This window comes from Zetaproteobacteria bacterium (assembly GCA_003696765.1).
Classification (GTDB): Bacteria; Pseudomonadota; Zetaproteobacteria; order Mariprofundales; family J009; genus RFFX01.
In genome coordinates this window covers 1-47,489 of record RFFX01000028.1, presented here as the reverse complement: position 1 = coordinate 47,489, position 47,489 = coordinate 1, and the positions used below count along the sequence as shown (strand labels likewise).

44 protein-coding genes and 2 tRNA genes are annotated in these 47,489 nt (G+C 69.2%); 23 read left to right on the top strand and 23 right to left on the bottom strand.

Translation table 11 applies throughout. The features are described from left to right. From D6682_02805 to rpsB, 16 genes are all read right to left on the bottom strand, one after another. On the bottom strand, positions 1-609 hold a 609-nt coding region (locus D6682_02805), incomplete at its 3' end, for a hypothetical protein (protein RMH52089.1). After that, positions 590-1,753 (bottom strand): lipid-A-disaccharide synthase, encoded by a 1,164-nt coding sequence (locus D6682_02800; protein RMH52096.1) that lies wholly within the window; start codon positions 1,751-1,753, stop codon positions 590-592. The genes D6682_02800 and D6682_02805, both read right to left, overlap by 20 nt. Positions 1,754-1,781: 28 nt before the next feature. Continuing rightward, positions 1,782-2,630: an LpxI family protein gene (locus tag D6682_02795; protein RMH52088.1), complete on the bottom strand. Its 849-nt coding sequence runs from the start codon at positions 2,628-2,630 to the stop codon at positions 1,782-1,784. After that, positions 2,617-3,417 carry an acyl-ACP--UDP-N-acetylglucosamine O-acyltransferase gene (locus D6682_02790; GenBank protein RMH52087.1) on the bottom strand — a complete coding sequence of 267 codons (801 nt, stop codon included), beginning with the start codon at positions 3,415-3,417 and terminating at the stop codon, positions 2,617-2,619. Before D6682_02790 ends, D6682_02795 begins: the two co-directional genes overlap by 14 nt. Before the next feature lie 34 nt (positions 3,418-3,451). Further along, positions 3,452-3,892, bottom strand: coding sequence for a 3-hydroxyacyl-[acyl-carrier-protein] dehydratase FabZ (fabZ, locus tag D6682_02785; GenBank protein RMH52086.1), 441 nt, complete (start codon positions 3,890-3,892; stop codon positions 3,452-3,454). 4 nt (positions 3,893-3,896) lie between these two features. After that, the gene (gene lpxD / locus D6682_02780) at positions 3,897-4,883 is read right to left on the bottom strand and encodes a UDP-3-O-(3-hydroxymyristoyl)glucosamine N-acyltransferase (GenBank protein ID RMH52085.1); all 987 of its coding nucleotides are present in this window, start codon (positions 4,881-4,883) and stop codon (positions 3,897-3,899) included. An 87-nt stretch (positions 4,884-4,970) separates the two neighbouring features. Then, positions 4,971-5,498, bottom strand: coding sequence for an OmpH family outer membrane protein (locus D6682_02775; GenBank protein ID RMH52095.1), 528 nt, complete (start codon positions 5,496-5,498; stop codon positions 4,971-4,973). Positions 5,499-5,879: 381 nt separating this feature from the next. Beyond that, a complete protein-coding gene (bamA, locus tag D6682_02770) occupies positions 5,880-8,186 on the bottom strand; it encodes an outer membrane protein assembly factor BamA (GenBank protein ID RMH52084.1) in 2,307 nt (768 codons plus the stop codon). Continuing rightward, entirely contained in the window at positions 8,183-9,547 is a 1,365-nt protein-coding gene (rseP, locus tag D6682_02765; GenBank protein RMH52083.1) for an RIP metalloprotease RseP, read from the bottom strand. The genes bamA and rseP overlap by 4 nt, the downstream gene beginning before the upstream one ends. After that, positions 9,544-10,695, bottom strand: coding sequence for a 1-deoxy-D-xylulose-5-phosphate reductoisomerase (locus D6682_02760; protein RMH52082.1), 1,152 nt, complete (start codon positions 10,693-10,695; stop codon positions 9,544-9,546). The genes rseP and D6682_02760 overlap by 4 nt, the downstream gene beginning before the upstream one ends. Positions 10,696-10,718: 23 nt before the next feature. Then, positions 10,719-11,678, bottom strand: a complete 960-nt coding sequence (locus D6682_02755) for a phosphatidate cytidylyltransferase (GenBank protein ID RMH52081.1) — start codon at positions 11,676-11,678, stop codon at positions 10,719-10,721. Next, on the bottom strand, positions 11,516-12,232 hold the full coding sequence (uppS, locus tag D6682_02750) for a di-trans,poly-cis-decaprenylcistransferase (protein ID RMH52094.1): 717 nt from the start codon (positions 12,230-12,232) through the stop codon (positions 11,516-11,518). Before uppS ends, D6682_02755 begins: the two co-directional genes overlap by 163 nt. 47 nt (positions 12,233-12,279) lie before the next feature. Next, positions 12,280-12,813, bottom strand: a complete 534-nt coding sequence (locus tag D6682_02745; GenBank protein ID RMH52080.1) for a ribosome recycling factor — start codon at positions 12,811-12,813, stop codon at positions 12,280-12,282. A gap of 140 nt (positions 12,814-12,953) precedes the next feature. Beyond that, positions 12,954-13,691 (bottom strand): UMP kinase, encoded by a 738-nt coding sequence (locus D6682_02740; GenBank protein ID RMH52079.1) that lies wholly within the window; start codon positions 13,689-13,691, stop codon positions 12,954-12,956. Next, entirely contained in the window at positions 13,684-14,577 is an 894-nt protein-coding gene (locus D6682_02735) for an elongation factor Ts (GenBank protein RMH52078.1), read from the bottom strand. The genes D6682_02740 and D6682_02735 overlap by 8 nt, the downstream gene beginning before the upstream one ends. Positions 14,578-14,623: 46 nt before the next feature. After that, positions 14,624-15,394, bottom strand: coding sequence for a 30S ribosomal protein S2 (rpsB, locus tag D6682_02730; protein RMH52077.1), 771 nt, complete (start codon positions 15,392-15,394; stop codon positions 14,624-14,626). A 250-nt stretch (positions 15,395-15,644) separates the two neighbouring features. Between rpsB and D6682_02725 the strand changes: the two genes are divergently transcribed. Together D6682_02725 and ilvA are read left to right on the top strand one after the other, a co-directional pair. Further along, positions 15,645-15,734, top strand: a tRNA-Ser gene (locus D6682_02725). Between the two features lie 35 nt (positions 15,735-15,769). After that, positions 15,770-17,296, top strand: coding sequence for a threonine ammonia-lyase, biosynthetic (gene ilvA / locus D6682_02720; GenBank protein ID RMH52076.1), 1,527 nt, complete (start codon positions 15,770-15,772; stop codon positions 17,294-17,296). A gap of 212 nt (positions 17,297-17,508) precedes the next feature. Here ilvA and htpX read toward each other — a convergent pair whose 3' ends face one another. Continuing rightward, positions 17,509-18,405: a protease HtpX gene (gene htpX, locus D6682_02715; GenBank protein ID RMH52075.1), complete on the bottom strand. Its 897-nt coding sequence runs from the start codon at positions 18,403-18,405 to the stop codon at positions 17,509-17,511. A 236-nt stretch (positions 18,406-18,641) separates the two neighbouring features. Between htpX and D6682_02710 the strand changes: the two genes are divergently transcribed. The 6 genes from D6682_02710 to D6682_02685 all read left to right on the top strand — a co-directional run bounded on the left by D6682_02710 (position 18,642) and on the right by D6682_02685 (position 23,950). Then, positions 18,642-19,649 (top strand): AI-2E family transporter, encoded by a 1,008-nt coding sequence (locus tag D6682_02710; GenBank protein ID RMH52074.1) that lies wholly within the window; start codon positions 18,642-18,644, stop codon positions 19,647-19,649. Between the two features lie 290 nt (positions 19,650-19,939). Then, positions 19,940-20,536 carry a hypothetical protein gene (locus D6682_02705; protein ID RMH52073.1) on the top strand — a complete coding sequence of 199 codons (597 nt, stop codon included), beginning with the start codon at positions 19,940-19,942 and terminating at the stop codon, positions 20,534-20,536. Between the two features lie 55 nt (positions 20,537-20,591). Beyond that, entirely contained in the window at positions 20,592-21,755 is a 1,164-nt protein-coding gene (locus D6682_02700; GenBank protein RMH52072.1) for a hypothetical protein, read from the top strand. 6 nt (positions 21,756-21,761) lie between these two features. Then, a complete protein-coding gene (locus D6682_02695) occupies positions 21,762-23,147 on the top strand; it encodes a ribosome biogenesis GTPase Der (GenBank protein ID RMH52071.1) in 1,386 nt (461 codons plus the stop codon). Between the two features lie 66 nt (positions 23,148-23,213). Then, complete coding sequence (locus tag D6682_02690; GenBank protein ID RMH52070.1) at positions 23,214-23,654, top strand: type II toxin-antitoxin system RatA family toxin; 441 nt, start codon at positions 23,214-23,216, stop codon at positions 23,652-23,654. After that, complete coding sequence (locus tag D6682_02685; GenBank protein ID RMH52069.1) at positions 23,651-23,950, top strand: RnfH family protein; 300 nt, start codon at positions 23,651-23,653, stop codon at positions 23,948-23,950. The genes D6682_02690 and D6682_02685 overlap by 4 nt, the downstream gene beginning before the upstream one ends. Positions 23,951-24,181: 231 nt before the next feature. Here the strand turns inward: D6682_02685 and D6682_02680 are convergent. Then, positions 24,182-24,257 (bottom strand) — tRNA-Ala (locus D6682_02680). A 77-nt stretch (positions 24,258-24,334) separates the two neighbouring features. Here D6682_02680 and trpE point away from each other — a divergent pair. The 4 genes from trpE to trpC are packed head-to-tail and all read left to right on the top strand — an operon-like array spanning position 24,335 to position 28,215. Continuing rightward, positions 24,335-25,723, top strand: coding sequence for an anthranilate synthase component I (gene trpE / locus D6682_02675; GenBank protein ID RMH52068.1), 1,389 nt, complete (start codon positions 24,335-24,337; stop codon positions 25,721-25,723). After that, the gene (locus tag D6682_02670; protein ID RMH52067.1) at positions 25,720-26,367 is read left to right on the top strand and encodes an aminodeoxychorismate/anthranilate synthase component II; all 648 of its coding nucleotides are present in this window, start codon (positions 25,720-25,722) and stop codon (positions 26,365-26,367) included. Before trpE ends, D6682_02670 begins: the two co-directional genes overlap by 4 nt. Beyond that, positions 26,357-27,406, top strand: a complete 1,050-nt coding sequence (trpD, locus tag D6682_02665) for an anthranilate phosphoribosyltransferase (GenBank protein RMH52066.1) — start codon at positions 26,357-26,359, stop codon at positions 27,404-27,406. The genes D6682_02670 and trpD overlap by 11 nt, the downstream gene beginning before the upstream one ends. Further along, complete coding sequence (gene trpC, locus D6682_02660) at positions 27,403-28,215, top strand: indole-3-glycerol phosphate synthase TrpC (GenBank protein RMH52065.1); 813 nt, start codon at positions 27,403-27,405, stop codon at positions 28,213-28,215. Before trpD ends, trpC begins: the two co-directional genes overlap by 4 nt. 4 nt (positions 28,216-28,219) lie before the next feature. On the opposite strand, the gene D6682_02655 is transcribed toward trpC, so the two are convergent. Beyond that, a complete protein-coding gene (locus D6682_02655; GenBank protein ID RMH52064.1) occupies positions 28,220-29,074 on the bottom strand; it encodes an HDOD domain-containing protein in 855 nt (284 codons plus the stop codon). 194 nt (positions 29,075-29,268) lie between these two features. Between D6682_02655 and D6682_02650 the strand changes: the two genes are divergently transcribed. The 3 genes from D6682_02650 to D6682_02640 all read left to right on the top strand — a co-directional run bounded on the left by D6682_02650 (position 29,269) and on the right by D6682_02640 (position 32,993). Next, positions 29,269-30,447 (top strand): alanine transaminase, encoded by a 1,179-nt coding sequence (locus D6682_02650; GenBank protein ID RMH52093.1) that lies wholly within the window; start codon positions 29,269-29,271, stop codon positions 30,445-30,447. A 159-nt stretch (positions 30,448-30,606) separates the two neighbouring features. Next, complete coding sequence (locus tag D6682_02645) at positions 30,607-31,929, top strand: homoserine dehydrogenase (protein ID RMH52063.1); 1,323 nt, start codon at positions 30,607-30,609, stop codon at positions 31,927-31,929. Between the two features lie 2 nt (positions 31,930-31,931). Continuing rightward, on the top strand, positions 31,932-32,993 hold the full coding sequence (locus D6682_02640) for a threonine synthase (protein RMH52062.1): 1,062 nt from the start codon (positions 31,932-31,934) through the stop codon (positions 32,991-32,993). A gap of 21 nt (positions 32,994-33,014) precedes the next feature. Here the strand turns inward: D6682_02640 and recN are convergent, their stop codons facing one another. From recN to D6682_02620, 4 genes are read right to left on the bottom strand one after another with little or no spacing between them, the layout of a single operon-like run. After that, complete coding sequence (gene recN, locus D6682_02635) at positions 33,015-34,691, bottom strand: DNA repair protein RecN (GenBank protein ID RMH52061.1); 1,677 nt, start codon at positions 34,689-34,691, stop codon at positions 33,015-33,017. After that, positions 34,688-35,563, bottom strand: a complete 876-nt coding sequence (locus D6682_02630) for a hypothetical protein (GenBank protein RMH52060.1) — start codon at positions 35,561-35,563, stop codon at positions 34,688-34,690. The genes recN and D6682_02630 overlap by 4 nt, the downstream gene beginning before the upstream one ends. A 17-nt stretch (positions 35,564-35,580) precedes the next feature. Next, positions 35,581-35,868 (bottom strand): hypothetical protein, encoded by a 288-nt coding sequence (locus D6682_02625; protein ID RMH52059.1) that lies wholly within the window; start codon positions 35,866-35,868, stop codon positions 35,581-35,583. A 7-nt stretch (positions 35,869-35,875) separates the two neighbouring features. Further along, the gene (locus D6682_02620; protein RMH52058.1) at positions 35,876-39,394 is read right to left on the bottom strand and encodes a response regulator; all 3,519 of its coding nucleotides are present in this window, start codon (positions 39,392-39,394) and stop codon (positions 35,876-35,878) included. On the opposite strand from D6682_02620, the gene D6682_02615 reads away from it, so the two are divergent. The 8 genes from D6682_02615 to D6682_02580 all read left to right on the top strand — a co-directional run. Then, positions 39,254-40,102 carry a nucleotide exchange factor GrpE gene (locus D6682_02615; protein ID RMH52092.1) on the top strand — a complete coding sequence of 283 codons (849 nt, stop codon included), beginning with the start codon at positions 39,254-39,256 and terminating at the stop codon, positions 40,100-40,102. The two genes, D6682_02620 and D6682_02615, sit on opposite strands and share 141 nt — an antisense overlap. Positions 40,103-40,175: 73 nt before the next feature. Then, on the top strand, positions 40,176-42,122 hold the full coding sequence (gene dnaK / locus D6682_02610) for a molecular chaperone DnaK (GenBank protein RMH52057.1): 1,947 nt from the start codon (positions 40,176-40,178) through the stop codon (positions 42,120-42,122). Positions 42,123-42,281: 159 nt separating this feature from the next. Continuing rightward, positions 42,282-43,424 (top strand): molecular chaperone DnaJ, encoded by a 1,143-nt coding sequence (dnaJ, locus tag D6682_02605; GenBank protein ID RMH52056.1) that lies wholly within the window; start codon positions 42,282-42,284, stop codon positions 43,422-43,424. 41 nt (positions 43,425-43,465) lie between these two features. Beyond that, complete coding sequence (locus tag D6682_02600; protein RMH52091.1) at positions 43,466-44,236, top strand: 4-hydroxy-tetrahydrodipicolinate reductase; 771 nt, start codon at positions 43,466-43,468, stop codon at positions 44,234-44,236. Between the two features lie 153 nt (positions 44,237-44,389). After that, complete coding sequence (locus D6682_02595) at positions 44,390-45,427, top strand: N-acetyl-gamma-glutamyl-phosphate reductase (GenBank protein RMH52055.1); 1,038 nt, start codon at positions 44,390-44,392, stop codon at positions 45,425-45,427. 23 nt (positions 45,428-45,450) lie between these two features. Next, the gene (locus D6682_02590; GenBank protein ID RMH52054.1) at positions 45,451-46,116 is read left to right on the top strand and encodes a hypothetical protein; all 666 of its coding nucleotides are present in this window, start codon (positions 45,451-45,453) and stop codon (positions 46,114-46,116) included. Between the two features lie 253 nt (positions 46,117-46,369). Continuing rightward, positions 46,370-46,897 carry a gamma carbonic anhydrase family protein gene (locus tag D6682_02585; protein ID RMH52090.1) on the top strand — a complete coding sequence of 176 codons (528 nt, stop codon included), beginning with the start codon at positions 46,370-46,372 and terminating at the stop codon, positions 46,895-46,897. Positions 46,898-47,302: 405 nt separating this feature from the next. Further along, positions 47,303-47,489: Ppx/GppA family phosphatase (locus D6682_02580; protein ID RMH52053.1), on the top strand; the 187-nt coding region annotated here is incomplete at its 3' end.

Here is a 47,489-nt window from a genome sequence, read left to right as displayed (position 1 = left end):
TGCGGCGAGCAGCAGGAAGGCGAGCGCGGTCATCTCGGAGATGGAGAAGAGATGACGCTGCGATGGCGGCACCTCGCGGATCAGCAGGTGCATGGCAAAACCGACCAGGCCCGTCAGGCCGACGGTCAGGATCATCGCATGCACCACTACCGCCGGCACCGCGGGATCCCCTCGCCGGGCGAGCAGCAGGAGCGCCCCGGCGGAGAGCAGGAAGGCGGTGGCGGTCAGCGGCGACATGCGCCCGGGATGGGGCGAGGATGTCTCCAGCGGCGGGGTGTGAAACAGCAGGTTGTCGATGGCCAGATCGACCGAGAAGAGATCCTCGATCAGCGACAGGGCGGCAAAGAGGGCGACAGCGGCGGCGAGCAGCATGCGCAGGCGGCGGCGTGCCTCCCCCTCCGCTCTCCCCGCCGGCAGCAGCAGGGCTGTGGCGAGCAGCAGAAAGGCGAGCGCGGTGTTGAAGGTCATGTCGGCGATCGGCGGAAAGGCGGCGGCGAGGGCGGCGTGATCGACCGCCCACCCGCCCAGGGCGAGCAGCGCGATCAACACCACCAGGAAGGACGCGGCGGGCCCCAGCGCCGTCGGCGGATCAGCGGGCGGATCCGACATCCACTCCTCCCAGCGAGATCACTGCGTCCGCCACCCGTTGTGCCGGATCGTCGCTGCCCATGGTATCGCGCAGCCGGGCGAAGTGCCACCGCTGCCGCGCCGCCGCCTCCCCGCCGGCGAGCAGCGGCCGCACGCAGGCGACCACCCGATCGGGGGTGGCCTGCTCCTGGATCAGCTCGGGCATGATCTCCTGGTCGTCCAGCAGAATGTTGGCCAGCCCGACGCAGTTGAGCCCGACCAGCCGGCGGGCCAGCCAGATGGTTGTTGGCGCGGCGCGGTAGACCAGCACCGTCGGCGTCCCCCACAGGGCCAGCTCCAGCGTCGCCGTCCCCGAGACCGCCACCGCCGCATCGACGCGCAGCGCAAACTCCGGCTGCAGGCGTGGCACCACCACCCCCCCCTGGGCGCGCAGCGGGGCGAGCGCCGCGGATGAGAGCCCCGGCGCCTGCGGCACCACCACCTGCAGCGCGGGATCCTCCGCGCGCAGCCGGGCCATCACCGTGGCGAGCAGCGGCAGGTGGCGGTCCAGCTCGGAGGGGCGGGAGCCGGGCAGCAGCGCCAGCACCCTGCGCGCCCGATCGAGCCCCAGCCGGCGGCAGAGCTCCGCCCGGCTCCAGCCGCCATCCGCCCGACTGGCGACCGGATTGCCGACATAGCGCGCGCGGATGCCGTGCCGGGCGAACCACTCCTCCTCGAACGGGAAGATGGCGGCGAGCAGATCCTGCGAGCGGGCCAGCCGCCTCACCCGCCACGCACCCCAGGCCCACAGCTTGGGGGCGATGTAATGCACCACCGGGATGCCCAGCGCCCGCAGCCGGGCACCCAAGCGTATGTGGAAGCTGGAGAAGTCGACCAGCACCGCCGCCTTCGGCCGGCAGGCGGCCGCCCGTTCGAGCAGCAGCCGCCCGACGGCGTGGATGCGCGGAAGATGGCGCACCACCTCGACCAGTCCCATCACCGCAAGCTGCTCCTGTGTGACCCACGCCCGGCAGCCGGCGGCGCGCATCGCCGGGCCGGCCAGGCCGGCGACGGTCAGCCCCGGCGCCCGCCGCCGCAGCGCCCGCACCACCTCCGCCGCATGCATGTCGCCGGAGGGCTCGCCCGCGCTGACCAGCACGTCGACCCCCCCCGCCCGGCCGCGGATGCCGGCTTCCCGCGAAGCCGGCACCGCGTTATCCCTCCCCGACGGCGCCGTCCCCGCCCCCCTCCACCGCAGCACCGACCACGGTGATTCCGTAGCGATCGGCCAGCCGCCGCAGCCGTTCGCGCTCGAGCATCAGGGTCAGCCCCGCCTCCACCGCCAGGCAGTCGCAGCCGCTCTCCCGCATCGTCTCCAGGGTGTCGGGGCCGAAGACGGGGACGTCGAAGCGGAGGTCCTGCCCCGGCTTGGCCACCTTGGCCACCGTGGCGTGACCGCCGCCCAACGCACCGCCGCGCCGGATCGCCTCGTCGGTCCCCTCGATCGCCTCCACCGCCAACACCGCCCGTTGCCGCACCACCACCGTCTGGCCGATGTCCAGCCCGGCGATGGCCCGCGCATGGCGCAGGCCGAAGGCGATGTCCCGCCAGCGATCCTCGTCGGGCGCAGGCCCCATCAGGTGGCCGGCCGGCGCCAGCATGTCGCGGGCGTACTTCACCTGCGGGATGATGGTGATGTCGTGTTCGGCCAGCATGGCGGCCACGCCGTTGAGGATGGTGTCGTCGCGCAGGTCGGGCAGGGCGCGGAAGGCGCGCAGCGTGGGGAGGTCGGGCAGGAAGTTGCGAAACAGATGCAGCTTGTGCACCTTGCCGGCCATCACCACCTCGCGCACTCCCGCCCGCCGGAAACGGCGGATCATCGCCTGGATCCGCCCCACCTGCAGCCAGGTGACCGAACCGAAGCGCTCGATCTCCGGGGAGGCCTCGTTGCGTACGGCGACGATCTCCAGTGTGAAGTCGCGCCGCAGCCGCTCGGCAAGCTCCAGCGGGAAGCTGCCGTAGCCTGCGACCAGACCGAGCGGCGGCCGGCTACTCCGTCCCACGAGGCCAGGTGACGCCGCGTTCGGCGGCGGCGACGAAATCGACCATGTGGCCGGCCGCCTCGTCGTCACCCGCCGCCGCGCGCGCCGCGGCGATCCGCTCCTCCCGGGCGGCGTCACGCTGGAATAGGGCGCGATAGACCTGCTTGAGCCGGCGGATGCGCGCCGCATCGAACCCCTTGCGCTGCAAACCGACCAGGTTGAGCCCGGCCAGCCCCGGGCGGTAGCCGCCGGCGATCATGGTGAAGGGGGGAACGTCCTGCACGATGCCGCTCATCCCGCCGATCATCGCCAGCCGCCCGATGCGCAGGAACTGATGGACGGCGGAGAGGCCGCCGATGATGGCATCGTCCTCGATGGTGACGTGGCCGGCGAGGGTGGCGGCGTTGGCCAGCACGATGCGGTTGCCCAGCCAGCAGTCGTGCGCCACGTGGGCGTAGGCCATGATCAGGTTGCCGTCACCGATGCGGGTGACCATCCCCCCCCCTTCGGTGCCGGCGTGGATGGTGGCGTGCTCGCGGATGGTGTTGCCGCATCCGATCACCACCTCGGAGGGCTCACCCCGGTACTTGAGGTCCTGCGGCTCCAGCCCCACCGAGGAGAAGGGGAAGAAGCGGTTGTCCGCACCGATGGTGGTGCGGCCGGAGAGGACCACGTGGGAGATCAGCCGGCAGCCGGAGCCGATGCGCACCGGCCCGTCGATGACACACCACGGCCCGACGATCACATCGGCGGCCAGCTCCGCCTCGGGCGAGACGATCGCGGTGGGGTGGATGCGGGAGGAGTTCACCGATCGGGCACCACCTGCCGCACGGTGGCGGCGATCACCCCGCCCGCTTGGGAGTCAGCGTGGCCATCAGCGTCGCCGAGCAGACCAGCCTCTCGTCGACGAAGGCCTCCCCTCGGAACTTCCACATGTGGCCGCGCCGCTGCAGCTTGTGCATGGCGAAGATCACCTGATCGCCCGGCCGAACCGGCCGACGGAAGCGGGCGTCGTCGATGCCGGTGAAATAGACCAGGTAGTCGGCGCCGCGCTCCACCGACATGAAGGCGAGGATGCCGCCGGTCTGGGCCATCGCCTCGATCAACAACACACCGGGCATGACCGGGGTCTGCGGAAAGTGGCCGGTGAACTGCGGCTCGTTGATGGTGACGTTCTTCAGCGCCCGGATCGACACCCCCGGCTCGAATTCCAGCACCCGGTCGACCAGCAGAAAGGGGTAGCGATGGGGCAGATGCTGCAAGATGGCATCGATATCCAGCATGTGGCTACTCCTGCGTTGTTTCCCCGCCCCGCCCGCGGCGCGCCAGCCGGCGCAACAGGGCGTTGAGTTTGCGCCATGCACGGTGGGGCATGGCCGGAAGCCCGGCGTAGGTCGCCCCCGCCGGGACATCGCCGATCACCCCGCTCTTGGCGGCCAGGCTGGCGCCGTCGCCGATGGTGAGGTGGCCTGCGATCCCCACCTGGCCGCCGATGCGGCAGCCGCGACCGATGTGGGTGGAGCCGGAGATGCCCACCTGACTGACGATGATCGAGCGGGCGCCGATGGTCACATTGTGGCCGATCTGGACCAGGTTGTCGATCTTGCTGCCGGCACCGATCACCGTATCGCCGATCGCCCCGCGGTCGATGCAGCTGTTGGCACCCACCTCCACCCCATCCTCGAGCACCACCCGGCCGACCTGGGGGATCTTGAGGTGGTCGCGCCCGTCCCAGGCGTAGCCGAAGCCGTCGGAGCCGATCACCGCGCCCGCCTGCAGCACCACGCCGTCGCCAAGCAGACAGCCGCGCGCCACCACCACCCCGCTGTGCAGGTGGCAGCCGGCGCCGATGGCCGCCCCCTCCTCGACGATCACCCCGGCATCCAGCCTGCTGCCGGCGCCGATGGTCACACCGGCGGCGATGATACAGCCCGGCCCGACATCGACATCCTCCGCCAGCCTGGCGGTATCGTCGATCAGCGCGCCGGGGTGGCGCGCGCCGCGCGTCGGCGGCACGGGGTGGAAGTGGCGCTGCAGCCGGGCGAATGCGAGGTAGGGATCGGCCACCCGCAGCAGCGGCCGTTGCGGCAGCCCTCTCTCCCCCTCCGCCACCAGCAGCAGGCCGGCGCGGCTGGCGGCGAGCTGCCGGCGGTATTTGCGGTTGGCGAGGAAGGCGACCTCATCCGGGCCGGCGTCGGCCAGCGTATTGCAGCCGACCAGCCGGAGCGCATCGGCACGACAGCCGCAGAGGCGACCGCCGACCAGCGCCTGCACCGCACCGGCGCTCAGCCCCCCTTCCGTTTCGCTCCGACCAGGGTCGCGCACCCGACCACTCCGCTCCAGCCGGGCGGCGGTCCGCCCCTACTTCTCCTCCTTGGCGGCGTCGGCGTCGAGCAGCTTGGTGATCCGGGCGGTGACGTCGTGGGCGGGATCGAAGTAGATGGCGGAGGACTTGGGCAGCACCATGTCGTAGTGGTGCTCCTTGCCAAAGGCGCGCACCACCGCGTAGAAGCGCTTGAGGATCTTCTGGTCGAGCCGGTTCTTGCGGCTGATCAGCTCCTCCTGCGCATCCTGCTGGCGGCGGCTGAACTTCTTGCGCATCTCCTTGATGTCGTGCTCCTTCTCGGCCAGCCGCTCCTGCGACATGGCCATCGACTGGCTCAGCAGCTCCTTCTGCGCCTGCTCGATGCGGCTGCGCAGCTCGTCGAGCGCCTTCTCCTTGCGCTTCTTCAACGCGCTGAGCTCCTTGAGCCCCCTCTGGTAACGCTCGGTGTTCTCCACCGCGCTCTTCACGTCGACGAAGCCGATCTTCAACTCCGCCGCCACGGCCGCAGAGGGGAGGGCCGCCCCGATCGAGAGCAGCATCGTGATCATCAACCGTTTCATGATGCGCAGCGCCAACGGCTCTTCCATGAAACCGTTGCCCGATGCGAGGGGAGAGGGATGAGGCCCCTCCACGCCCCCACCGCCCCGGCCTCCGCCCCATGCAGAGGACGGGGCCGCACGGCCTTCCGTGGCCGCGCAACGGAAAAGCTCGACGGGAATCGAAGAAGGCGGCCCTCGATCCCCCAACCAATCAACCACTTGCTTACGCAAGCCCTTGATCTGCGCGGCACGCCAACGTCGCGATGACGGTTTCGTGCGAAACCATCAAGCTCGCCCATCCAAGCGCTGTTCGGGTCGGTCGAGCACCCCGCGCATCTCGACCGCCCCCCGGCAGTAGGCCCGCAGCCCCCTCCCGCCATGCGGCCTGCGATGCGGGCCGAGGGGTCAGAACGTCGAACCCAGGGCGAACTCGAAACCGCGGGTGACGTCCCCCGGCTGCTTGCGCAGCGCCCGCCCCCAGACCAGCGCCACCGGACCGACCGGGGAGAGCCACTCGACGCCGAAGCCGGCGGAGACCCGCATGGTCGAGAAGCGGAACGGCTCGCGAACACTGACCGTCTGGCCGTTGAAAGTCGAGTTGACACTGCCCCAGACGGTGCCGGCGTCACTGAAGAGCACCCCACGAAACCCCTCGGTGCGGATGCCGGGCAGCGGAAAGAAGAGGTCGGCCGTCGCCCGCACCATGCCGTTGCCGCCGACGGCATCGCCCTGGTTGCGCAGCGAGACGCCGAAGATGTCGAAACCGCGCAGGCTGCCGACGCCGCCCATCGAGTAGCGTCGCTCCAGCGGCACCTCCCGCCCGCCGAACCCGCGGATGTAACGCCCCTCCAGCCGCGGGCTGAAGATCAGCTTCTTCCCCAGCGGGAAGTAGATCCGCTGCCCGGCGGTGAACTCGACGAAGCGGCGCTCCCCCCCCAGACCGGCGAGGTTCACCCCCAGCGAGGCGCGCTGACCGTGGTGGGGGGCGACGACACTGTCGCGCGTGTCGTAATAGACCGACTGCGACAGCTCGCCCAAGGTATGGCGCCCCTGCTGCGCCTGCAGGATGATCGAGGCGGTGGTCGGGATGTTGCTCAGATTGGTCCGCGAGAAGCTGTAGCCGATGGTATAGCCGGTCTGCTCGGTGATCGGGATGCCGAAATCGACGCCCACGCCGGCGTCGTTCTGCCGATAGAGGGTGACGGCGTCGAGCCTGGTCTGGGTCTTGAAGGTACGGAAGGTGGCGCGCACCTCGTGGTCGAGGAAGTAGGGCTCGGTGATGCTGACATCGTAGTTCTGGGTGCGCGTGCCGATGGTCGCGTCCACCTTGGTGTCGATCCCCTTGCCGAGAAAGTTCTTCTGCTGCAGCGAAGTGGTGACGAAAACCCGCTCCAGTTGGGAGAAGCCGAGGCCGAAGGTGAACTTGCCGGTCTTGTCCTCGGTGACGTCGACCTTCATCTTCACCTTGTCCGGAGCGCTGCCGCGTGGCATCCGCACCCGGACGTCCTTGAAAAGGCTCAACCGCTTGAGCCGCTCCTTGCTCCGCCGGACCCGACTGGCGGAGTAGCGCGCCCCCTCGGCCTGACGCAGCTCGCGCCGCACCACCTTGTCGTCGGTCGCCTCGTTGCCGCTGATCTCGATCCGCTCGACATAGACCTTGCGCCCCTTCTCGATCTCCAGGGTGATGGCCACCTGCCGTGCCGGGATGTCGCGATGGAACAGCGGGGTGACGTTGGCGAAGGCGTAGCCCTCGTCGCCCACCCGCTGGGTGATCGCCTCGATCGTCTTGCCCAGCTTCTCCTGCGAATAGAGCTCGCCTGCGTGCAGGGTCAGCAGCCCGCGCAGCGTCTTGCGGTCGGGGACCATGTCGCCCTGCAGGGTGATGGAGGAGACCCGGTACCGGACGCCTTCATGCAGGTTGAAGGTGACATAGAAGGAGCGCTTGTCCCCGGAGAGGGCCAGGATGGTCGACTCCACCTTGGCGTCGAGATAACCGTGGTTGCGATAGTACTGTTGCAGCAGCTGGACGTCGGCCCGGGTCCGCTTCCTGCTGAAGAGGTCTCGGTCGGAGAACCAGCCCATGAAGGTCGACTCGCGCGAGGCCAACTGCTTGCGCAGGGTCTCCTGATCGAAGGCGTGGTTGCCGGTGAAACGGATGCGCTCGATGCGGGTCACCGGCCCCTCGTCGATATGGACGGTCAGATCGACGCTGCCGTCGCGGTTCTTGTGCTGCCGGAACGAGACCTCGACCTGGTAGTGCCCCTTCTTGAGGTACTGCCGGCGCAGGTTGTTGCGCTCGCGCCTGAGCAACTCGGGGCCGACGACGTGGCCGGGCTTGAGCTTGACGATCCGCTTGAGCACCTTGGTCTCGACGTCGTCGTTGCCCTCGAAGGTGAGCTTGCCGATCACCGGGTTCTCCACCACGTGGTAAATCAACCGCACCTTCCCAGCGCTACGCACCCCCTCCACCCACAGGTCGCGGAAGAGGCCGGTGGCGTAGAGCGCGCGCACGTCACGGCTGATCCGCCGCCGATCGAGCGGCTTGCCCACAGTACTCTTGATCTTGTCGCGGATCGCCGCGGTATCGACGAAGCGGTTGCCTTCGACGGCGATCGCGGAGACCAGCGGCACCTGCTCCGCCGCCGCCGGCAGGGCGGCCAGCAACAGCAGCACCAAGAGCAACCGCCGCACGACCACACCCGCTCCGCTCATCGACCGCCCAGCCACCTCGCGAGATCGTTGTAGAGGGCGAACAGCATCAGCGCGCCGATCAGCACCACGCCGACATACTGCGTCCGCTCCATCATCCGCTCCGACAACGGCCGCCCGCGCAGCTTCTCCAGCGAAAGGTAGAGCAGGTGGCCACCGTCCAGCACCGGGACCGGCAGCAGGTTCAACACCCCGAGGTTGACCGAGATCAGCGCCAGAAAGGCGAGGAACGGCACCAGCCCCATCGACGCACTCTCGCCGGCCATCCGGGCGATGGCAATCGGCCCGCCCAGGTTCTGCGGGGAGATCGCCGCCGTCACCATCTTGCCCAGCACCCGGCAGGTGAGCAGGGTGACCGACCAGGTCTGGCTGAAGCCGTAGGCGACCCCTTCGAGCGGCCCCATGCGGTAGCGGACCCGCTGCGCCAACGGCCGGACCGAGAGCCGCACCCCGATCCGCCCCTTGCCGCCGATCTTCGCATCGGAGCGCGGCACCACCGCCACCGTCCGCACCGCGCCGCCCGGTCGCCGCAGCGTCAACCGCAGCGCCCGACCCGCCGAACGCTGCACCGCCCGAATCAACGTCCCCGGCAGCCGCACCGGACTGCCGTCGACCGCCGCCACCCGATCACCCGGGCGCACGCCCGCCCGCGCCGCCGGTCCGTCGGGGCGGACCTCGTCGATCACCACCTCCGTCGCCGGCCCCATGCCCAGCCGCTCGGCGGCCACATCCACCAGCAGGGCGTCCCGCCGGCCGGCGGGCACCCGCACCCTCCGCGCGAAGGCGGCGCCGCCGCGCTCCACGGTGAGCCGCGCCTCGCCACCGACCCGATCCTTCAAGGCCAGCTCCAGCGCGTGCCACGAGGGAATCCGCACCCCGTCCACCCGCACGATGCGGTCGCCCGGCTTCAGGCCGGCGCGCGCCGCCGCCCCGCCGGGCTCGACATACCCGAGTTGCGGCGGCAGCACCTCCTGCCCGATCCAGCCGATCAACATGTAGACGACGACGGCGAAGGCGAAGTTGGCCAGCGGCCCGGCCGAGGCCACCGCCGCCCGCTTCCAGACCGGCTGGGCATCGAAGGCGCGCGCCCGCTGCCGCGCATCCAGCGCCTCCACCACTGCCCGATCGCCGGGGGTCTCCCCCAGCATCTTGACATACCCGCCCAGCGGAATGGCGGCGACGACATACTCCACCTCGCCGTCGCGACTGCGCCAGGAGAACAGCGCCGGACCGAAGCCGATGGAGAACTTCTCCACCCGGATGCCGAGCCGGCGCGCGGTGAGGAAATGGCCGTATTCGTGGACGCCGATCAAGAGCGCCAGCGCCACGACGAAGAAGAAGAGGGTATGCACGACGCCGCTCAGCGGTCGCGGGCGGCGATCACCGCCTGCGCATGCCGCCGCGCCCGGCGGTCGCAGGCGTAGACCTCCTCGATCGAGGAAACCAACCCGTCTTCGCTCTGCATCAATACCTCCTCCACCACCGCCACGATGTCGGGAAAACGGATGCGACCGGCACGGAAGGCGGCGTTGGCCTCCTCGTTGGCACCGTTGAAGACGATGGCCGGGAGATCACCGCCGGCCAGCACCGCGCGGACCAGCCGCATGGCGGGAAACCGCTCCTCGTCCACCGCGGCGAACTCCAGCCGGCCAAGGGCGGCCAGATCGAGCGGCGCCACCCCCGTACCCAGCCTCGGCGCCGGCTGCAACGCCCAGGCGATGGGGCAGCGCATGTCGGGCATGCCGAGGTGGGCCAGCACCGAACCGTCGCGGTAGTGGACCAAGGCGTGGACGATGCTCTGCGGATGAATGATCGCCGAGAGCTGCTCCGGCGCCGCATCGAACAGCCACCTGGCCTCGATCAGCTCCAGCGCCTTGTTCATCATCGTGGCCGAATCGACGCTGATCTTCGCCCCCATCGACCAGTTGGGATGGGCGACCGCCTCCTCCGGCGTCACTTCGCCGAGCGATGCCGGATCACGGTCGCGGAAGGGCCCACCGGAGGCGGTGAGCACAATCGCCGTCACCGAACCGCGGTCCTGGCCGGCCAGGGCCTGCGCCACCGCGGCGTGCTCGGAGTCGACCGGCACGATCTCGGCGCCCGAGCGGGCCGCCGCCTCCACGAAGAGGCGACCGGCGGTGACCAGGCACTCCTTGTTGGCCAACCCCACCCGCTTGCCGGCGGCGACCGCTGCCAGCGCCGCCGGGATGCCGACAGCCCCGACCATCGCCGCCACCACCATCTCCACCGAAGGGTCGCACGCAGCGGCGATCGCCGCCTCCATCCCTGCCTCGACCCGACAGCCGGGGGTGGCAGCGGCCAGCTCCGCCGCCGCCTCGACATCGGTCATCACCGCCAGCTCGGGGTCGACCGCCTCGATGCAACGGAGCATGCGGGCGACGTTGCGGTGGCCGACCAGTGCATGGCAGGAGAGGCGGTCGCGGTGGCGGCGCACCAGGTCGATGGTGCTGGCGCCGATCGAGCCGGTGGCGCCGAGGATGGTGAGACGCATCGCGGGAGGGTAGCCGCCGCCGCTCAGGAGACCAGCTTCAGCCAGAGCAGGCCGACCACCGGCACGCCCGGCAGCAGCGCGTCGATGCGATCGAGCAGTCCACCGTGGCCGGGCAGCAGCGTGCCGCTCTCCTTGACCCCCACCGTGCGCTTGAGCAGCGACTCCATCAGATCGCCCGCCACCCCGAGCACCGCCGCCGTCAACGCCAACCCCAGCGCCGCAGGCCGCCCCATGCCGACCATCGCCGGCCAGAAGAGGACGCCGACCACCAGGGCGGCGAGCACCCCGGCGACCACCCCCTCGATACTCTTCCCCGGGCTGATCGCCGGCGCCAGCCGGCGCCGCCCCCACTGCCGGCCGGCGACATAGGCGGCGATATCCGACGCCCAGATCACCAGACAGAGCCCGGCGAGGAAGAGCGTCCCCTGCGGCCGATGGTGGAGGCGCAACACCATCCAGACGGTCAGCAACAGCCAGAAGGCCATCCAGCACCCCATGGCCAGCGCCGGCAGGGAGACGCGCCCGGCGTCGTCGCGGCCGAGGGCCAACGCCAGCACCCCCCAGCCGAGCCAGAGCCCAAGCAGCGCCGGCAGCGGGCCGCCGCCTAGCATCAGGTAGACCCAGACGGCGGTGGTCACCACGCCGAAGCGGCGGATCGGGTACAGCTTCAGCAGGGTCAGCAGTTCGGAGGTGGCGGCGATGGCGAAAAGCGCCAACACGAGCTGGAACCACGGGTCGGAGGCATAGAGCAACCAGCCGGTGGCCGCCAGAAAGAGGAAGACGGCGGTGACCACGCGCAGCAGCAACTCGCGCTCGATCCTCACGATGCCACACCTCCCCCCCCCTCCCGGATCTGCGCGCCGGTCAGGCCGAACCGGCGCTCGCGCGCGGCGTAGTCCTCCAACGCCGCCTGCAGGTCGGCGCGGCTGTAGTCGGGCCAGTAGGTGGGGGAGAAGTAGAGTTCGGCGTAGGCGCTGTCCCACAGATGGAAGTTGGAGACCCGCCGCTCGCCGCCGGTGCGGATGATCAGGTCGACCGGCAGCACCTCGTCGCGACCGAGCATGGCACCGAACCGCTCCACATCCAGCGCGGCGGCCGCCGCGGCGGGATCGGGCTGGGCCAGCGCCCAGGCGAGCGCCCGGCGCACACCGGCGACGATCTCCTGCCGCCCGCCGTAGTTGATGCAGAGGATCAGGTCGATCACCCGATTGCCCGCCGTCTGCGCCTTCGCCTCATCGAGCGCCCGCCGCGCCCGGCGCGGCAGGGCGGAGAGGTCGCCGAGGGTCAGCAACCGAACCCCCTCGCGCATCATCTCCGGCACCCGCCGCGGCAGCAACATGGCCAGCAGCGCCATCAGGCCACGCACCTCGGCGTCGGGCCGCTCCCAATTCTCGGTGGAGAAGGCGTAGAGCGAGATCTGACGGATGCCGGCGTCGCGCGCCCACTCGACCACGTCGCGCGCCCGGTCGGCACCGCGGCGATGCCCTTCGAGCCTGGGGAGCCGATGGGCCTCAGCCCAGCGGCCGTTGCCATCCATGATGATGCCGACATGTGCCGGCACGCGCGATCGGGCCGGCACGGAGGTCAGATGGTCAGGATCTCCTGCTCCTTCGCCTTGAGCATCCTGTCGATCTCGGCGATGAAGCGGTCGGTCTCCTTCTGGATCTGCTCCTGACGCCGCTTCGCCTCGTCCTGCGACAGGCTCTCGTCCTTGCGCACCGCATCGTTGGCGTCGCGGCGGATGTTGCGGACGGCGATGCGGGCGGTCTCGCCCACCTGATGGACCTTGCGCACCAGCTCGCGACGCCGCTCCCCGGTCAGCTCGGGCAACACCAGCCGGATCACCGAACCGTCGCTGCTCGGAGTGATGCCGACATCCGATGCGAGGATCGCCTTCTCGATCTCCGGCAGCATGTGCTTCTCCCACGGGGAGATGACCAGCATCCGCGCCTCGGGCACAGTGATCGAGGCCACCTGGGAGATCGGCACCTGCGCGCCGTAGTACTCCACCGTCACGTGGTCGAGCAGCGAGGCGTTGGCACGGCCGGTGCGGATCGCCGCCAGCTCGTGGCGCAGCGCATCGATGCTCTTCTCCATCCGGGCTCTCAAGGCGTCCATGATCGCGTCGCAACACGTCCCTCCATGGACGTCCTGCCCGACGGGGATCGCAGAGCGGGCTCCTTGATCCCCGCACCAACATGGCAGCCCGCCTGCGCAAGCCGCCGCTGTGCGCGACCCTCCTGGCCGCGGAATCGGGGCTACGCCCCTTCGGTCACCAGTGTACCCACCTCCGCACCGCAGACCACCTGCCGCAACGCTCCGGGTGCCGTGACGTCGAACACCACGATCGGCATGTCGTTGTCGCGACAGAGCGACATGGCGGTGGCATCCATCACCGCCAGCTTGCGCGTCAACACCTCGGTGAAGGTGAGCCGCCGGTAGCGCTCGGCCGTGGGATCGACCGCCGGATCGGCGCTGTAGACGCCGTCCACCTTGGTCCCCTTGAGCACCACGTCGGCGTCGATCTCCATCGCCCGCAGGCTGGCCGCGGTATCGGTGGTGAAGTAGGGATTGCCGGTGCCGGCGGCGAAGATCACCACCCGCCCCTTCTCCAGATGGCGCACCGCCCGCCGGCGGATGTAGGGCTCGGCCACCTCACGGATGTGGAGTGCGGAGATCACCCGTACCACACCCCCACGCCGCTCGAGCGCATCCTGCAGGGCGATGGCGTTCATCACCGTGGCCAGCATCCCCATGTAGTCGGCGCTGGCGCGATCCATGCCGCTGGCCGTCCCCTTGACTCCGCGGAAGATGTTGCCACCGCCGATCACCACCGCCAGCTCGACGCCATCGCGATGGATCTGCAGCAGCTCGTCGGCCAGCCGGGCGATGGTCTGCTGGTTGATGCCGAAAGGATCCTCCCCCATCAGCACCTCACCGGAGAGCTTGAGCAGCACCCGCCGGTAGCGCGGACGCCCCGAGACGGGCTCAGCCATGAAGCTGCGCCGCCACCTCCGCCGCGAAATCCTCCTCCTTCCGCTCGATCCCCTCACCGAGCTGGAAGCGGGCCATCGCCGTCACCTGTGCGCCGGGAGAGGCCCGCTCCACCGCTTCGGCCACGGTCAGATCGCCGTCCATGACGAAGCTCTGCTCGATCAGGCACGACTCGGCGTAGAAGCGGCGCATCTGCCCCTCGACGATCTTCTCGATGATGTGGGCCGGCTTGCCGCTGGCCTCCGCCCGCTCGCGCAGCACGCTCCGTTCACGCTCCACCAGCGCCGGATCCATCGCGCTGCGGGAGAGGCAGAGCGGATTGGCCGCCGCAATATGCATCGCCACCTGGTGGGCCACCTCCTCCAGCGCCTCGGAGGGGGAGCCGGAGAGCGCCACCAGCGCGCCGATCCGCCCACCGCCATGGACGTAGGCGCCGATCGCGCCCGACTCCACCTCCAGCAGCGCGAAGCGGCGGACAGTCATGTTCTCGCCGATGGTGGCGATCAACCGGGCGAGCTCCTCCTCCACCGTCCCATCGTCGAGGGGGAGCTTCAGCAGCTCCGGGACGTCGGCGGGGCGCAGACGGAGGATCACGCCGGAAAGCCGCTCGACGAACCCGGTGAACTGCTCGTTCTTGCTGACGAAATCGGTCTCGGCATTGACCTCGACCACCACGCCGGCGCGCCCCTCCTTGCGGGCCAGCACCACCCCTTCGGCGGCGACGCGCCCGGACTTCTTCGCCGCCGCGGCCAACCCCTTCTTGCGCAGGAAGTCGACCGCCGCATCCATGTCGCCGTCGGTGGCGACCAGCGCCTTCTTGCAATCCATCATCCCCGCGCCGCTGATCTCGCGCAGCCTCTTGACATCCGCCGCCGTCACACTGGCCATCGTCGTCCCAAACCTCCGTCGTTTTCCTAGGATCGTTCCCGGCGCGTCAGGCGGCCTCGGCCGCCGCCGGGGTTTCCTGCTCCTCGACCACCACCGAATCAACCGGCGCATCCTGCTGCTCGTGCTCCATACGCCACACCTCCGCCCCTTCGATCAGGGCGTCGGCCATCTTGCTGCAGAAGAGGCGCACCGCGCGGATGGCGTCGTCGTTGCCGGGAATGATGTAGTCCACATTGCTCGGATCGCTGTTGGTATCGACCACCGCGACCACCGTGATCCCCAGCCGGTGCGCCTCCGCCACCGCCAGGCTCTCACGGTTGACATCGACCACGAAGAGGCAGTCGGGCAGGTTGATCATATCCTTGATACCGCCCAGGGAGCGCTCCAGCTTCTCCAGCTTGCGCTGCATCCGGATCCCTTCCTTCTTGGTCATCAGGTCGAAGACCCCGTCCTCCTTCTGCCGCTGCAGATCCTTCATCCGCCGCACCGACTGCTGCACGGTGGCAAAGTTGGTCAGCAGGCCGCCGAGCCAGCGGTGGGCGATGTAGAACTGGCCGGCGCGCGTCGCCTCCTGGCGCACCGCCGTCGCCGCCTGCCGCTTGGTGCCGACAAAGAGCACGGTGCCGCCGGCGGCGGCGAGCTCGCGCATGAACTGGTAGGCCTCGTTGGCCATCCGCAGGGTCTTCTGTAGGTCGACGATGTGGATGCCGTTGCGCTTGCCGTAGATGTACGGCGCCATCTTCGGATTCCAGCGCCGGGTCTGGTGGCCGAAATGGACACCGGACTCAAGCAGCTGTTTCATGGTGAATCTGGACATGTGTGGTTTCCTCTCGATTGTTGATCCTCCACCGCCCGACCCCGGCCTCCCCGGGGCACAATCGCGCTGCGGCGGTGTGCGAAGTGGCGGCGCTTTCTAGCGTTCCCGCGCGAAAACGCAACGAGGCCGCAACCGCATCGGGCGGCGGGCAACACTCCGCCGGCTTGCACCGACCCCCGTTTCTCCTAGCGTTCGCCCCGTCCCTGTACCCCTGCGCGGCCGCCGCGCAGGCAGGATGGATCGGTACGACGGAGAGATGGCTGAGCGGCTGAAAGCGGCACCCTGCTAAGGTGTTACACGGGCAACCGTGTCGAGGGTTCGAATCCCTCTCTCTCCGCCACGATCCCGCACCTTCGGCCACATCGGAAAGGAACGTTGGAAGCATTCGACTGGCAGGATTACGACTGGGTGCGGGCTGTCACCTCCAGTGCCGTCTACGATGTGGCGATCGAGACCCCCCTCACCCCCGCACCGCGACTCTCCGCCCGGCTGCGCAACACCATCCTGCTTAAACGGGAGGATCTGCAGCCGGTCTTCTCCTTCAAACTGCGCGGCGCCTACAACCGGATGGCCGCCCTCACCACGGAGGAGCGGTCGCGCGGGGTGATCTGCGCCTCGGCGGGCAACCATGCGCAGGGGGTGGCGCTGGCCGCATCGCGGCTGGAGATCGATGCCCTCATCGTCATGCCGGAGACCACACCACAGATCAAGGTCTCGGCGGTGGAGCGGCTCGGCGGCAAGGTGGCGCTCTACGGCGACAGCTACTCCGACGCCGGCGCCCATGCCGAGGCGCTGCGCCGGGAGAGCGGGCGGATCTTCATCCACCCCTACGACGACCCGGCGGTGATCGCCGGCCAGGGGACCATCGCCGACGAGCTGCTCCGGCAGACGCCCGGTGATATCGACGCCGTCTTCATCCCGATCGGCGGCGGCGGGCTGATCGCCGGCATCGCGGCGTACCTGCGCCGGGAGTCGCCCGAGACCCGCATCATCGGGGTCGAGCCGGTCGATTCGGCGGCGATGTACGACTCGCTGCGCGCCGGCCGACGGGTGACCCTCGATCAGGTCGGCATCTTCGCCGACGGCGTGGCGGTCAAGCGGGTCGGCCGCATCACCTTCGAGATGGTGCGTGCGCTGGTCGACGAGATCGTGCTGGTCGACACCGACCAGATCTGCGGCGCCATCAAGGCGATCTACGAGGATGCGCGGGTGATCACGGAGCCGGCCGGAGCACTGGCCGTCGCCGCCGCCGGTGTGGTCTGCGCGCGCGACGGCCTGCGCGGTCGGCGGATCGTCTGCATCAACTCCGGCGCCAACATGAACTTCGACCGCCTGCGCCATGTGGCCGAGCGGGCGGAGATCGGCGAGCGGCGGGAGGCGCTCTTCGCCGTCACCATCCCCGAGCGCCCCGGCTCCTTCCTCCAGTTCTGCAACGCCATCGGCCGGCGCAACATCACCGAGTTCAACTACCGTCTCTCCTCACGGGAGGCCGCCCACATCTTCGTCGGCATCTCGATCGACGGGGCGCACGAAGCCGAGGAGATCCGTCTCCAGCTGGAGCGGGCCGGCTACCCGGTGTTGCCGCTGATCGACAACGAGCTGGCCAAGCTCCACCTGCGTCACCTGGTCGGCGGCCGGGCGCCGCTGGTCCGGCACGAACAGCTCTACCGCTTCGAGTTCCCCGAGCGGCCGGGCGCGCTGGGGGACTTCCTCAACCATCTGGCCGGACGCTGGAACATCTCGCTGTTCCACTACCGCAACCACGGCGCCGCCTACGGCCGGGTGCTGGTCGGCATGGAGGCGGTCGACGAGGAGCGCGCAACGCTGGAACATTTCTTCGACGAGATCGGCTACCCCTACACCTGCGAAAGCGACAACGTCGTCCGTTCGCTCTTTCTCTGACCGCCCCCACCGCCAACGGCATCGCACATCCGCCCGGCCGGTCGGGTTGGCGCCCCCTTGTCAAACCCGACGTTGCAGGCCCCAGCAGGACGATCCAGGCCCGTTCTTCACGCAACAAACGAGGCCATTCCCAGTGATTGCGACAGGTTGCCATGGTCCGACCCCGCAGGCCGTGGCGTGGCGCAGGGCCGGGGAGCGGATGTCGGGCTACGCTAGGCCGAGGGCAGGGCGCGCAGGGCGGCGATCCGCGCCTCGATCGGAGGATGGGTGGCGAAGAGGTGGGCGATCGCATCCTTGTTGTAGATCTTCAGGGTGGCCAGCGCATCCTCGGTCAGAACCGGCTCGTCGCGCAGCTGCCGGCTGGTCAGGTAGTCGATCTTGCGCAGCGCGTTGATCATCGGCGCGGCACCGACCATGCGGGCGGCGTAGGCATCGGCACGGAACTCGCGATGGCGCGAGAACCAGCTGATCGGAATCATCGCCAGGATCGAGAAGACGAACTGCAGCAGCATGTAGATCATGAAGCCGGCAAAGGCGTTGCGCTCCTCGATCGGCCGCGAAATAACCCGGGCGAGAAAATAGACGAAGGTGTTCATCAACCCCTGCAGCAGGGTGGTGGCCAGCATGTCGCCGTTGACCACATGGCCCATCTCGTGGGCCAGCACCGCGCGCAGCTCATCATCGCTCAGATTGGTGGCCAGCCCGGAGGAGACCGCGACCATCGCCGAGTTGCGCGACGGCCCGGTGGCGAAGGCGTTGGGGGTGTCGTCCCAGTAGACCCACACCTCCGGCATCCGTATCCCCTCGCGCTCGGCGATCTGCCGCACCGTGTCGTAGACCAACCGCTCCTTGGGGGTGGCCGGCGTCACCACCTGCTGCATCGGCATGCTGTTCTTGACCATCGTCTTGGACATCAGCAGCGAGATGAAGGCGCCGCCGAAGCCGAAGACCATCGCCCAGGCGAAGTCCATCCCGGCCAGCGAGCCGCGCAGGTCGATGCCGAAGAGCGGCAGCACGAAGTTGATCAGGATGGTGCCGCTGATCGACAGGGTGGTGAAGACCAGCAGGTTGGCGATGATCAGCAGAACGATGCCCTTGAGTGCGCGCATGACAGCCTACCCCCTTGCAGTTGTGGTACGCCTCATTGTAAGGGTTCGACAACCGGGATTCAATCCTTGATCACACCGTAAAAAGTCCGTCCGTGGACTTTTTGGCTTCACGGCGATCGAAGAGGTCGCTCTTCGACCGCCTTACAAAACAGTCGGTTGCATGCGCAGGCTCCCGTTTTGGGCGGCCGTCCTGGCCGCAGATGCCGATTTCTTGCAAAGTCGTCAGGATTCGAGCCATGACCACCATCCCTCGACCCTCCGGGCTGCTCTTCGCCGCCGCCGCGCTGGTCATCGTCGTCGCCGGGCTCAAGGCGGCCGCGCCGCTGTTGACCACCTTCCTGCTGGCCCTCTTTCTGGCCATGATCTCTCTGCCGCCGCTGCGCTGGTTGCGGGCGCGCGGGTTGGGGGAGACGGCCGCCGTGCTGATCCTCTTCCTGCTGCTGCTGGTCGCAGGTTCGTTGCTGGGGTTGCTGCTGGGCAGCTCGGTGGCCGACTTCACCCGGCAGTTGCCGCACTATCAGGAGCGGCTCGACGCCCAGCGGACGGGGTTGTCGCACTGGCTCTCCGCCCATGGGCTGGAGCTCGGTGCCGACAGCCTGAAGGAGGCGCTCGACCCGGCGGCGGCGATGGGGATGGCCGGCAGCCTGCTGACCGGCCTGGGCAAGTCGCTGGCCAACCTCTTCCTGATTCTTCTGACCACCATTTTTCTGCTCTTCGAGGCGCTGGCCCTGCCGGAGAAGTGGCGCCGCATGGGCGAACACGCCCCCTCCTCCGAGGCGGTGCACCGTTTTCTGGAGCGTGCCAACCGCTACCTGGCGGTCAAGACCTGGATCAGTCTGCTGACCGGTGCGCTGGTTGCGCTGCTGCTGCTCATCGTCGGCGTGGACTACCCGCTGCTCTGGGGGGTGCTCGCCTTCCTCTTCAACTTCGTTCCCAACATCGGCTCGATCGTCGCCGCCGTTCCCCCCTTGTTGCTGGCGGTGGTGCAGTTGGGCGGCGGCGCGGCGGTGACCGTGGCCGTGGGCTATCTGACGATCAACACGGTGGTCGGGAACCTGATCGAGCCCCGCTTCATGGGACGTGAGGTCGGTCTCTCGCCGCTGGTCGTCTTCCTCTCGCTGGTCTGCTGGGGCTGGATCCTGGGGCCGGTGGGCATGCTGCTGTCGGTGCCGCTGACCATGGTGGTCAAGCTGGCGCTGGAGAGCAATCCGCGCTGGCGCTGGCTGGCCACCCTGCTCGGATAGGACGCCGGCATCCGCATCCGCTTCATGATGGAATCGCAAAAAGTCCGCCCGTGGGCTTTTTGGCTTCACGGGGATCGAAGCACGCGGTCTTCGATCCCCTTACAAATCCGTCGGTTGGATGCGCAACCTACGGATTTGCGCGACGGATTTGCGCGACCCTCCATGGTTGCGATGATGGTTTCTTGCGAAATCCTTCATGGCGCGGACCCAAGGCTGCGGCTAGCGTTCGCCGTCGGGCAGGGGGCCGAGGAGGGAGGTGTCGTGATGGAATCGGCAATCAGGATCAGACCATGGAACTCGACGAACTGAAGCAGGAGATGCGCTCGGCGCAGATCACCGCCTGGCTGACCGCCAACCGGCAGATGGTGGGTGCGATCGGCGCGATCGTGATCATCGCCCTGCTCGCCGGCACCCTCTGGTCGGAGCGGGTCAAGGCGGACAAGCGGGCCGCAGCGACCATCTACTACCAGGCATTGGCGCTCGACGATCGCGCCAAACGCAAGGCGCTGCTGGAGAATATCGTCCGCGACTACGGCCGGACCGGCTACGCCCCGCTCTCGCTCTTCCAGCTGGTCTCGCTCGACGAGGCGCGGGCGCGGGAGTATCTGACCCGACTGCTGGCGAGTGATGCGCCGGAGGAGCTGAAGTGGCAGGCGAGGCTCGATCTTGCGGAGCGGCTGATCGACGGCGGCCACGGTGATCGGGCCGCGGCGTTGTTGGAGGAGAAGGTGGGTGAGGAGTATGAACAGCTGCGCCACTATCTGCGCGCGGAGGTGGCCCGGGAGGCGGCCCGTCGGCGTGAGGAGCTGCGCCGGGCGCTCGCTGCCCCCTCACACGATGGCGAGCTGAGGCGGCGTATCGAACGGCTGTTGGCCGCGGAGGGCTGAACTGCTCTGCTCCGGTCGGGCCCTTTCCGCACTGCTTTCGTCATGCATCGGGGCGGTGTTGTTCACCGGATGCTCCGCCGTCGGGGCGTTGCGTTTCTGGGCGCACGGAGATGAGGGAACGCCCGCCCGGGTGGAGCTCCCCCCTCGCCAGGATCCGGAGATCGTCTGGCGGCGGGAGGTCGATTTCCTTCCCCTGGGGGGCAACCCCGCCTATAGCCGGCCGGCCCTGATCCGTCTGCACGACGGTACGGCCGCCGTCGCTCTCGGCTGTGAAGACGGCTTCGTGCGGATCCTCTCGCTCGACGACGGGCGGGAGTTGCGCCGCATCGCCCTCTCCGACGGGGTCGAGTCCGGCACCCTTCAGCTCTCCGACGGGACGGTGGTGGTCGGCGACATCACCGGCACCCTGTACGGCGTCGATCCGGACGGGGGCCGGATCCGCTGGCGCTATTCCCTCTCCACGCTGTTGCTGGGATCGCCGGTGCCCATCGACGACGGCTTCCTGGTCCAGACCATGGACAACCGCATCTACCGCTTCTCCCGCACGGGAACGAAGGTGTGGAGCTTCGACGGCTACCCGGGCGGGGTCTCCATCTACGCCGCCCCGGACCCGCTGGTCGTCTACGCACCGACCCGGCGTGTGCTCGCCGTGCTCACCACCGGCGATCTGATCGCCCTCAAGGGGGAGAACGGCGACCTGTTGTGGCGCAAGCAACTGCTGCTCAACGCCGATGCCGCCGTGCTGAGCGAGATGAAGGCGCCGATCGCCGACATGCTGGCGCTCGACCGGCTGCACTACGGCCTCGACCGCGTCGCCCCCGCCCTGTTGGTCCCGCTCTACCAGGGGAGCCTTAGGATCCTCAACCGCGACACCGGCGAGCAGGTCGCCAGCCGCGATCTCTCCCTGCGCGCCGCGCCGCGTCTGGCCGGCGGGCGGCTGTTCCTGGCCGACAGCGGCGGCGTGCTGCGCGCCGTCGATATCCAGAGCGGTGCGGTTCTGTGGAAGCGTAAGCTTGGCGTCGGCGAGCCGACCTCGGTCACGCCGTGGAAGGGATGGATCTGGGTGGCCGACGATCGCGGCCTGCTGCGCCGCTTCGACATGGATGGCCACCCCCGCGGCCTCCTCTCCTTTCCCGGTTCGATCGACCGCGCTCCGGTGGTGACGCCGCGCGGGCTGATCGTGCGCACCAGCCGCGGTGGCCTCTACCTGATCCACTGACCCGCCATGGCGCGTGTCGTCGCCATCGTCGGCCGCCCCAACGTGGGCAAATCGACCCTGTTCAACCGCCTCACCGGATCACGCAAGGCGATCGAGGGCGATCGACCGGGGGTGACCGTCGATCGCATCGAGAGCCGCTGCCGCATCACCCCCACCTGCAGCGTGCTCCTGGTCGATACCGGCGGTATCGGCGAGGGGGGCGACCATCTCCTCGGCCGACGAATGGACGCCCGCCCGGATGCGGCGCACATCATACAGTCGGCGATCGAAGGGCAGGTGGAGGCGGCGCTGGAGGTGGCCGACCTGGTGCTCTTCGTGGTCGACGGGCGCAGCGGACCTTGTGCCGCCGACCATGAGATCGCCGGGCGGCTGCGCAGCGCCGCCGTTCGGCTGTTGCTGGTGGTCAACAAGGCGGAGCGGAGCGATGCAGGTTGGGAGTTCCATGCGTTGGGGCTGGGCGAGCCCCTGCCCGTCTCGGCCATCCATGGCCGGGGGATCGAGCGGTTGCGGGAGCGGATCGCCGCCGCTCTCTCCGTCTTGCCCTCGGAGGAGGCGGCCGATGAGGTGCACGAGGAGGAGGCTTCGGCGGCGATCACGGTCGTCGGCCGCCCCAACGTGGGCAAATCGACGCTGATCAACCGCTGGCTCGGCCATGCGCGGATGGTGGTCAGCCCGGTGGCCGGGACCACCCGCGATGCGGTGGACCACATGTTGCCGTGGAAGGGGGGGAAGATCCGTCTGGTCGATACCGCCGGGGTGCGCAAGCGGGCGCGTGTGCGGGACGCCGTCGAATGGGTGGCGCGCATCAAGGCGGAACAGGCCTGTGCGCGGGCCGATGCGGCGGTGCTGTTGCTCGACGGATCGACCGGGGTGGCGGAACAGGATCTGCGGTTGATGCAGATGGCCCGGGCACAGGGGTGCGCCCTGGTCGTCGCGGTCAACAAGATCGACCTGCTCGATCGGGAGGGGTGGCGCCGCTACAGCGATCGGCTCGATTTCCGCATGCGCGGTGCACGCGGGGCTGTGCCGCGTATGCGCATCAGCGCCGCCACCGGGGCGGGGTGCGACCGCCTGCTGGCCGAGGCGGTGGCCGCTGCGGAACGCAACCGCTTCGAGGCTGGGACCGGCGCGCTCAACCGCTGGCTGGAGATGGTCCAGCGTCAGCAGCATGCACCGAGCGACCGCGGCAGCGTCGTACGCATGAAGTACATCACCCAGGTCGGAACCCGCCCGCCGACGCTGAAGCTCTTCTGCAACCGCCCGGCGACCCTCAAGGAGAGCTACCTCCGCTTCCTCGAACAGAGCTTCCGCGACCATTTCGCGCTCCCCGGCGTCCCGGTCCGCTTCATTCTCAGCGCCACCACCAACCCCTATGTGGAGCAGCGACGGTGATGGCGGCTCCGCCGGAGGCCGGCATCGCCATTCCACGCCGCCGGGGCTGAAGCCGGCGCCCGTCCGATGCACAGCTTCGAGGAACAGCGCATCATCGCCTGCAGCGCATCGACCATGTATGCACTGGTCGTCGACATCCCCTCCTATCCGCAGTTCCTGCCGTGGGTGGCCGATGCCCGGATTCTCGCCCGGGATCGGGACACCATCACCGCCGAGCTGGTGGCGGAGCTTGCCGGCATGCGCTACCGCTTCAGCACTGTCGACCGTCTGCTTCCCGGGCAGCTGGTCGAGATCCGCCTCCATGAGGGGCCGTTCCGATTCCTCGAGAGCATCTGGAGCTTCGACGCCGTCGACGACAGCCGCTGCCGGGTCCGTTTCTCCATCCAGTTCGCCTTCCGCAGCATGATGCTCGACGTGGTCGCCGCCCCCCTCTTCTCCACCGCCTGCCGCGCCATGGTCGCCGCCTTCGAGCAGCGGGCGTTGCAGCTTCAGGCGTCCGCGCGGTGAAGGTCGAGGTGATCTACGCCCTGCCCCACCGGCAGCACCGCATCGAGGTGGAGCTGGAGGCCGGGGCGACGGTGGAGGAGGCGATCGAGAAGAGCGGGATCATGGAGCAGTGTCCGGAGATCGATCTGACACACAACAAGGTCGGCATCTTCGCCAGGCTGGTCCCTTTGAGCCGGGAGCTCCGCGACGGGGATCGGGTGGAGATCTATCGTCCGCTGCAGCGGCGGCGCGACGCCCGGGCGGTGGAGGAGAAGCGCGCCCGGATCCGTGCGCGCAAGGAGCAGCGGAAGGGGTAGCCGCGCGAACGACCGCTCCCGTCGAGTGATCCGTGCAGAGGGGGAACGGCCATCGGTGTATGTGGGCCGGAGGGGCTGTAGTGCTCGCGGGGGGAACACCGTAGGGTTCGGCGCGATGGATCGGTGCGCGCACGACGGAGAAATCAGTCCGAAGAGGGGGGGGATCCTGCGGGAGGAGGCTGCCGCGCCGCGCCGCGGCGGGGCTGTTCCGGGAGGGAGGAGTGGAGGATTTGGTGGAGCCAGGCGGGATCGAACCGCCGACCTCTACAATGCCATTGTAGCGCTCTCCCAGCTGAGCTATGGCCCCGTGTCGCGGAGGCGGCGAATTACGCCGCTGCAGCCTGCCGCTGTCAACGTCTTTCTGCCGGCCCGCTCCCGGACCCCTTGAAGCTCCACCGCCGCACCCGCTCCGCCGACTGTGAGACGGCGCTCACCCTCTTCGCCCGCCTGCGCGCGGAGGGGGCCTGCGTGCTGTTCGAGTCGGCCGAGGGGGGCGAGCGCTGGGGGCGCTACAGCATCATCGGCTTCGATCCGGCCGAGCGGGTGGTGGAGCGCGACGGCCGGCTGCACATCCACCATCGCGACGGCTCCAGCCGGGAGCGCACCGGGGCGATCGAGAGCTGGCTGCGCGCGCAGGTGATCGACCGGCCGGCGATCGAGACCGACCTGCCTTTCAGCGGCGGGGCGGTCGGCTACTTCTCCTACGATGTGGTCCACCGCTTCGAGCCGGGCGCGCCGCAGCGAGACGCCTGCGGCGCGGTGGCCGGGTTCATGTTGATCGACCGCTTCGTGGTGGTCGACAACCTGCGCGGCGTGCTCCACCTCTGCGTCACCGGTCAGGACGATGCTGCGGCGGCGATCCTCGACGCCATCGAGGCGCGGCTGGCCCAGCCCCACGGCCTCACGCCGCTCGACCTCGCCCCGGCGGAGGGAGCGGTGGCGCCGCAGGCCCACTGCAGCCGGGCGGCGTTCGAGGCGATGGTGCAGCAGGCGCGCGACCACATCCGCGCCGGCGACATCTTCCAGGTGGTGCTCTCCCAGCGCTTCTCGGCGCCGCTTGAGGGGGATCCGCTGACCATCTACCGGGCGGTGCGCCACATCAACCCCTCACCCTACCTCTTCTACCTGGCCATCGACGACACCGTGCTGGTCGGCTCTTCGCCGGAGATCCTGGTGCGCAAGGAGGGGCGACGGGCCATCGTGCGGCCGATCGCCGGCACCCGGCCGCGCGGCGCCGATGCCGATGCCGATGCCGCGCTGGCGCGCGAGCTGCTGGCCGACGCCAAGGAGCGGGCCGAGCATGTGATGCTGGTCGACCTCGGCCGCAACGACCTCGGCCGGGTCTGCCGCTTCGGCAGCGTAGAGGTGACCGAATCGATGGTGATCGAGCGCTACTCCCATGTGATGCACATCGTCTCGCAGGTCGAGGGGGTGCTGCGCGACGGGGTGGACGCCATCGACCTGCTGGCCGCCACCTTCCCCGCCGGCACCGTCTCCGGCGCGCCCAAGGTGCGGGCGATGCAGATCATCGACGAACTGGAGGGGGAGGCGCGCGGCCCCTATGCCGGCTGCATCGGATATATCGCCTTCGGCGGCGGCCGCATGGACACGGCGATCGCCATCCGCACCGCGGTGATCCGCGACGGGCGGGTGCAGGTGCAGGCCGGCGCCGGCATCGTCGCCGACTCCGACCCGGCGCGGGAACATCAGGAGTGCGTCAACAAGGCGACGGCGATGTTCCGCGCGGTGGCGCTGGCCGGAGGGAATCGATGAGCGCCGCACACGAAGCCGCGATCCACGAGCGGGAGGAGGTCGCCCCGTCATCCGACCGGCCGGGCCGGCTGCTGGTGATCGACAACTACGACTCCTTCACCTACAATCTTGTGCAGTATTTCGGCGAACTCGGCGAGGAGCCGCTGGTCCGGCGCAACGACCGCATCACGCCTGAGGAAGTCGAGGCGCTGGCCCCCGGCCACATCGTCATCTCGCCCGGTCCGGGCGGGCCGGAGGATGCCGGCGTCTCGCTGGAGGTGATCCGCCGCTTCAGCGGCCGGGTGCCGATCCTCGGTGTCTGTCTGGGCCATCAGGCGATCGCCCACTGCTTCGGCGGATCGGTGGTCTCCGCCCCCCGGCTGATGCACGGCAAGACCAGCGCCATCCACCACGACGGCCGAGGTCTGTTCGCCGGGCTTCCCTCCCCCTTCACCGCCACCCGCTACCACTCGCTGATCGTCGCCGAGCCGCTGCCTCCGGTGCTGGAGCGGACGGCGTGGACGATGGAGGGGGAGCTGATGGGGCTGCGCCATCGCCACCATCCCACCGTCGGGGTGCAGTTCCATCCGGAATCGATTCTGAGCGAGCACGGTCATGCGTTGCTGCGCGCATTCCTGCGCATGGAGGGGGATGATGGAATATAGGGAAGCACACACCGAGGCGGTGGCACGGCTGCTGCGCGCGCTGCACGCCGGCGCGGAGATCGACGGCGCCATGGTCGAGGCGGCGGTCGCCGCCATCATGGCCGGATCGGCGACACCGGCCCAGATCGGCGCCATGCTCATGGGGCTGGCGCTGCGCGGTGAGACGGCGGAGATGGTCGCCGGCGCCGCCCGCGCCATGCGCGCCGCCTCCCGCCCGGTCCGACCGAAGCGGCGCGGCCTGCTCGATACCTGCGGCACCGGCGGGGACGGCGCAGGCACCTTCAACATCTCCACCGCCGTGGCGCTGGTGGTCGCCGCCTGCGGCCAGCCGGTGGCCAAGCACGGCAACCGCGCCATCTCCTCCCGCTCGGGCAGCGCCGATGTGCTCGAGGCGTTGGGGGTCGATCTGGCGTTGACCCCGGAGCAGGTGGCGCGCTGCATCGACGAGACCGGCATCGGCTTCATGTTCGCCCCCGGCCACCATCCGGCGATGAAGCACGCCGCCGGCCCCCGCCGCGAACTGGGGGTGCGCACCATCTTCAACCTGCTCGGGCCGCTGACCAACCCGGCGCGGGCGGAGTTTCAGGTGGTCGGCGTCTACGGCGCCGACCGGCTGGAGCTGATGGCGCAGGCGTTAGCCCGGCTCGGCGTGCGGCGCGCGCTGGTGGTCCACGGCCGCGACGGGCTGGACGAGATCACCACCACCGACGTGACCGACGCCGTGCTGGTCGAGGAGGGGCAGCTTCGCCCCTTCGAGATCGATCCGGCCGCCTTCGGTGTGGCGCGGGCGGCGCCGGCGGCGCTCCGGGGCGGGGATGCCACCGCCAACGCCGCGCTGATCGAACGCATCCTTGCCGGCGAGAGGGGGCCGGCGCGGGAGATCGTGCTGCTCAACGCCGGCGCCGCCCTGTGGGTCTGCACTCGCGCCGAGGGGATCGCCGACGGGATCGCACAGGCGGCGGCGGCGATCGACGACGGCCGGGCGCAAGCGCAGCTGGCCCGGCTGGTCGCCTTCAGCAACGAGGCGGCCGGCGCATGAGCAGCATCCTGCAGGAGATCGCCGGCTACAAGCGCAGCCATCTCCGCGCCTGCAAGCAGCGGCTCGGCGAGGCGGAGCTGCTGCGCCGGGCGGAGGGCTACACCCCGTGCGACTTCCGCGCCGCACTGGTCCAGCGGGCCGGGGCCGGGAAAACGGCGGTGATCGCCGAGGTAAAGAAGGCCAGCCCATCCCGGGGGGTGATCCGGGCCGATTTCGATCCGGTCTGGATCGCCGAACGCTATCAGGAAGCGGGCGCGGCCTGCCTGTCGGTGCTGACCGACCAGCGCTACTTCCAGGGCAGCGACGACCACCTGCGCGCCATCCGCGAGCGGGTGGCGCTGCCCATCCTGCGCAAGGAGTTCATCGTCGATCCCTACCAGGTGGTCGAGGCGCGCGCGCTCGGCGCCGATGCCATCCTGATCATCATGGCGATGCTCGACGACGGGCCGATCGCCGAGATCGCCGCGGCGGCGCGCGAGATGGGGCTGACCATCCTGCCCGAGGTGCACGACGAGGCGGAGCTGGAACGGGCGCTGCTGCTGGAGACGACGCTTGTCGGCATCAACAACCGCAATCTGCACACCTTCGCCACCGATCTCGCCGTCACCGAACGGCTGCTGCCGCGGCTGCCCGCCGGGCGGACGGTGGTGACCGAATCGGGCATCCACTCCGCGGCCGACCGCCGCCGCATGGAGCGGCTCGGCGTACACTGTTTTCTGGTGGGGGAGTCGCTGATGCGTCAGGCCGATCCGGGCAGGGCCCTTGCGGCGCTGCTCGGTGAAGGAGCGGACGCGGACGGCGGTTCCTGAGCGCTCAATCGCCTTCGCCGAGCCGCTGCAGCATCTCCGCGATCCGTTCGTCCAGATCCCGATAGAGTCTCCCCTCCCGCAGTGCGACGGCCGCATCCTCGATCGTGGCGATGCGCCGCCCCTCGGTGCGGGCGATGTCGTTGGCCAGGTGGATGATCGCCGCCGGCAGCAGGTGGCACTCGCCGTAGGGGCGGTGGTAGTGCAGCACGATGTCGATCAGGATCTGGGGAAAGCCCCACAGCTCCATCAGGATGGCGCCGGCCTCGGCGTGGTCGATGCCGTAGTTGGCCAGCTCCAGCTCCAGCGTCTTCTCGTCGTCGTCCAGCACGCCCGTGGGGCGGTTGAAGTAGTCGGGATCGATGCGTAGGCCGAGGACGGCGCGGCCGATGTCGTGCAGCAGTCCGGCGGTGAAGAGCTGCTGTCGGTCGAGCCTCTCCCCTTCGGGGATCCGCCGGCCGATCTCCTCGGCGATGGAGCCGACCAGGAAGGCGTGGGTCCAGAACCGCCGCACCTTGCCGGCGGTGGCGGGCAGCGGGAAGCCCTGCACCAGCGAGATGATCATGGCGATCTCCGCCACCTCGTTCATCCCCAGCCTGGTGACCGCCTCCTGAATCGAGGCGATGGTGCGCGTGCCACCGCTGAAAGCGGGCGAGTTGGCCTGCTTGAGCACCATGGCGCTGGTCGCCTGGTCGGTGCGGATGACATCGGCCAGATCGGCGCTGTCGCTGTCGGGATGGCGCAGCACCTGCTGGATGCGCAGGAAGCAGTCGGGCAGGGTCGGGATGTCCTGGATGACCCGCAGCCTGGCGATGGCCTCGTTCCGGTCGATGGTCGGGCTCCTTCGGAAGGTGGGGATGATGGTGGCGGCGTTCCGGAGGCCGGATGGCGCCCAACGCTAGCCGCGGCGCATCGCAAGGGAAGGCGAAGGCGGGGCGGGAGGCGAGTCGGCGGCGGTCCGCCTTTTGCGAGGCGGCGCGGAGACGCTACGATGCCGGCGTCCCGCCGGCTCGGCCGCGAATGCCGGCTTCCCGCGAAGCCGTCCACGAGGTGCAGTTGCGAGAGTTCGAGAAGATCAAACGGCTCCCCCCCTACATCTTCGCCGTGGTCAACCAGCTCAAGATGGAGCTGCGCCACGCCGGTGCCGACATCATCGATCTGGGCATGGGCAATCCCGACCAGCCGACGCCGCAGCACATCGTCGACAAGCTGTGCGAGGCGGCGCGGGACGGGCGCAACCACCGCTATTCGGTCTCGCGCGGCATTGCCGGGCTGCGGCGGGCGATCTGCGCCTGGTACAAGCGCCGCTTCGACGTCGATATCGATCCGGAGCGTGAGGCGATCGTCACCATCGGCTCCAAGGAGGGGCTGGCCCATCTGGCGGTGGCGATCACCTCCCCCGGCGATCTGGTGCTGGCGCCCAACCCCGCCTATCCGATCCACCCCTACGGCTTCATCATCGCCGGCGCCGACATCCGCCATGTGCCGATGGGGCCGGGACGCGACTATTTCGAAGAGGTGCAAAAGGCGGTGCGCGACTCCTGGCCTCGGCCGAAGGTCCTGATCGTCAACTTCCCTTCCAACCCAACCGCGCAGACCGTCGATCTCGACTTCTACGTCAAGGTGGTCGACTTCGCCCGCGAGAACCACCTGATCGTCATCTCCGACATCGCCTACGCCGAGATCTGCTTCGACGGCTATCGGTGTCCCTCGATCCTGCAGGTGCCGGGGGCGCGCGATCTGGCGGTGGAGTTCTACTCCCTCTCCAAGAGCTACAACATGCCGGGCTGGCGCATCGGCTTCATGGTGGGCAACAGCGAGATCGTCGCCGCGCTGGCCAGGATCAAGTCGTACCTCGATTACGGCACATTCCAGCCGCTGCAGATCGCCGCCTGCGCCGCGCTCAACGGCCCGCAGGAGTGTGTGGCCCGGATCCGTGACACCTACCGCGCCCGACGCGACGTGATGATCGAGGGGCTGCACAAGATGGGGTGGATGGCGGAGAAGCCGAAGGCGAGCATGTTCATCTGGGCGGAGATCCCCGACGCCTTCAAGCCGATGGGATCGCTGGAGTTCTCCAAACGGCTGCTGACCGAGGGGGGTGTGGCGGTCAGCCCCGGCATCGGCTTCGGTGACTACGGCGACCAGTTCGTGCGCATCGCCCTGATCGAGAACGAACACCGCATCCGCCAGGCGCTGCGCGGCATCCGAAAATTTTTACATGGGGCATCCTGAAATGACGGCTTCGCAAGAGGCCGGCATCCGCGGCCAGGACGGTCGCGCAAATCCGGAGGTTGCCCATGCTACCGACGGATTTGTAAGGCGATCGAAGACCGCGTTCTTCGATCGCCGCCCAAGCAAAAAGTCCATGGACGGACTTTTCGCGATTTCATCATGAACGAAATTCGTGTGGGCCTGCTGGGGCTGGGCACCATCGGCACCGGTGTGGCCCGCATCCTGTTGCAACAGCAAGAGATCATGGCCCGGCGCACAGGCAGGAAGCTGGTGCTGGCCGCGGTGTGCGACCGCAAGCTGGTGCACGAGCCGGAAGCCGATCTGGGCGTCGATCTGACTGGAGTACAACTCTACCACGATGCCGAAGAGATGATGCGGGCGCCGAAGATCGATCTGGTGGTCGAGTTGATCGGCGGCTACGAGCCGGCGCGCAGCTTCGTCGTCGAGGCGATCCGGCACGGTAAGCATGTGGTGACCGCCAACAAGGCGCTGATCGCCAAACACGGCGAGGAGCTCTTCGCGCTGGCCGCCGAACAGGGCACGGCCATCGGCTTCGAGGCGGCGGTCGGCGGCGGCATCCCCTGCCTCAAGGCGCTGCGCGAGGGGCTGGCCGCCAACAACATCACCGCCATCTTCGGCATCCTCAACGGTACCTGCAACTACATCCTCACCCGGATGGAGAACGAAGGGGCCCCCTACGATCAGGTGCTGCGCGACGCCCAGCGGCTGGGCTACGCCGAGGCCGATCCCACCTTCGATGTCGAGGGGGTGGATACCGCCCACAAGCTGGCCATTCTGGCGGCGATGGCCTACGGCTGCACCATCCGCTTCGACGAGGTCTACACCAGCGGCATCTCGCGCATCACCCCCGAGGACATCGCCTCGGCGCGCGAGCTCGGCTTCCGCATCAAGCTGCTCGGCATCGCCCGTCCGCACGGCGATGCGGTGGAGATGCGGGTCCATCCCACGCTGGTGCCGCTCGACGCCCAGATCGCGCAGGTGGCCGACTCCTATAACGCGGTGATGATCTCCGGCGACTTCGTCGAGCACACCATGTACTATGGTCGCGGTGCCGGAGAGCGGCCGACGGCCAGCGCGGTGGTGGCCGACATCCTCGACATCGCCCGCGCCATGCCCGACGGCATCGCCCATCTACCCCCGCCGATGGGCTTTATCGCCGATCAGCGGCGCACGCTGGCCACCGTGCCGATGGAGGAGATCGAGAGCGAGTACTACCTGCGGCTGATGGTCGCCGACCGCCCCGGGGTGATCGCGGCGGTGAGCCGGATCCTGGCCGAGCACGACATCAGCCTGGAGGCGGTGATCCAGAAGGCGCGCCACGCCACCGAGGCGGTGCCGGTGGTGCTGCGCACCCACCGCATCCGCGAAGGCAACCTCAACGCCGCCATCCGACGGATCGAGGCGCTTGAGTGTGTCGCCGGCGAGGCGATGACCCTGCGCATCGAGCGTTTCGGAGCCTGACCATGTCCCACTATCAAGGCGTCATCGCACGCTACCGTGCGCTGCTTCCGGTGGAGCCCGACGACACCATCATCACCCTCTACGAGGGCAACACGCCGCTGCACGAGTCGCACAACCTGAGAAACGCCATCAACCCCGAGCTGCGCATCTTCCTCAAGTACGAGGGGCTCAACCCGACCGGATCGTTCAAGGATCGCGGCATGACCATGGCGGTGACCCAGGCCTACAACGCCGGCAGCCGCAAGCTGATCTGCGCCTCGACCGGCAACACCAGCGCCTCGGCCGCCGCCTACGCCGCCAACTGCGGCATGCAGGCCTTCGTGCTCATCCCCGACGGCAAGATCGCGCTGGGCAAGCTGTCGCAGGGGATGCGCTACGGCGCGCGGGTGATCCAGATCCGCGGCAACTTCGACCAGGCGCTGGAGATCGTGCGCGCCATCTCCGAAGACGGCGCCATCACCTTGGTCAACTCGGTCAACCCCTACCGCATCCAGGGGCAGAAGACCGCCGCCTTCGAGGTGGTCGACGAGCTCGGCTTCGTCCCCGATTATCACGCGCTGCCGGTGGGCAACGCCGGCAACATCACCGCCTACTGGATGGGCTACAAGGAGTATCGTGCGCGGGGGGTCACCGACCGGCTGCCGAAGATGCTCGGCTTCCAGGCGGCGGGCGCCGCCCCCATCGTCCGCGGTGCGCCGGTGAAGAACCCGGAGACGGTGGCCACCGCCATCCGCATCGGCAATCCGGCGTCGTGGCGGCAGGCGGAGGCGGCGCGCGACGAGTCGGGCGGGGCGATCGAGGCGGTGACCGACGAGGAGATCCTCGAGGCCTACAACATGCTGGCCAGCCTGGAAGGGGTCTTCTGCGAGCCGGCCAGCGCCGCCTCGGTCGCCGGGGTGATCAAGCGCAACAGGGCCGGGCTCTTCCGGCCCGGTGACGCCATCGTCTGCACCCTGACCGGCCACGGGCTGAAGGATCCGGAGACGGCGATGCGCAACGTACCGCAGCCGGTGACCATCGACGCCACCGAGGATGCGGTGCGCCGGGTGCTCGACGCAGGCTAGTCTGCCGGCGGATTCCCTGCTTCAGCGACGGGCGCGGGCCTGCGCCCCCCGCTCCAGCATGGCGCGCGCCTGTTCGCGGCTGAGCCTGGCGGTGCCGTCGCCCAGCATGCGGGCGATCTCCCCCACTCGGTCCTCGTCATCGAGCGGCCGGACACGGATGACGGTGCGCCCCTCACGCTGCTCCTTGGCGATGTGGATCTGTCGATCGGCGCAGGCGGCCACCTGCGGGAGGTGGGAGACGACGAAGAGCTGCTGATCGCGGCCCATGGCGGCGAGCAGCCCGCCGACGCACCACGCCGTCTCGCCGCCGATGCCGACATCGACCTCGTCGAAGACGGCGATCGCCGCCGGATTGCGCAGCGCGCCGCACCCCTTGAGCGCCAGCACGATGCGGGAGAGCTCGCCGCCCGAGGCGACCTCGGCCAGCGGTCGGAACGGCTCGCCGGTGTTGCTCGCCGCCAGCCAGCGGATGCGGTCGCAACCGGCCGGACCGCCCCCATCCGGGTCGGCCTCCACCTCCACCCGGATGTGCAGCGCCTCCAGCCCCAGCCGATCGAGCAGCGGGCGCAGCGCGGCACAGAGCCGTTCGGCCTGCGCGCAGCGTGCCGCGTGGAGTGCGTCGGCGGACCGGCGCCACCGTGCATCGGCCTCGGCCCTGGCGGCCTCCAGCCGTTGCCGGTCCCACTCCGCGGTCTGTTGCGCCTGCAGTTCGTCACGCCACTGCGCCATCAAGGTGCAGAGCCCCTCCGCGTCGCAGCCGTGCCGGCGCATCGCCTCCTGCAAGCCGCAGATCCTTGCCTCGAGTGCGTCGAGCCGGGCGTCGTCCCCCTCCACCTCCAGCGCCGGGCGCAGCGCGCGCACCGCCTCGTCGATCAGCGGTTCGACCTGTTCGAGCAGCGTCAGCGCCTCGGCCAGGGCGGGGTGGCGTTCCTGCTCCGGAATCAACGCAGCGCGGGCGGCGGTGATCCCGCTGCGCGCCCCAGGTGGTTCCTCACCCTCGAGCCGGGCGATGGCCGCCGCCGCGCTTGCCCGGATGGCGCCGGCGTGGCGCAGGGTCTCGATCTCGGCGGTCAACCGCTCGATGACGCCCGGCTCCGGCTGCAACGTCTCCAGCCGCTGTAGCTGTTCGGCCATCCAGTCGGCCTGCGTCTCGCGCTGCCGCTGACGTGCGTCGAACGCCTCCAGCGCGGCCGTGGCCTGCTTCAGCGTCCGCCACGCCTCTCGTGCGGCGTCGGTGATCGCCGGATCGACGGCCCCGTCGATCAGCAGCCGTTGGTAGTCGGCGCGCAGCAGCGCCTGATGCTCGTGTTGGCCGTGCAGGTCGAGCAGCAACGCGCCCAGCTGCTGCAGTTGTCTGAGCGGTACCGCCACCCCGTTGATCCAGGCGCGTGAACGGCCGTCGGCGCCGATCGTCCGGCGCAGCAGCAGCGGTCCGTCGTCGTCGAGCTGCTCCGCCTCCAGCCAACGGCGGGCCGGGGTGTCGTCGCCCGGCTCGAGCGTGGCGGCCACCTCGGCCCGTCGGGCGCCGTGGCGCACCCAGCCGCTGCGGGCGCGGGCGCCGAACAGGGCCCCCAGCGCATCGACGACGATCGACTTGCCGGCGCCGGTCTCGCCGGTCAGGGCGGTGGTTCCCGCCTCGAAGTGGAGTTCGAGCCGGTCGATCAGGGCGAATTGGCGGATCTGCAGCTCGCGGATCATGCGTTCGGTTCGGCCTGCCCCGCCCAGTGCAGCTTGTTACGCAGTACCTCGAAGTAGTGGCGTTGCGGCTGGTGCAGCAGGATGAAGCCCGGGCCGCGGCGCAGCAGGATGGTATCGCCGTCGTCGAGCTCCCGCTGTTGGGTGCCGTCGAGGGAGAGCGCCGCCGGAGCGTCGTCCACCGTCACTTCGATGCGGGCGTCGGCCGGCACCACGATCGGCCGATTGGAGAGGGTGTGCGGGCAGATCGGCACCACGCTGATCGCCTCGATCTCCGGGTGGACGATCGGCCCGCCGGCGGAGAGGGCGTAGGCGGTGGAGCCGAGCGGCGTGGCCAGGATCAGGCCGTCGGCCCGCATGCGGAAGACGAACTGGTCGCGGATGGTCATCGAGAAGGTGACCATGCGCGGGTTGGCGCTGCGCTGGATCACCACGTCGTTGATCGCGCAGGCCTCGACCACCGGCGACCCTCGGTGGAGGCACCGCGCCTGCAGGGAGAAGTGGCGTCGGCGCTCGAGTGCGCCCTCCATCGCCTGGGCCACCACATCGCGCATGTTGCCCGCCGGCGTGTCGGTGAGGAAGCCCAGCCGGCCCAGGTTGACGGCCAGCAGCGGCGTGTCGCTGCCGAGGAAGAAGCGGGCGGCGTGCAGCAGCGTGCCGTCGCCGCCGATGACGATCATCAGTTGTGCATGCCGGGCGATCTCGCCCATCTCCATCGCCCGTCCGCGATCGCCGTGCGGGCAACTGGAGGCGTCGATCAGGGGGGTGACACCGCGGGTGCGCAGCCACTCGATCAGCTCGGCCCCCAGCTCGGCGGCACGCGGATCGAAGGGGTTGCAGGCGATGCCGATCTGCTGCGGGGTGACTCCTCCCATACGCGCTTCCCCAGCCATCATCGCTTGCTGCCGCCGATCCAGTGCGCCGGTTGGGCGTGGCACTGGAAGCACTGCACCGCCCTGGTGTGGCCCGGCGGCTGCGGCCGGGCGCTCCCCTTGCCGTGACAGGCCAGACAGGCGGCATGGTCGGTGACCACCCGGTGGGTGGCGTCGTCCGGCACCGCCTTGGTGGTGCGTTCCCCGCTGCCCACCACCAGGGCGGTGATCACGGCGCCGACCACGGCGAGGAAGGCGACATCGCGCCTGCCGGGGCGCCAGCGTGGCCTCATGCCGTGCTCCCCCATGGCGCCCTCACCCATCGTTTGCACCGTTTCCACGGGTGCCCATGAGGCGGCGCACCGCCGCGACCAGACGCTGTGGGGTGTAGGGCTTCTGCACGAAGCCGGAGATGGTGCGATCGGCGAAGAGGCGCGTTGCCTCCTCTTCGCTGTAGCCGCTGGAGAGCAGGATCGCCGCCTGCGGGTCGATGGCGCGGATCGCGTCGCAGCAGGCCCGACCATCCATGCGCGGCATGGTCATGTCGAGCAGCACCAGATCGATTGCTTCGCGGTGGCGTCGGAACTGCGCCACCCCCTCCTCGCCGTCGGCGGCGGTGATGGTACGAAAGCCGGCATCCTCCAGCATCATCGCCGCCGCCTCGCGGATGCTCTCCTCGTCGTCGACCACCAGCACCGTGCCGCCGCCGCGCCAGGCCGCCTCCTTCTGCGCCCCGGTCGCCGCCTTGTCGGCGGAGGGCGTCTCCTCCGTCGCCGGCAGCACCATCCGGAAGGTGGTGCCCCGGCCGAGCTCGCTGTGTACCCTGAGCGCTCCGTGGTGGCCGCGCACGATGCCGAGCACCGCGCTCATCCCCAGCCCGCGGCCGGTGAACTTGGTGGTGAAGAAGGGCTCGAAGATCCGCTCTTGCGTCTCCTCGTCCATGCCGCAGCCGGTGTCGGCCACCTCGAGGAAGACATAGCACCCCGGCTGCAGCCGCGCTCCCTCCACCATCTTCGCCAGCGCATCTGCGTCGAGCTCCTCCACCCCGGTCTCCACCGAGATGATGCCGCTGTTCTCCGTGCCGATCGCCTCGGCGCCGTTGATCACCAGGTTCATGACCACCTGCTGGATCTGTGCCGAGTCGGCCGCCACCAGGGGAAGGTCGTCGGCCAGTTGCAGCTTGAGCACCACCGATTTGGGCAGCGACACCTCGATCAGCCCGGTGATCTCCCGCACCAGTTGCGATAGATCGAGCGGCTCGATGACAAACCTTCCCTTGCCGGAGTAGGCCAGCATTTGGCGGCAGAGGGCGGCCGCCTTCTCGCCCGAGGCGACGATCTTGTGCAGCACCTCCCGCGCCTCGTCCGGGGCTTCAGTCAGCCGCGCTTCGGCGATGGCCGCGTTGCCCATGATTGCGGTGAGGATGTTGTTGAAGTCGTGGGCGATCCCGCCGGCGAGCACACCGAGCGACTCCAGCCGCTGGGTGTGTTCGAGCTGCTGCCGGCGCTGCTGCTCCGCTCGAATGTCGCGGGCGATGACCGAGAAGCTCTCCACGCTGCCGTCGGACCGCTTCTGCACCCCGAAGGCCGCCATCGTCGGGATCTCCGTTCCGTTTCGGTGGAGGAAGCGGATCTCGGTCTGGTACTCCCCGCCGGCGATCAGCCGGGGCAAGCCCTCCTGCTGCAGCCGTCGCAGGTCGTCCGGCGGATGGAAGTCGGCCAGCTGCATGGTCGAAACATCGGCATCCGGCGCGATGCCGAGCAGCGCGCGGCCGGCCGGATTGACGTAGAGCGCCCGCCCATCGGCATCGGCCATGCCGATGAAGTCGGAGCTGGTCTCGATGATGGAGAAAGCGCGCCGTCGCTCGATGGCGGCACGCTGGTTGACGATGGCCAGCCCGGCCAGTTCGGCGGCCATCTCAATCACGTCGAGTTCGAACTTCTGCGGTTCGTGCGGCTTGCGGTAGTAGATGGCAAAGGTGCCGATGACGCGGAAGTGGTCGTCGAAGATCGGCTGCGACCAGCAGGCGGCGAGCGCAAAACGGGCGGCCAGCTCCCGGTACTCCTGCCACAGCGGATCGTTGGCGATGTCGCCGACCACGACGCGCTGGGCGTAGTAGGCGGCGGTGCCGTAGGAGCCGGCGCGCGGGCCGATGGCGGTGCCGTCGATCGCCGCGCAGTATTCCTGTGGCAGATTGGGGGCGGCACAGTGGTGCAGCCGCCCCGCACGGTCGACCAGCAGCAGCGAGCAGATGGCCTGCGGCAGGGATTGCTCGATGCGTAGGACGAACTGCTCCATCAGCGGGCCGAGCGCCTCGTGCGGCTGCAGCAGCAGCTCCGTCAACTGCTGGCGCAGCGCACGCAACCGACGGGAGTGGGCCAGCTCGCTGATGTCGCGCACGGTGGCCTGCAGCAGGGCGCCGGTCTCATCGGGCATGGCGCTCAGGGTCACCTCGGCGATGAAGTCGCGCCGGTCGTCGAGGCGGCGATGGACCCATTCGAACCGCAGGGTGCCCCGCTCGAGCGCCTCGGCGATGCGGCGGTCGGCCAGGGTGCGCGAGTCGCTGCCGTCGGGCTGGGTCGGCGGTGAGAGCTCGGCGGGATGCTTGTCGAGGAACTCCGATTCGTCGCGGCAGCCGAAGAGCTCCAGCGTCGCCGGGTTGCACTCGATGAACCCGTGCTTGTCGAGCAGCATGACGGCGTCGTGGTTGGAGGCGAACAGCAACCGGTAGCGCTGGTGCTGCGCTTCGATCTCGCGGGTGCGGGCGCGCACCTGTAGTTGCAGCCGGTGGTTGCTCAGCCAGAAGAGCAGCGCCAGCAACGCGAGCAGGATGAGGGTTGTGATCACCAGCGCGCGGTGCTGCTCCAGCCAGCCGGGCGGCTTGACCAGCCAGCGATGGGCCAGCCGGTCGTAGACCCCCTCCTGCTTGAGTTGGCGCAGGCCGTCGTTGAGCAGTGCGATCAGCTGCGGGTTGCTCTTGCGGGTGGCGAAGCAGTAGGGCTGCGGCCAGAGGGCGACGGCGGCCAGCTCAACATGGGGCAGCTTGTGCCGGCGCAGGAAGTAGAGCCCCGGCTGCTCGGCGGCGAAAAAGGCGGCGACCCGACCGCCGTCGAGCAGGGTGAAGCCCTCCTCTTTGCTCCCGACCAGGACCCGTTTGAAATCCCGCCGACCCTTCAACTTCTCGACGGCGATGTCGTGACGCTGCAGGGCGACGACGCTGCCGGCGATCGAGGCGAGATCGTGGATGCCTCGGTGGCGCGCGTTGCGGAAGATCGCCTGCTCGATGACGCTGTGCGGATCGGAGAAGAGGTAGCGCTCCTCGCGCTCGGGGGTGCGGATCATGCTCAGCAGGTCGACCGCGCCGCTGTCGAGGGCGGCCACCGCCTCCGGCCACGGCATGGCCCGGAAGGTGAAGCGAACGCCGGCCCTTCGGCCGATGGCGCGCAGCAACGCCGGCAGCAGCCCGTCGATGTCGCCGTCGGCGTTGCGGAACTCGTAGGGAGCGTATTCAGCGTCCACCGCCACGCGCCAGGTGGGCGGCTCCCCGGCACGGCCCGCCGACGGCCAGCCGGAGAGCAGCAGGAGGGCCGCCAGCAGGGCCGTCGGGAGCGTGGTCGGTCTCATCGTGCAGAATCGTCGCAGCTTCCGGCGCCATTGCAAGGCGGGGCGGGGCAGGCCGTCGGGTGGGGTTGAATGTGCGGTGGCCGACCCCCACAGAGGAGGATCATTGATGATCCCATCGCAAAAAGTCCCTCCGTGGGCTTTTTGCTCGACGGGAATCGAAGACCGCATTCTCCGTCGGTTGCATGTGCAAGCCTCGCTCTTGCGCGGCATGCCGGCACCGCGGATGTCGGCTTCGCCAGAAGCAGCGCGAACATCGCTCCCCGGTGGGGGGCATGGCGGCCGGTGTATCGCCAAGTCGTCGAATCAAGGAGGAATCGGGCAGTGGCCGGAGAGCAGCACGATCAGGCGGGAACGAGAAGAACGAAGCGGCGGCAAGAGCAGCAGCCCACCCCCGACGAGCGCGATGCGGGCGCACAGGAGGAGCGGCAGACCGACGCCGGAGAGGCCGGAGATCGGGAGCAGCAGCCCGGCCCGGAGGAGCTTCAGCAGCGGCTGGACGAGCTGCAGGACAAGCTGCTGCGCGCCCACGCCGAGATGGACAACCTGCGCAAGCGGACCGCGCGGGAGGTGACCGACGCCCGCAAGTTCGCCATCGAGCGCTTCGCCGTCGCCCTGCTCGACGTGGTGGACAACCTCGAGCGGGCGCTGGCGGTGGAGGAGGGGCAGGAGCAGGCGCTGCGCGACGGAATCCGGCTGACGCTGGATGGCTGGCACAAGGTGATGGAGCGCTTCGGTCTGGAGCGGTTCGACGCCGTGGGCGAGCCGTTCGACGCCCACCGCCACGAGGCGCTCTCCCAAGTACCCGACGACGCGCCGGAGGGAACGGTGGTCGCCCAGCATGTCGCCGGCTACACCCTGCACGGGCGGTTGATCCGCCCGGCCAAGGTGCTGGTGTCCGCCGGCAGCGACGGCGGTTGAAAAACATGCCCGCCGCCCCCACAAGGGGAGGGGACGCGAAGGCGAAATCCCCATCATCAGGAGAGGAGACGACATGGCCAAAGTAATCGGAATCGACCTGGGAACCACCAACTCGTGCGTGGCGATCATGGATGGCGACCACGCCAAGGTGATCGCCAACTCCGAGGGCGACAACACCACTCCTTCGGTGGTCGCCTTCACCGACAAGGAGCGGCTGGTCGGCGCGCCGGCCAAGCGGCAGATGGTGACCAACCCGAAGAACACCTTCTACGCCGTCAAGCGGCTGATCGGGCGCAAGTACGACTCGGAGGAGGCGCGCCACCACCGCGAGCTGGTCCCCTACCCGGTGGTCAAGGCGGACAACGGCGACGCCTGGGTGGAGCACAACGGCAAGAAGATGAGCCCGCAGGAGATCTCGGCCATCGTGCTGCAGAAGATGAAGAAGACCGCCGAGGACTACCTGGGCGAAGAGGTGAAGGATGCGGTGATCACCGTGCCGGCCTATTTCAACGACGCCCAGCGTCAGGCGACCAAGGACGCCGGCGCCATCGCCGGGCTCAACGTGCTGCGCATCGTCAACGAGCCGACCGCCGCATCGCTGGCCTACGGCCTCGACAAGACCGACCACAACAAGATGATCGCCGTCTACGACCTCGGCGGCGGCACCTTCGACGTCTCCATCCTGGAGATCGGCGACGGTGTCTTCGAGGTCAAGGCGACCAACGGCGACACCTTCCTCGGCGGTGAGGATTTCGACCAGGCGCTGCTCAAGTATCTGGCCGAGGAGTTCAAGAAGGAGCAGGGCATCGATCTGATGAACGACAAGCTGGCCCTGCAGCGGCTCAAGGAGGCGGCGGAGAAGGCCAAAATCGAGCTCTCATCGAGCATGGAGACCGAGGTCAACCTGCCGTTCATCACCGCCGACCAGTCGGGGCCGAAGCACCTGCTGATCAAGGTGAGCCGGGCCAAGTTCGAGAGCCTGACCGCCGATCTGGTCGAGCGCTCGCTCGGACCGTGCCGTGCGGCGCTCAAGGATGCCGGCATCACCACCAGCGACATCGACGAGGTGGTGCTGGTCGGCGGCCAGACGCGGATGCCGCTGGTGCAGAAGAAGGTGGCCGAGTTCTTCGGCAAGGAGCCGCACAAGGGGGTCAATCCCGACGAGGTTGTGGCCATCGGCGCCGCCATCCAGGGCGGGGTGCTCACCGGTGACGTCAAGGATGTGCTGCTGCTCGACGTGACGCCGCTGTCGCTCGGCATCGAGGTCGAGGGTGGGCTGTTCAACCGCATCATCGAGAAAAACACCACCATCCCGACCAAGAAGAGCCAGGTCTACACCACGGCGGCCGACAATCAGACGGCGGTGACCATCAAGGTGGCGCAGGGTGAGCGTGAGATGTTCTCCGCCAACAAGCTGCTCGGGGTGTTCAACCTCGAGGGGATCCCGCCCGCCCCGAGGGGGGTGCCGCAGATCGAGGTGACCTTCGACATCGACGCCAACGGCATCATCCATGTCCACGCAAAGGACAAGGGGACCGGCAAGGAGGCGTCGATCCGCATCGAGGCGGGCTCCGGCCTCTCCGAGGAGGAGATCGAGCGCATGAAGCGCGAGGCCGAGGAGCATGCCGAGGAGGATCGCAAGCTCAAGGAGCGGGTCGAGGCCAAGAACCGCGCCGATGCGCTGATCTACTCGACCGAGAAGGCGCTCAAGGAGAACGGCGACGCCGTCGACGCCGATACCCGCAAGCAGATCGAGGAGGCGCTCGAGAAGCTGAAGAAGGTGGTCGAGGAGGGCGACGTCGAGGCGATCCGCTCCGCCGAGCAGGATCTGGCCGCGAAGTCGCAGAAGCTGGGCGAGGCGGTCTACAAGAAGATGCAGCAGGAGCAGGCCGCCTCCGGTGGCGCCGCCGCCTCCGCCGATGCATCATCCGCCGCCGGCGCGGCCGACTCGGGCGCGGCCGACTCGGGCGCGGCCGAGGCGGAGGTGGTCGACGCCGAGGTGGTCGACGACAAGAAGTAGCCCGACTTCCGCCCGCTCGGCGGGCGTCCGCCCCCTGTACGGGGGGCGACCAAGCGGTGGTGGGTCGGTGACGATCCACCACCGCTTGTTTCCTTTTGCGGCCGCCCCGGCCGCAGATGCCGGCTTCCCGCGAAGCCGTCGACAAGGAGCGGATCACAGGTGAGCAAACGGGACTACTACGACGTTCTGGGTGTGGATCGCAACGCGGACGAGAACGCCATCAAACGCGCCTACCGCAAGCTGGCCATGAAGTACCACCCCGACCGCAACCCCGATGATCGCAACGCGGCGGAGAGGTTCCGCGAGATCACCGAGGCTTACGAGGTGCTTTCCGATCCCGACAAGCGGGCGCGTTACGATCAGTACGGCCATGCCGGCGTCGATGAGCAGATGCAGAACATGTGGGGCGGTGGCTTTCAGGATTCGCACGCCTTCCGCGACTTCGGCGACCTCTTCGGCGACGTCTTCAGCGACATCTTCGGCTTCGGCGGCGGCCAGCGCAGCGGCCGTGGCGCCGATCTGCGCTACAACCTGCAGCTCACGCTGGAGGAGGCGGCCAACGGCCGCGAGGTGGAGCTGGAGATCCCGCGCCAGGTCCAGTGCGACACCTGCCAAGGCAGCGGTGCACGGCCCGGCTCCCGCCCGGTGCCGTGCAAGACCTGCGGCGGCCACGGTCAGGTGCAGATGCAGCAGGGCTTCTTCGCCGTGCGCCGCACCTGCCCCAGTTGTCACGGCTCGGGCAAGCGGATCGAGTCGCCCTGCATCACCTGCGGCGGCAGCGGGCGGCGCCGGGTGACCAAGAGGCTCAAGGTGAAGATCCCCGCCGGTGTCTACGACGGTGCACAGGTGCGGGTCGCCGGTGAGGGCGAGGGGGGGATGCACGGCGCACCGCCGGGCGATCTCTACATCGTGGTCTCGCTCAAGCCGCATCCGATCTTCACCCGCGAAGGGGCCGACCTGCACTGCACCATGCCGATCACCTTCCCGCAGGCGGCGATGGGTGCCGAGGTGGAGGCGCCGACCCTGAACGGCAAGGTGCGGATCAAGATCCCGCCGGGCACCGAGGGGGGGAAGGTGTTCCGCCTGCGCGGCCACGGCGTGCCCGATGTGCGCAACCACGGGCAGCGGGGGGATCTCTACGTCCGGGTGCAGATCGCGGTGCCGCGCAAGCTCACGCCGCACCAGCAGCGGTTGTTGCGCGAGTTCGCCGAGTCGGCCGGTGATGAGATCTATCCCGAGCGCTCCTCCTTCCTCGACAAGGTCAAGGCGTTCTGGGACGACCTGGCCGGGGAGATCAAGTGACGTCACCGCTGCGGGTCGCGGTCGCCGGAGCCGCAGGGCGGATGGGGCGGATGGTGGTGCGCGCGGTGCTGGGCGATGATGCGGCGCTGCTGGTCGCGGCCGGAGAGCGGCCGGGAAGCCCGTGCCTCGGCGCGGATGCCGGCACGCTGATCGGTCGGGATGCCTGCGGGGTGGCGCTGCGGCCGGAGCTCGACCCCTCCTCCGGCTTCGATGTGGTGATCGACTTCACCGCGCCGCAGGCGACGCTGGCTCACGCCGCGGTCGCCGCCGATGCCGGTTCCGCGATGGTCATCGGAACCACCGGTTTCGAGCCGGCCGCGCTCGAGGCGCTGCGCGCGCGGCTCGCCGGGGTGCCGGTGTTGATGGCGCCCAACTTCTCGGTCGGGGTCAACCTGGCGTTGCAGTTGGTGCGACGTACGGCGGCGCTGCTCGATGCGGAGTATGACGCCGAGATCGTCGAGGCGCACCATCGTCACAAGGTCGATGCACCCAGCGGGACCGCGCTGGCCCTGGGTCGGGCGGTGGCCGATGGTCGCGGCGTGGCGCTCGACGGCTATGGGGTCTTCACCCGTCACGGTGCTTGCGGCACGCGCCCTCCCGGCGCGATCGGTTTCGCCGTGGTGCGGGCCGGCGGCATCGTCGGCGAACACAGCGTCCGCTTCGTCAGCGACGAGGAAGAGGTGGAAATCCGCCATGTGGCGCGCGACCGCATGGTCTTCGCCAAGGGGGCGCTGCGCGCAGCCCACTGGTTGCGCGGCCGGCCGCCCGGCTGGTACTCCATGGCCGACATGCTCGGCTTTACCGATGATTGACGATTTCGCGGGAAGTCGGCAGTCGCGGTCAGGACGACCGCGCAAATCCGCAGCTTGCTTCTGCAAGCGAAGGATTTGTAAGGCAACCAAAGACCGCGCTCTTCGACTGCCGTCAAGCAAAAAATCCACGGACGGACTTTTTGCGATCTCATCATGACTGACGCCGTCGGCGTCGCCGTCTTCGGTGCCAGCGGCTACACCGGCGCCGAGCTGATCCGGCTCGTCGCCGCCCATCCCCTCTTCGAACTCCGCCACGCCGCCGCCGGGCGGATGGCCGGTGCATGCCTCGGGTCGGTGCTCCCCTCCCTGGGGGCGCGTGATGCCGGGATGGTGCTGGCCGACGGTTCCGCGCCGCCGCCGGACGGCGTGCGGCTGGCCTTCACCGCCCTGCCCCACGCCACCGCCGCGCCGGTGGTGGCCGATCTGGTGCGGCGGGGGATCCGGGTGGTCGACCTGAGCGCCGATTTCCGCCACCAGGACCTCTCCGCCTACCGCGAGGCCTACGGCATCGCCCACAGCGAGCCGGAGTTGCTGCGCAGCGCAGTCTACGGTCTGAGCGAATGGAACCGGCAGTCGATCGCCGGCGCCGATCTGGTGGCCAACCCCGGATGCTACCCCACCTCGGTGTTGCTGCCGCTGCTGCCGCTGCTGCTGGCGGATGCGGTGGATCGCGATGGTGTCGTCGTGGATGCCAAGTCGGGGCTCTCGGGTGCGGGGCGGGCCGTGAAACAGGGGAGTCTTTTCTGCGAGGTGAACGAATCGGTGGCCGCCTACGGCCTGCCGCGCCACCGCCATCAGTGGGAGATGGAGGAGCAGGCGCGCGCCTTCGCCGGGCCGGCCGCCTGCCGCATCCGTTTCACCCCCCATCTTGTCCCGATGAACCGTGGGATGCTCTCCACGCTCCATCTACGCGGTGATGCGGAGCGCTGGCACGGGATCCTTGCCGAGCGCTACCGCGACGACCCCTTCGTGCGCGTGTTGCCGCCGGGGGAGCTGCCCGGCAGTGCCGCGGTCCGCGGCAGCAACCGCTGCGACATCGGGGTGGCGGTGCAGGAGAAGGAGTACGGTGTGGTGGTCTCCTGCATCGACAATCTGCTCAAGGGGGCGGCGGGTCAGGCGGTGCAGAACGCCAACCTGATGTTCGGGTTGGAGGAGGGGTGCGGACTGAGCCGGGAGGCGCTCTGGCCCTAGCCGATCGGCTGCGGTCGCGGCTTTTGGCCGACGCCGGCCGGCCGGAGCTGCGCGCCTGGTGGATCACGCTGTTGCTCTTCCTCCTGGTGGCGCCTGCCGCATGGATTGGCCCGGAGCGGACGGAGGTGCGGGCGCCTGCGGCGCATCCCGATCCCGATGTGCAGCGGCGGTTGCGCCACCTGCGCGCCGCGCTGCGGTTGGCGCAGGCGCGGGCCGATGCGTTGGCTGGGATGGTGGCCGAGCGCGATCGCCGGCTGGAGCAGCGCGCGGCCCGTCTCGCCCGGCTGGAACGGATCCTGCAGCTGCGCAAAAGCGGGTGGGTCCATCTGATCGACGGCAGGATGCGGCTCGATCCCCGGGGGAGTTGGCACATGGAGATCACCCTGGTGCGCGGCGGCAACCACCGCGGGCTCCTCCACACCTGGCTGCAGTTGATCGCCGACGGGCGGGAGGCGGAGCCGTTGCCGCTGTCGCTGCCCGATGGGGATGGCTACGAGCGGACCCTGGCCATCGATCTGGAGAGCCACGCCTTCGTCCGTGCGCGGGTGGAGTGGCCGGATCTGCGTCCGCCCGCTCGTCTGGAGGCGCTGTTGCTCGACCGTGACGGCGAGGTGATCGCCCGCTACCGCTTCGCCTCCTCCGTCGGGGTGGGGTCGGAACGGGCCGACGACGGGGCGTGGCAACCGTGATGACGTCGTTCGAAACGCGGCCATGGACGACCGCGCGCTTCGATTGCCGGGAAGCCAAGGCATCCATGATTCCATCGCAAAAAGTCCCTCCATGGACTTTTTGCTCGATAGCGATCGAAAAGCGCGGTTTTCGATCGCCTTACAAAACAGTAGCTTGCATGCGCAAGCTCGCGTTTTGCGCGGCCATCCGTGGCCGCGGCTGCCGGCTTCTTGCGAAGCCGTTATCCATGGAGGGACGTTTTGCGGTTTGATCATGATCGTTGCCTGGGAAGACCATCGACCGGCGCTCGATGCGCCTGCCTTTCTCGCCCCTTCGGCCGAGATCATCGGGAGGGTGACCATCGGCCGTGACAGCTCGATCTGGTATCAGGCGGTGCTGCGCGGTGATCTCGAGGAGATCGTCGTCGGCGCGCGCAGCAACATCCAGGACCACTGCATCCTCCACACCTCGCAGGGGGTGACCCCCTGCATCGTCGGCGACGACGTCACCGTCGGCCATCGGGTGATCCTGCACGGCTGCACCATCGGCGACGGCGCGCTGATCGGCATGGGGGCGGTGATCATGGACCGGGCGGTGGTCGAGCCGGGCTGCCTGGTGGCCGCGGGGGCCCTGGTCACCGAGGGGAAGCGGCTGCGCGGCGGCTGGCTCTACGCCGGGGCGCCCGCAAGGGAGCGGCGGCCGTTGACCGACGAGGAACGGGCCTTTCTGCGCCGCTCGGCGGAGCACTACATCGAGGCGGCGCGTCGACACGCCCGCAGTCTGGAGGGGATCGATGGGTGATGGTTGCGCCTCCGCCAACCCCACTGCCGGGCGTCGGGTGCGGGGATCGTGACCGGGGTGTCGGGCGCAGGGGCGCCACGACCGCATGCGGCGATCGATCTCGGCTCCAATACCATCCGGCTGCTGGTCGCCCGCCCCGATGAGGGGCGCCGGCCGCCGTGGCACAAGCTCCACTACCGGCACGCCGTCGCCCGGCTGGGCGAGGGTGTGGCCGAGCACGGCCGCCTGAGCGAAGCGGGCATGGCACGGGCCTGCTCGGTACTTCATGGCATGGCTGCGCGCTGCCAGGAACTGGGGGTTGCTCCGGAGCGCATCGCCGCCGTTGCCACGGCGGCGGTGCGCCAGTCGACCAACGGCCGGGCCTTCTGTCGCATGGTACAAAAGGAGTGCGGCATCACCCTGCGGGTGTTGACCGGGCAGGAGGAGGCTCGTCTGGCGCTGGCCGGCGCCCGCTGTGCGCTGGAGCCGGAGGTGGCTGAGCGCATGGTGCTGGTCGACATCGGCGGCGCCAGCACCGAGTTCATCCGGGTGGTCGACGGGCGGATGGTCGATGTGATCAGCCTGCCGCTGGGGGTGATCCGGCTGGTCGAAC

Excerpts from the sequence above, each read along its gene's own strand:
- recN (RMH52061.1), bottom strand. The coding sequence starts at position 34,691 with ATGATCCGCGAGCTGCAGATCCGCCAATTCGCCCTGATCGACCGGCTC.
- D6682_02645 (RMH52063.1), top strand. The coding sequence starts at position 30,607 with ATGAACGAAATTCGTGTGGGCCTGCTGGGGCTGGGCACCATCGGCACC.
- D6682_02740 (RMH52079.1), bottom strand. The coding sequence starts at position 13,691 with ATGGCTGAGCCCGTCTCGGGGCGTCCGCGCTACCGGCGGGTGCTGCTC.
- D6682_02595 (RMH52055.1), top strand. The coding sequence starts at position 44,390 with ATGACTGACGCCGTCGGCGTCGCCGTCTTCGGTGCCAGCGGCTACACC.
- trpC (RMH52065.1), top strand. The coding sequence starts at position 27,403 with ATGAGCAGCATCCTGCAGGAGATCGCCGGCTACAAGCGCAGCCATCTC.
- D6682_02760 (RMH52082.1), bottom strand. The coding sequence starts at position 10,695 with ATGCGTCTCACCATCCTCGGCGCCACCGGCTCGATCGGCGCCAGCACC.
- D6682_02705 (RMH52073.1), top strand. The coding sequence starts at position 19,940 with ATGGAACTCGACGAACTGAAGCAGGAGATGCGCTCGGCGCAGATCACC.
- D6682_02630 (RMH52060.1), bottom strand. The coding sequence starts at position 35,563 with ATGGGAGGAGTCACCCCGCAGCAGATCGGCATCGCCTGCAACCCCTTC.
- trpD (RMH52066.1), top strand. The coding sequence starts at position 26,357 with ATGGAATATAGGGAAGCACACACCGAGGCGGTGGCACGGCTGCTGCGC.
- uppS (RMH52094.1), bottom strand. The coding sequence starts at position 12,232 with ATGGATGGCAACGGCCGCTGGGCTGAGGCCCATCGGCTCCCCAGGCTC.
- D6682_02620 (RMH52058.1), bottom strand. The coding sequence starts at position 39,394 with ATGCCGCGCAAGAGCGAGGCTTGCACATGCAACCGACGGAGAATGCGG.
- D6682_02710 (RMH52074.1), top strand. The coding sequence starts at position 18,642 with ATGACCACCATCCCTCGACCCTCCGGGCTGCTCTTCGCCGCCGCCGCG.
- rpsB (RMH52077.1), bottom strand. The coding sequence starts at position 15,394 with ATGTCCAGATTCACCATGAAACAGCTGCTTGAGTCCGGTGTCCATTTC.
- D6682_02690 (RMH52070.1), top strand. The coding sequence starts at position 23,214 with ATGCACAGCTTCGAGGAACAGCGCATCATCGCCTGCAGCGCATCGACC.
- D6682_02695 (RMH52071.1), top strand. The coding sequence starts at position 21,762 with ATGGCGCGTGTCGTCGCCATCGTCGGCCGCCCCAACGTGGGCAAATCG.
- D6682_02670 (RMH52067.1), top strand. The coding sequence starts at position 25,720 with ATGAGCGCCGCACACGAAGCCGCGATCCACGAGCGGGAGGAGGTCGCC.
- htpX (RMH52075.1), bottom strand. The coding sequence starts at position 18,405 with ATGCGCGCACTCAAGGGCATCGTTCTGCTGATCATCGCCAACCTGCTG.
- D6682_02600 (RMH52091.1), top strand. The coding sequence starts at position 43,466 with ATGGGGCGGATGGTGGTGCGCGCGGTGCTGGGCGATGATGCGGCGCTG.
- D6682_02640 (RMH52062.1), top strand. The coding sequence starts at position 31,932 with ATGTCCCACTATCAAGGCGTCATCGCACGCTACCGTGCGCTGCTTCCG.
- fabZ (RMH52086.1), bottom strand. The coding sequence starts at position 3,892 with ATGCTGGATATCGATGCCATCTTGCAGCATCTGCCCCATCGCTACCCC.
- dnaK (RMH52057.1), top strand. The coding sequence starts at position 40,176 with ATGGCCAAAGTAATCGGAATCGACCTGGGAACCACCAACTCGTGCGTG.
- D6682_02625 (RMH52059.1), bottom strand. The coding sequence starts at position 35,868 with ATGGGGGAGCACGGCATGAGGCCACGCTGGCGCCCCGGCAGGCGCGAT.
- D6682_02585 (RMH52090.1), top strand. The coding sequence starts at position 46,370 with ATGATCGTTGCCTGGGAAGACCATCGACCGGCGCTCGATGCGCCTGCC.
- D6682_02745 (RMH52080.1), bottom strand. The coding sequence starts at position 12,813 with ATGGACGCCTTGAGAGCCCGGATGGAGAAGAGCATCGATGCGCTGCGC.
- bamA (RMH52084.1), bottom strand. The coding sequence starts at position 8,186 with ATGAGCGGAGCGGGTGTGGTCGTGCGGCGGTTGCTCTTGGTGCTGCTG.
- D6682_02615 (RMH52092.1), top strand. The coding sequence starts at position 39,254 with ATGTGCGGTGGCCGACCCCCACAGAGGAGGATCATTGATGATCCCATC.
- D6682_02735 (RMH52078.1), bottom strand. The coding sequence starts at position 14,577 with ATGGCCAGTGTGACGGCGGCGGATGTCAAGAGGCTGCGCGAGATCAGC.